Raw genomic sequence first — 56,435 nt, 5'->3', positions numbered from 1 at the left:
TTGTCCACCGCGCACGGCTCGGCTTCCAGGTCGATCGCGTCGCTGCGCAACGCGGCAGCCAGCGCCGCGTAGTCCGAACGGTCGAGCGGCGTGACGCGGGCCGGCGGCGCGGCGAACGCCCAGCCGCCGGCCTGCTCGCGCAGCGCGACCCGGCCGACCCCGCACTGCTGGATCAGCCGGCCCGGCGTGCGCGGCCGCGCGCCGCTTTCCAGGAACGCATGCGCGGTGCCGAGCGTCGGGTGGCCGGCGAACGGCAGTTCACCGGCCGTCGTGAAGATCCGTACGCGGTAGTCGGCGTCCGGATCGGTCGGCGTGCAGACGAACGTCGTTTCCGACAGGTTCGTCCAGCGGGCGATCTCGAGCATGGCGTCGTCGCCGAGCGAATCGGCGTCGAACACGACGGCGAGCGGGTTGCCCTTGAACGGCACCGACGTGAAGACGTCGACCTGCTTGAAGCGGACGAGACGACCGGTCATCTCGATGCGCCCGTTACGCGACTTCGGCGATCAGTTCGATCTCGACGCACGCGCCGAGCGGAATCTGCGCGACGCCGAACGCCGAACGCGCATGCTTGCCTGCGTCGCCGAACACTTCGGCGATCAGTTCCGACGCACCGTTCGTCACGACGTGCTGTTCGGTGAAGTCGAGCGTCGAGTTGACGAGGCTCATCAGCTTCACGATGCGCGTGACCTTGTTCAGGTCGCCGGTGTGCGCGTGCAGCGTCGCGAGCAGGTCGATCGCGATCGAGCGGGCGGCCGCCTTGCCGTCTTCCGTCTGCAGATCCGCGCCGAGCTTGCCGGCCCAGACCTTGCCGTCCTTCTTCGCGATGTGGCCCGACAGGTAGACCGAGTTGCCGCTTTGCGCGCTCATCACGTAGGCGGCGGCCGGTGCGCCGGCGGTCGGGAGTTCGATACCGAGCGACTTCAGTTTGTCGTAGACGTTAGCCATGTGTTCGATTCCTCGTTGAGAGTCGTGACAGGAAAAAGGGGATCAGAGACGCTCGCGCAGCAGCTTGCCGAGACGCGCGACGCCTTCCTCGATCTTCTCCGGCGGCACCGTCACGAACGACAGGCGCAGCGTGTTCTGCTGCGGGTCGTTCGCGAAGAACGGCGCGCCCGGCACGAAGGCGACGTGGTTGGCGACCGCGACTTCGAGCAGCTTCATGCTGTCGATCTGCGCGGGCAGGTTCACCCAGATGAACATGCCGCCGTCCGGGCGATTCCACGTGACGCCTTCCGGCATGTGGCGCGCGAGCGACGCGAGCATCGCTTCGCATTGCGCGCCGTACAGCTGGCGGATCGTCGGGATGTGCTCGTCGAGGAAGCCGTCCTTGATCACTTCGTGCGCGATGCGCTGCGTGAGCGTCGGCGTGTGCAGGTCGGTGGCCTGCTTGGCCTGCACGAGCTTGAAGTGGAGTTCCTCGGGGGCAATGATGTAGCCGATCCGCAGGCCCGGCGCGAGCACCTTCGAGAACGTGCCGAGGTGCACGATATGGTCGGGCGCCATCGACAGCATCGTCGGCAGCGGCTCGCCCTGGTAGTTCAGCGCGCCATACGGGTCGTCTTCCAGCACCGGGAACGGGCTCGACTGCGCGAACGCGGCGAGCGCGCGGCGGCGCTCGACGGGCAGGCGGCGGCCGGTCGGGTTCTGGAAGTTCGGCTGCGCGTACAGCAGGCGCGCGCCTTGCGTCAGGTCGGGCGTGAGGCCTTCGGGCAGCAGGCCCCGCTCGTCGGTCGGCACCTGCACGTAGCGCGGCTCGTACAGCGAGAACGACTGCAGTGCGCCGAGGTAGGTCGGGGTTTCGACGAGGATCGGGCTGTCCGGATCGATCAGCGCCTTGCCGAGCAGGTCGAGCGCCTGCTGCGAGCCGGTCGTGATCAGCACCTGCGACACGCGCACGCTGTAGCGCTCGGCGATCCATTCGCGCAGCGGCAGGTAGCCTTCGGTCGCGCTGTACTGGAGTGCGGCGGCGGGCGCATCGCGCAGCACGCGGTCGGACGCGGCGCGCATGCGTTCGGCCGGGAACGTCGCGGGAGCGGGCAGGCCGCCTGCGAACGAGATGACCTCGGGGCGTTCCGTGACCTTCAGGATCTCGCGGATCGCAGAGCTCGTCAGCTTGCGGGCGCGTTCGGAAAGCTGCCAGTGCGGCGGATGCAGGTCGCTCGGATTCATAGTCTCCTCGTTCGGATATCGTGGTCAGTCAAGAAAGGTCGATCGGGCTGATCGCGTCGACGCGGCCGGGTGGGCGTGCGGGAGCGCGACCGGGCCGTCGCGGCCGGGTGGGCAAAACCGTTCAGGCAAAACGAACATTATGGCGCACCTCATCAACCGGCGCGAGCGGGACGCGGGGCCGTGGCCACCGCCGAGCGCCGGCCGAGCATCACGGTCGCGATCACGGCGGCCGCGAACAGCCACGTCGACGGCGTCACCGTCTCGCCGAACAGCAGCGCGGAAAAGGCGATCGTGAAGAAGATCTGCAGCAGCTGCACCTGGCCGACGCGCGCGATGCCGCCCATGGCGAGCCCGGCGTACCACGCGAAAAAGCCGATGAATTGCGAAAAAAGGGTCACGTAGCCGAATGCGAGCCACGTGCGCAACGCGAGCGGGGCGGGGTGCGCGACGTGCTGCGTCCACGCGAGCCAGCCGACCGGCAGCACCAGGAACGGTGCGGACACGACGAGCGCCCAGCAGATCACCTGCCAGCCGCCGATCTGGCGCGCGAGGCGTGCGCCTTCCGCATAGCCGAGCGCGCCGATGCCGACCGCGACGAGCATCAGCGCGTCGCCGGCCTGCACCGTGCCGCCGCCGTCGCGCAGCGCGAACGCGATCACGAGCGCGCTGCCCGCCAGCGCGCTGGCCCAGAACGCCTTCGACGGCCGTTCGTGCGACAGCCACGCCGCGTACAGTGCAACGAACAGCGGCTGCAGCCCGTTGACGACCGCGCCGTGCGAGGCCGGCACGGTTTTCATCGCCCAGGCGGAAAACACCGGATACGCGATGATCACGCCGGCCGACACGACCGCGAGGCTTTTCAACTGCGCGCGGGTCGGCAGCCGTTCGCGGCGCCACCACAGCAGCAGGCCGGCCGGCACCGACGCGGCGAGCGCGCGGCCGAGCCCGTTCAGCAGCGGGTTGAGTTCGGAGACGACGATACGCGTCATCGGCAGCGTCAGGCTGAAGATCATCACGCCGATGAGGCCGAGCAGCATGCCCCGGGTTTCGCGCGAATTCATGAAATGGGTGTCTCCGTATTGCGGGTTTCGTGTAATCGAGGGGCGGCAGCGGCATTCAGCGCAGCGTGCGTGCGCCTTGCGGCGTGTCGAATTCGGCGACGAGCGCCGGCGGGCCGTCGCCGGTGTCGAGGTCGAGCAGATGGCCCGCGCCGAGCCAGTCGAGCTGCTCGCGGATGATGTCCGCACGCGGGTGGACGCCCTTGAGCGCCTTCAGTGCGACGCCGTCGTTCGGCAGCGATTCGGCCGGATGGCGCGGGCTGTCCCACTGGATCAGCGATGGCACGAGGCCGTCGCCGGCGCCTTGCCAAGCGGGGAACGCGCCGTCGTCGGGCACCGTGAGACCCCAGCTCAGGTCGCCGCGCCGCATCGCGACGACCGGCGCGATGCGCGCCGGGTACTGGCGTTGCCACATCGTGAGCTGGCGCGGGCGGTCGACGCGTGCGACCCAATGCGCGAGGAACGGGCCCTGCGCGAGCCTGGCATGCATCGCGGGATCGTCGAGGCCGAACAGCCGCGCGCGCGGCGGCGTGGCGTCGTCGCCCGTGGCGGGCGCATCGGGATCGATCGCGATCACTTCGAGGTACAACCCGCCCCACGCGCCGAACAGCGCGTTATGGGTGCGCATCAGCGGATGGCGGCCGCCGCCGGCCGGGTCGATGCCGAGCGACGCGGCGACATGGCGCACGCCTTCGTCGAGCGTGCGCGCGGCGATCACGAGATGGTCGAGGGTCAGGGAGCGGGCTGGCATGAACGTCGGTCGGGAAGCGAAAGTGTCATGGTAGGCGGGCGATGCGCCGAGCGGTTGCGGAACCGGCCGGTGCCCGGGCCGCGATACGGGCCCGGCGGTGCGGCGCCGCGTGCGGCAAGGCCGCGACGGCGGCCGCACGATCGCCATTCCGGTCAACTGTAATCGTCGGCACCGGCACAGTAACGGTACAATCGGCGCGATAGCCTTCGGTACAGTTGGAGTCGCCGCTCATGTCCACCGTCCCACTCGCCCAGATTCCCGCGCCGCACGATACGGCCACGCTCACGCTCGTCGACCAGCTCGTCCAGTGGGCGCGGCGCCGCATCGACGAACGCGTGTTCCGGCCCGGCATGCGCATGCCGTCGATCCGCAAGCTCGCCCTCGACAAGAGCGTGTCGCGCTTTACCGTGGTGGAAGCGTACGAACGGCTCGTCGCGCAGGGCTATCTCGACTCGCGACGCGGCTCGGGCTTCTACGTGCGCGAGCGCACGGCCACCGGCCCGCAGCCGGCCGACAACGTGGCGCGCGTGGCCGAGGCCGCGCCCGTGCACAACACGATCGACGTCGTCTGGCTGCTGCGCAACATGCTGCATACCGTCAGCCCTGAAAAAGGGCCGGGTCTCGGCTACCTGCCGGGCCGCTGGCTCGACGGCGAGCTGATTACCGGCGCGCTGCGCGCGCTCGGGCGCCAGTCCGGCGCGCAGATGCTCGGTTTCGGCACCGCGCAGGGCTTCCTGCCGCTGCGCCAGCAATTGCAGACGCGGCTCGCGGAAGTCGAGATCGGCGCGAAGCCCGAGCAGCTCGTGCTGGTGTCGGGCATCACGCAGGCGATCGACCTGATCTCGCGGATCTACGTGCGGCCCGGCGATGCGGTGATCGTCGGCGATCCCGCGTGGTTCCAGATGTTCGGCCGCTTCGCGTCGCAGGGCGCGCAACTGGTCGGCATGCCCTATACGCCCGACGGCCCCGATCTCGACGCGCTGGAAACGCTCGTGCAGATGTGGCGGCCCAGGATGCTCGTGATCAATTCGGTGCTGCAGAATCCGACCGGCACGTCGCTGTCCGCCGCGCAGGCGTTCCGGATCCTGAAGCTTGCCGAGGCGTACGACTTCCTCGTGGTCGAGGACGACGTGTACGGCGACCTGTGCCCACCGAGCTATCCGGCCACGCGACTCGCGAGTCTCGACCAGTTGAAGCGCGTGATCTACCTGGGCAGCTATTCGAAGACGCTCGCGGCGAATTTGCGGGTCGGCTATGTCGCCTGCGCGCCGGAGATCGCGAAGGCGGTCACCGACCAGAAGATGCTGGTCGGAATGACGACGCCGGAGCTCAACGAGCGCGTGTTGTACAAGATCCTGACCGAAGGGCATTACCGGCGACACGTCGAGCGGCTGCGCGCGCGGCTCGACGGCGTGCGCGACAAGACCGCGCGGATGCTCGAGCGTACCGGGCTGCGGCTCTTCACGATGCCGGCGGCGGGGATGTTCCTGTGGGCCGACACGGGCGTCGATTCGGACGCGCTCGCGGCCGCCGCGCACGAGGAAGGGTTCCTGCTGACGCCGGGAAGCCTGTTCTCGCCGCAGCAGTCGTCGTCGACATGGACGCGCTTCAACGTCGCGAACTGCGGCGATCCGGCACTGCCGGGGTTTCTCGCGCGCTATATCGAAGCGGCGGCGCGGCGCGCGTCGTGACGGCGGGCGGCGCACCGCCCCTTGAAATCCGGTCGCCCGTCCCCAGATACCCGCGCGAACCGCTTGCGCCAGGCGGTCGTCCTTGACGGGCCCGCCGGCATCGCGCGCCGGGCGCCCGCGCCACACCATTCAAGTTCATGTAAGAGGAAACAGCATCCATGGCACACGAAACGATGAGCTTTCAGGCAGAGGTCAAGCAACTCCTCCACCTGATGATTCATTCGCTCTACAGCAACAAGGAAATCTTCCTGCGCGAACTGGTGTCGAACGCGTCCGACGCGGCCGACAAGCTGCGTTTCGAAGCGCTCGCGGACAACGCGCTGTACGAGAACGATCCGAATCTGCGCATCCGCATCGGCTTCGACAAGGCCGCACGCACGGTCACGATCGAGGACAACGGCATCGGCATGAGCCGCGACGAGGCGATCGCGAACCTCGGCACGATCGCGCGTTCGGGCACCAAGGAATTCTTCACGAAGCTGTCCGGCGACCAGCAGAAGGACGCGGCGCTGATCGGCCAGTTCGGCGTGGGCTTCTACTCGGGCTTCATCGTCGCGGACAGGATCACCGTCGAGACGCGCCGCGCCGGCCTGCCGGCGAACGAAGCCGTGCGCTGGGAAAGCGCGGGCGAGGGCGATTTCACGATCGATGCGATCGAGCGCGCGCAGCGCGGCACGACGATCACGCTGCATCTGCGCGAAGGCGAGGACGAGCTGCTGTCGTCGCACCGCCTGAAGTCGATCATCCAGAAGTATTCCGATCACATCGCGCTGCCGATCCTGATGCAGAAGGAAGAGTGGGATCAGGAAAAGGGCGAGATGGTCCTGAAGGACGAGGACGAGACCGTCAACCAGGCGAGCGCGCTCTGGACGCGTTCGAAGAGCGACGTCACCGACGAGCAGTACACGCAGTTCTACCAGCACATCGCGCACGATCACCAGGATCCGCTCACGTGGACCCACAACCGCGTCGAGGGCCGCAGCGAATACACGCAGCTGCTGTTCGTGCCGGCGCACGCGCCGTTCGACCTCTGGAACCGCGATTACCGCGGCGGCCTGAAGCTGTACGTGAAGCGCGTGTTCATCATGGACGACGCCGAGCAGCTGCTGCCGCAATACCTGCGCTTCGTGAAGGGCGTCGTCGATTCGGCCGACCTGCCGCTGAACGTGTCGCGTGAAATCCTGCAGGAAAGCCGCGACGTGAAGGCGATCCGCGAAGGCGTGACCAAGCGCGCGCTGTCGATGCTCGAGGAACTCGCGAACGCGGAAGAGGACGCCGGCAAGGAGAAGTACAAGACGTTCTGGAGCGCGTTCGGCCAGGTGCTGAAGGAAGGTCTGGGCGAGGATCACGCGAACCGCGAGCGGATCGCGAAGCTGCTGCGCTTCGCATCGACGCACGGCGATACCGACGCGCAGGACGTGTCGCTCGCCGACTACGTGTCGCGCATGAAGCCCGAGCAGAGCAAGATTTACTACGTGACCGCCGATACGTGGCAGGCCGCGAAGAACAGCCCGCACCTGGAAGTGTTCCGCAAGAAGGGCGTCGAGGTGCTGTTGCTGACCGATCGCGTCGACGAATGGATGCTGTCGTTCCTGCATGAATTCGACGGCAAGCCGCTCGCGAGCGTGGCCCGCGGCGATCTCGACCTCGGCGAACTGAACGACGAGGAAAAGAAGGCGCAGGAGCAGGCGGGCGAGGCGATCAAGCCGGTCGTCGAGAAGATGAAGGAAGCGCTCGGCGACAAGGTGAAGGAAGTGCGCGTCACGTTCCGCCTGACCGATTCGCCGTCGTGCCTCGTCGCGGACGACAACGACATGAGCGGCTACCTGCAGCGGATGCTGAAGGCGGCCGGCCAGAACGCGCCGGCGATGCAGCCGATCCTCGAGATCAACCCGGAGCACGCGCTCGTGAAGCAGCTGAACGCCGACAGCGCCAATTTCGGCGACTGGTGCCACCTGCTGTTCGACCAGGCGTTGCTGGCCGAAGGCGGGATGCTCGACGATCCGGCGAGCTTCGTGAAGCGGACCAACGCGCTGCTGCTGTCGCGCACCGCGTGAACGCGCGGATGCGATTCGACGGCGCACGGGCGGGCTGGCGCGAAACGCCCCGGCCCGGCTGCACGCTCGATCAGCGCGACTGGCTGACGCGCGGCGGTTCGCTGACCGCGCATCTGGCGCGGCTCGGCAGCGTGAGCGTGCGCGTGACGCGCGAGGCCGTCGACTGTCCGTGGTTCGACGAACCGGACGCGCTCGACAGTGCGCCGCGCGCGCCGATGTGGGTGCGCGAGGTGATCCTGTCGGTCGACGGCATGCCGTACGTCGCCGCGCACAGCATCGCGCCGCTCGCGGCCAGCAAGGGTGTCTGGCAGGCGATGCGGCGGTTGCGCACGCGGCCGCTCGCGGAGCTGCTGTACAGCGATCCGCAGGTGGAGCGCTCCACGCTCGTCAGCCGGCGCGTGATCGCCGGTCATCCGCTGTATGCGCTCGCGAGCCATGCGTTGCAGGGCGCGCGGGCGCCGCATGCGTTCGCCGCGCGGCGCTCGGTGTTCCAGCGGCACGGCAAGCCGTTGATGGTCACCGAATGCATGCTCCCCGCGCTGTGGCGCCATCTCGATGCGCACGGCGACGGGCCGCGATCCGTCGGGCCACGCGGAGCGGCGTGATGCTGCAGGGCTTTCCGCCGGTCGTCGGGCCGCATACGCACACGATGATTCTCGGCAGCTTTCCGGGCGAGGCGTCGCTCGATGCCGCGCAGTACTACGCGCATCCGCGCAACCAGTTCTGGCGGTTGCTCGGGGCGGTGCTCGGCGAGCCGGGGCTGCACGAGCTCGTGTACGACGCGCGGCTCGAGCGCGTGCTTTCGCACGGCATCGGCATCTGGGACGTCCTCGACGCGTGCCACCGGCAAGGCAGTCTCGATTCTGCGATCCGGAATGCGAAGCCGAACGACTTTGCGTCGTTGCGCGCGCATGCGCCGTTGCTGAAGAAAGTGTGTTTCAACGGCAAGACGGCGGGGCGGTTTGCCGACGTGATCGGCCAGGCCGGGTACGACACGCTGGTGCTGCCGTCGTCGAGTCCGGCGAATGCGATGCTGTCGTTCGAGCAGAAGCTGGTGCAGTGGCGGGCGATTCTCGCCTGACATCGATCAGGATCGCGCGCGGCCGTCGCCGCGGCGCTCAGTCGTCCTTGCCCCATCTCCACCTGGGCTTTTCGCCCTTGATCCAGCAAACGGCGGTCAACAGCGCGACCAACACCGCGACGCATGCAGCGTATGCGATCGGCGACCGGTGCGGCGGCGCGAGCCACGCGCTCGCGATGATCCCGATCGCGAACAGCAGCAGTACGACCCAGCCTTGCCAGGCAATCGGCAACCCCCATCCCCATCCGTAGCGCTTCGCCGGAAACCAGATCCTTTTGTCGTTCGGATTCATGCGTTCTCCTTCGATCACCGAGCGCAGCGTAACGCCAACCGGATTCGAAGTCATGCAGGGCAGGGCAGGCGGCACGGCCGCCATCGCCCACCAATGCTATCCTCTCGTCCGCTCATCCAGCGTCACCCAGCGAGATTCAATCATGACCCGACTGATCAAGCGCGCGTCCGCCGAGGCGCGCGCGTTCAAGCAACGCAAGCCGGCCGCCTACAACGGCTCCGAAAAACTCCAGCCGGCGCGCGTGAAGCGCCGTCCGGAGATCGACGAACACGACGACGTGCCCGTCCTCGAGGCGCCGCGCAAGCCGCGCTTCGCGCCCGTCACGTTCTCCGAAGAGCGCGGCGTGCGCTTCCTGCACTTCGGTACCGAATGGGTGCAGGGTGCAATGCGGATCTCGAAGCCGCTGCACATCGAGCTCGAATACGCGCAGCAGATGATGGCGTGGCTGCTGTTCCTCGAAACGCCCGAGCGGATCGTCCAGCTCGGGCTCGGCACCGGCGCGCTGACCAAGTTCTCGCACCGCTTCCTGCCGCACGCGAAGGTCGAGGCCGTCGAACTGAACCCGGCCGTGATCGTCGCGGCGCGCACGATGTTCGCGCTGCCGCCCGATGACGCACGCCTCGTCGTGCACGAAGCCGACGCATGGGATTTCGTCAACGATCCGGCCAACCGCGGCACGACGGGCGCGCTGCAGATCGACCTGTACGACGCGACCGCGCGCGGTCCGGTGCTCGACAGCGTCGCGTTCTACCGCGCGGTGCGCGGCTGCCTCGCCGACGCGGGCATCGCGACGATCAACCTGTTCGGCGACCATCCGAGCTTCGTGCGCAACATGAAGCATCTGAACGCGGCGTTCGACCATCGCGTGATCGCGCTGCCGGAAGTGCACGACGGCAACCGGATCGCGATTGCGTTCTCGGGCCCTGCGCTCGACGTGTCGTTCGCGCAGCTGGAGGCCCGCGCGAAGCTGATCGAGGACACGCTGAAGCTGCCCGCGCGCAAGTGGGTGAAAGCTTTGAAAGAAACGATCGGCGCACGCGAATCCTCGTTCGCGATCTGACGCTCATGCACCGGTCGCATGCCGGTGCAACCAACTTGACTGGGGGCGGATCACCTCGGGTTCGCCCCTGCTTGACCGCTCGCTCGCGGCTCCTATACTGGCGCGAAGCCAGGGGAGCCGCAGCTTACCCGTTTTGCCCCTCCTCTCGCCGCCGTACCCGCTTGACAAGATCGATAACCGGGAAAGATGAGGAGACGTCATGGCTCACGATGCCGACGCCAATCGGGCCGCCAAGCGCTGGCTCTGGCTGCTGGTGCTGCCGCTGATCGCGATGGTCTGGGTGCCGTCGTACAGCAAGATCGAACCGCAATGGTTGGGTTTTCCGTTTTTCTACTGGTACCAGTTGCTGTGGGTGTTCATTAGCGCGGTGATCACCGCGTTCGTGTATTTCAAGACCAAGAACGCGTGGAAGGCGAGCGGCCCGCAAGGAGGTGCGCGATGAACCTCGGCGCAACCTTCGTCTTCGTCCTGCTCTTCATCGGCGTCACGATCATCGGCTTCCTGGCCGCGAACTGGCGGCGCGGCGATCTCGCCCACCTCGACGAATGGGGCCTCGGCGGACGCCGCTTCGGCACGATCGTCACGTGGTTCCTGCTCGGCGGCGACCTCTACACGGCCTATACGTTCGTCGCGGTGCCCGCACTCGTGTTCGGCGCCGGCGCGATGGGCTTCTTCGCGTTGCCGTACACGATCCTGATCTATCCGTTCGCGTTCGTCGTGTTTCCGAAGCTGTGGAGCATCGCGAAGCGGCACGGCTACGTGACGGCCGCCGACTTCGTCAACGCGCGCTACGGCAGCCGGATGCTCGCGCTCGCGATCGCGGTGACGGGCATCCTCGCGACGATGCCGTACATCGCGCTGCAGCTCGTCGGCATCGAAGTCGTGATCGGCGCGCTCGGTTTCGACACGACCGGCTTCATCGGCGATCTGCCGCTCATCATCGCGTTCGCGATCCTCGCCGCATACACGTACACGTCGGGGCTGCGCGCGCCCGCGATGATCGCGATCGTGAAGGACATCCTGATCTACATCACGATTGCCGCGGCGGTCATCGTGATCCCGGCGAAGCTCGGCGGCTTCGGCCATATCTTCGCGTCGGTGCCGCCGGCGAAGCTGCTGCTGAAGGCGCCCGACGCGGCGAGCCTGAACGGCTACAGCGCTTACGCGACACTCGCGATCGGTTCCGCGCTCGCGCTGTTCCTGTATCCGCACTCGGTCACGGCGATCCTGTCGTCGGCGTCGGGCAACTCGATCCGCCGCAACATGGCGATGCTGCCCGCGTACTCGTTCGTGCTCGGCCTGCTCGCGCTGCTCGGCTACATGGCGCTCGCCGCGGGCGTGAAGGACATGCCGCAGTACGCGCCGTACTTCAAGGCGTTCGGCCCGAACTTCGCGGTGCCCGCGCTGTTCCTCGAGTATTTCCCGTCGTGGTTCGTCGGCGTCGCGTTCGCGGCGATCGGCATCGGCGCGCTGGTGCCGGCGGCGATCATGTCGATCGCGGCCGCGAACCTGTACACGCGCAACATCCACCGCGAGTTCGTGAACCGCAACATGACGCACGACCAGGAGACGCACGTCGCGAAGCTCGTGTCGCTGATCGTGAAGGTCGGCGCGGTGGCGTTCATCCTCGGGCTGCCGCTGACCTATGCGATCCAGCTGCAGCTGCTCGGCGGGATCTGGATCATCCAGACGCTGCCCGCGATCGTGCTCGGCCTGTACACGCGGCTGCTCGACCACCGCGGCCTGCTGGCCGGCTGGGCGGCGGGCATCGTGTGCGGCACGTGGATGGCGGTGTCGCTGAAGCTTGCGAGCTCGATCTTCACGATCCACCTGTTCGGCCTTGCGATCCCCGGCTATGCGGCCGTGTGGTCGCTGGTCGTGAACCTCGTGGTGTCGGTGGTGGTCAGCGTGCTGGTGCGCGCGATGGGCATGGCGCATGCGGAGGACCGCACGCGGCCGGAGGATTACCTCGACGTCGTCGAGAGCTGAACGTACCCGAGCTGTTGCAGTTTCGACACGGCGCCCGCGACGCAAATCGCGGGCGTTTTGCATGGTCCGCCGCGAACGCCCCGTGCGGCCGTGCTTCCGTTCTCGTTGATCTCCAAGCGATTCTAGGACGACCGCGCCGCGGTGAAAATCGGTGTATGACCGATTGGAAGAGGCGCTTGCCGATTGTCAATATTGCGTCCCGCCCGGCCCACGCCGGGTGATTCGATCTCGACACGATTCGACTACATGAGGGATGCAATGATGAAGATGGGGTTGCTGGTGCTCGGCCTGTGGTGCGCCGCGCTTGCCGGTTGTGTGAACGCGTACTACCGGTGAGGCCAACGATGAGAGTCCTGTTGATGTGGGTGCTCGTCGCCCCGATCCTGCTCGCCGGCTGCGCGAACATGTATTACCGGTGATGGTGGGCCCGATGAAAACGATCTTGCCGGCCGCGATGCTGTGCGCGATGCTCGCCGGCTGCATTTCAGTCTACGGTCCTAGACAGCGGTACGCGGCGCGCGATGCGCCGTCGGAGCAGCAGGATACGTCCGACCGCGCGCACGGCGCCGACGATGCATCGGGCATCGTGATCGGCAATCGCAAGTACGACGAAGTATGGACGGCCGTCGCGCAGTTCTATGCGGACCACAAGCTTGCCGTGCGCGTCAGCGATCGCGACGCGGGCCTTCTGGCCGCCGCCTATGCCGATTATCCGAACGCGGGCAATTTCCTGGATTGCTCCGCGCTGAAGCAGACGTCGAACGTGACGCATACGCTGAAGGTCGTGACGCGCATCGACGACGCCACGCAAGGCGTGACCGTGTCGATCGACGTCGCGGGCACGGCCAGCGTGGTCGCGGCCGGCAAGCAGAAGAGCGCGCGCGTCGCGTGCCATTCGAACGGCACGCTGGAGCGGGCGCTGGCGGAAGTGCTGCGCAAGTAGCGAGGCCGCCCGGATCCCGGCGCTTGCGCGGCGGTCCGGGCGGCGCGGGTGCGTTACTGTCCCGCGCGTTTCGCGAGATCCTCGCGTTGCGAGAGGTCTTCGACGTTGACCATCCAGTGCACGCCGAAACGATCTTTCGCCATCCCGAAGCCGAGCGCCCAGAACGTCTTGCCGAACGGCATCGTCACTTCGCCGCCGTCGGCGAGCGCATTGAACAGCTTCTGACCTTCCTCGACCGTCGCCGGGTTCAGCGACAGCGAATAACCCGAATGCGTGCCGCCCGGCTGGCTGCAGTCGCCGTCCGAGCACATGATCATCGAGTCGCCGATCGTGAAGCTCGCATGCATCACCTTGTCGCTCATCTCCGGCGACATCGGGTAGTCGGGATTCGGCGGCGCGTCCTTGAAGTGCATCTTGAACATCGTCTTCGCGCCGAGCGCCTTTTCGTAGAACTGAAGGGCCTCTTCCGCGCGGCCGTAGAACGTCAGATACGGTTGGACTTGCATCGTTGTCTCCTGTTGACCGGGCCGGCGTGTCGGTGCCGGCACGGGGACTTCCAAGATTGACCGGGAAGAGCACGCCGGGATGCGGCCGGCGCACTCGTGACGTGGATTGTAGTGCGCGCGCTTGACGATGGAATGAAAAATAAAAACGGCCGCGAACACGCAGTTCGCGGCCGTTTGCCACGCTTGCTGACGGCTGTTGTCAGGCTTGCTGACAGTTCAACTGACAGCCGTCACGCGCAACGCGGTTCAGCGCAGCGCATCGATCAGCTTCTCGAGCTTCACCGCGTCGGCGGCGAACACGCGGATGCCTTCGGCCAGTTTTTCCGTTGCCATCGCTTCGTCGTTCAACTGGAAGCGGAACGACGCCTCGTCGATGGCGACGCGCTCGGTCGGCTTGTCCAGCAGCGCGTCCGGCGACAGCTTGCGTGCCACCGTGTCGTTGCTTTCCTGCAGCTTCTGCAGCAAATCGGGGCTGATCGTCAGCAGGTCGCAGCCCGCGAGTTCGGTGATCTGGCTCGTCGTGCGGAAGCTCGCGCCCATCACTTCGGTGTTGTAGCCGAACGTCTTGTAGTACGTGTAGATGCGTCGCACCGACTGCACGCCCGGATCGTTCGCACCGCCGTTCTTCGCTTCATCCCAGTCGGCGCCGGCCTGCTTCTTGTACCAGTCGTAGATGCGGCCGACGAACGGCGAAATCAGTTGCGCGCCGGCTTCCGCGCATGCGGCGGCCTGGACCAGCGAGAAAAGCAGGGTCATGTTGCACTTGATCCCTTCCTTCTGCAGCACCTCGGCCGCGCGAATGCCTTCCCACGTCGACGCGAGCTTGATCAGGATGCGCTCGCGGCCGATACCGGCGGCTTCGTACAGCTTGATGAGCTCGCGGCCCTTGTCGATCGAACGCTGCGTGTCGAACGACAGGCGTGCATCGACCTCGGTCGACACGCGGCCCGGGATCAGTTTCAGGATCTCGGTGCCGAATGCGATCAGCAGGCGGTCGATGATGAAATCGGTGCTTTCGTCGCGGTGATCGCGGACGGTTTTCTCGAGGATCGGCTTGTATGCGTCCTTCTGGACGGCCTTCAGGATCAGCGACGGGTTCGTGGTCGCGTCCTGCGGCTTGTATTGCGCAAGCTGCTGGAAATCGCCCGTGTCGGCGACGACGGTCGTGTACTGCTTCAGCTGGTCGAGTGCGGTAGTCATGGCGATTCGGGAGGAGGGCGCAAGGCGCCGGGGTTCTCACGGGCCGCGCGAGCGCGGCAGCGAAGCGAGGCGGCGCCGGGCGCCGCCTCCGGTCCACTATTCTAGGCCCGAATCGCGTCGCGCACGTTTCGGCGTGCCGTTTGCGGTGCGGGCCCGCGCCATGCGGCGCTATGCGGGGCGCCGCGCGTTCAGGATCACCTGCGTGACGATCCCCGCGACGAGCCCCCAGAACGCCGAGCCGATCGACAGCAGCGTGAGGCCCGACGCGGTGACCATGAACGTGACGAGCGCTGCTTCGCGCTGCTTCACGTCCTGCATCGCGTTCGCGAGCCCGCTCATGATCGAGCCGAACAGCGCGAGCGCGGCGACCGACACGACGAGCGCCTTCGGCAGCGCCGCGAACAGCGCGGCGATGGTTGCGCCGAAGATCCCGGCGATCAGGTAGAACGTGCCGCACCACACGGCGGCCGTGTAGCGCTTCGCGTGATCCTCGTGCGCTTCGGGGCCCGTGCAGATCGCGGCGGTGATCGCCGCGAGGTTCACGCCGTGCGAGCCGAACGGCGCGAGCAGCAGCGATGCGAGGCCGGTGGTCGCGATCAGCGGCGACGACGGCGTCGAATAGCCGTCCGCGCGCAGCACCGCGATGCCCGGCACGTTCTGCGACGCCATCGCGACCACGAACAGCGGAATGCCGATGCTGACGATCGATGCGATCGAGAACGCGGGCATCGTGAACACGGGCTGCGCGAGCGCGATATGGAAGCGGCTGAAGTCGAGCAGGCCGAGGCCGCCGGCCACGGCGGTGCCGACGATCAGCGTCGTGACGATCGCGTAGCGCGGCGCGAGCCGCTTGACGATCAGGTAGGTGAAGAACATCGCGAGCACGAGCGCGGTCTGGAACTGCGCGGCGCGGAAGATCTCGATGCCGATCTCGAACAGGATGCCGGCGAGCAAGGCGGCCGCGATGCCGGCCGGAATGCGCCGCATCAGCGTGTCGAACAGCCCGCTCACGCCGATCGCGGTCAGCAGCAGCGCGCACACGACGAACGCGCCGATCGCCTCGGCGTACGGCACGCCGGGCAGCGACGCGATCAGCAGCGCGGCGCCGGGCGTCGACCAGGCGACCACGACGGGCGCGCGAAAGCGCAGCGACAGGCCGATCGTCGTCAGCGCCATGCCGATCGACAGCGCCCAGATCCATGACGAGATCTGGGCGTCGGTCAGGTGCGCGGCGCGGCCGGCCTGGAACATCAGCACGAGCGAGCTCGTGTAGCCTGTCATCATCGCGACGAAGCCGGCGACGAGCGTCGAGACGGACGTATCGGTGAAAAAGCGGCGGCCGCCGGCGCGGCCAGCGCTCGCGGTGGGCGAAGGGTTCATGCTATCTCCGGGGGAGGCCGCCTGGACGCGGCCTTCGTGTCTATAGGGCGGGTTCGTTATTTGCTGAGTGCGCGCATCGCGGTTTCGAGGCCCGCGAGCGTGAGTGGATACATGCGCTGACCGAGCAGATCGCGGATCACCGCGACCGATTGCCGGTACTCCCATAGCCGCTCGGGCTCGGGGTTCAGCCAGGCATGGTGGGGGAACTGGTCCGCGAGGCGGCGCAGCCAGACGGCGCCGGCTTCCGGGTTGTTGTATTCGACCGAGCCGCCGGGCTGCAGCACCTCGTACGGGCTCATCGTCGCGTCGCCGACGAAGATCAGCTTGTAATCGGGCGTGAACTTGTGCAGCACGTCCCACGTCGCGGTGCGCTCCGAGTGGCGGCGGCGGTTGTTCTTCCACAGGTGGTCGTACACGCAGTTGTGGAAGTAGTAGAACTCCAGGTGCTTGAATTCGGCCTTCGCGGCCGAGAACAGCTCTTCGGTGCGCTTGATGTGATCGTCCATCGAGCCGCCGACGTCGAGCAGCATCAGCACCTTCACGTTGTTGTGGCGCTCGGGCACCATCCGCAAGTCGAGCCAGCCGGCGTTCGCGGCCGTGCTGCGGATCGTGCCGGGCAGGTCGAGTTCCTCGGCCGCGCCTTCGCGCGCGAAGCGGCGCAGGCGCCGCAACGCGACCTTGATGTTGCGCGTGCCGATCTCGACCGAATCGTCGTAGTCGCGGTAGGCGCGCGCCTCCCACACCTTGACCGCGGTGCGGTTGCCGTTCGACGGGCCGCCGATGCGCACGCCTTCGGGGTTGTAGCCGCCGTGCCCGAACGGCGACGTGCCGCCGGTGCCGATCCACTTGTTGCCGCCTTCGTGGCGTTCCTTCTGCTCGTCGAGCAGTTCCTTCAGGCGCTCCATCAGCTTGTCGAGGCCGCCCATCGCTTCGATCTGCGCCTTTTCCTCCGGCGACAGCTCGCGCTCGAGACGCTTCTCGAGCCAGTCGAGCGGAATGTCGAACGCTTCGGACGGCAACGCGGACACGCCATGGAAATACGCGCCGAACGCCTGGTCGAACTTGTCGAAGTACTGCTCGTCCTTGACGAGCGTCATTCGTGCGAGGAAGTAGAACGCGTCGATCGACGGCGAGATCAGCCCGGCCTTCAGCGATTCGAGCAGCGTCAGGTATTCCTTCACCGAGACGGGCAGCTTGGCTGCGCGCAGCGCGTAGAAGAAATTGAGCAGCATGGCCGGGCCTTCGCGGGTGGGTTACCGGTTGTGCCGGTTCATGTAGACGAGCCGCTCGAGCAGGCTCAGATCCTGCTCGTTCTTCAGCAGCGCGCCCGCGAGCGGCGGCACGATCTGCTTCGCGTCGGCGCCGCGCAGTGCGTCGGCCGGGATGTTCTCGGCGAGCAGCAGCTTCAGCCAGTCGAGCAGTTCGGACGTCGACGGCTTCTTCTTCAGCCCGGACACGGCGCGCAACTCGAAGAAGCTCTCGAGCGCCGCGCGCAGCAACTCCTCGCGGATGTGCGGGAAGTGGACCGCGACGATCTGCTGCATCGTCGACGGATCGGGAAACTGGATGTAGTGGAAGAAGCAGCGGCGCAGGAACGCGTCGGGCAGTTCCTTCTCGTTGTTCGACGTGATGATCACGAGCGGGCGGTGCTTCGCGCGTACCGTCTCGCGCGTCTCGTACACGTGGAATTCCATCCGGTCGAGCTCGCGCAGCAGGTCGTTCGGGAATTCGATGTCGGCCTTGTCGATCTCGTCGATCAGCAGCACGCTCGGGTGCTCGGCGTCGAACGCCTGCCACAGCACGCCCTTCACGATGTAGTTCGAGATGTCCTTCACGCGCTCGTCGCCGAGCTGCGAGTCGCGCAGCCGCGATACCGCGTCGTATTCGTACAGGCCCTGCTGCGCCTTCGTCGTCGACTTGATGTGCCACTGCAACAGCGGCATGTCGAGCGCGGCCGCCACTTCCTCGGCGAGCATGGTCTTGCCGGTGCCGGGCTCGCCCTTGATCAGCAGCGGCCGTTGCAGCGTCAGCGCGGCGTTGACCGCGAGCTTCAGGTCGTCGGTGGCGACGTAGTGCGAGGATCCTTCGAAACGCATGGCGGCGCTCTTTCCTGGTCGCAAAAAAACCCAGTATAAGTCAGAAGGGCTGTCCGGTTGGCCCGGGGCCGCGTATCGTTGCGGGGCTGCGGCGGGGCGGACCGGGGCGCCGTATGGACGCATTCCCCGCCGACGCGGTACAATCTGGCCGTTTTTTTTGGCCTGCGTGGCGACCGACAAGCAAAACGGCGCGGGCCGTTGCCGCTTCGGCGCCAGTTTCCCCTCAAGCTAGGTTACAAGAGCTATGAACAAATTCGTCGGCAAACACGTCGTTGTCGCAGCGCTCGTGGCGCTCGCGGGCAGCGCGCAGGCGGCCGGTGTGGTCGGCAACCCGAAGGACGGGGCGAGCAAGGCCGCCATGTGCATCGGTTGCCACGGCATCCAGGATTACCGCGCGGCGTACCCGGAGGTCTACCGGGTGCCGGTCCTCGGCGGCCAGAACCAGCAATACCTCGAGAACGCGCTGAAGGCCTACCGCAAGAAGGATCGTCATTTCCCGTCGATGAACGCGATCGCCGGTTCGCTGACGGACCAGGACATCGCGGATCTGGCGGCCTACTACGCCGCCCAGAAGGCCGACACGAAGGACAATCCCTACAAGTAAAGCGCGCGCCGCCGATCTGACCGGCGGGACAGGAGCATTCATGAACAACGCATTCAAGACGGCGGCGGTTGCACTGGCGGCCGGCCTCGCGATCGGTACCGCGCATGCGGCGGACACCACGAAGGGCAAGGAGCTGGTCGAGTCGCACAACTGCGCGGCCTGCCACGGCGCGCAGCTGAACAAGCCGATCAACGCGGAGTATCCGCGCCTCGCGGGCCAGCACGCCGACTACCTCGTGTGGGCGATGCGCCAGTACCAGATGGGGCTGACGAACCCGCTGCTCGGTCGCAACAACGCGATCATGCAGGCGCAGGTGCAGAACCTGTCGGTCAGCGACATGAAGGACATTGCCGCCTACATCGAGTCGCTGAAAGAGACCGATCTCGTCTTCAAGAAGTAAGCGCGCCGGACCTTGCCGGTCCGTGCAGCCAGCATACCCCGCCGCGGCGGGGTATTTTTTTGTCCGCGGCGCTCAGTCGCGCGACGCGCGGCGCAGGATGCGCTGCAGGTACGCGTCGGTATCGGGCGGCGTGCCGGTGCGTTGCGCTTCCCAGATCGTCTCGCCGAGGCATTCCATGATCATGTGCTGCGCCTCGTGGGTCGAATCGAGCTTCGCGGCCAGCTTGTCGTGCGCGGCGCGGATGCCGGGCGGCTGATCGATCGACAACTGCTCGCTGATCGCGAGGTGCATCGACAGGTGCAGGAACGGGTTCGTGCGGCCTTCCTCGGGCGTGTAGTTGCGCGCGGCGGCGCTGTCGGCGTCCGCGAGGTCGTCGTGGTATTCGGGATGCTCGACGATCCAGTCGGCCGCCATCGCTTCCAGCGGCGTCAGGATCTCGCCGGCGCGCTGCTTGCGCCAGGTCTCGGTGAAAAAGCGACGGACTTCGTCGCGACTCGGATTGAACATGGTGGGGACGCGTCGTGATTCGGGCGGCGTCATGCCGCGTCGCGCATTGTACGCCGGGTCGGCGCATGGCGCTGGCGGCGGGCGGGGGGCGCACCGTGGCGTAGCGCGGCGACGTCGATCCGCGTCGGCCGGCGCGGGCTGCGGCGCGGCGCAACAGGTAAGCGAGGGCTAGGCTGCCGGCCAGCGGGCCGCTACACTCCGACGATTCCCGTCGTCGCACTTGCCCACTTACATCATGTCCGCCACCGTCCGCTCATCGTCCGCCGCGCTGCAGGGCGCGCTCTACGTCGCGCTGTCCGCCGCCGCATTCGGCGCGATGGCGATCTTCGGCCGCTACGCGTATGCGGCCGGCGTCGACGTGCTCGGGCTGCTGATCGTGCGCTTCGCGATCGGCGGCGCGGTCCTGGCCGCGATCGCCCGGCACCGCCGCGTCGCATGGCCGCGCGGCCGCGCGCTCGCGCCGCTCGTGGCGATGGGTGCACTTGGCTACGTCGGGCAGTCGTTTTGCTATTTCAGCGCGCTCCAGCATGCGCAGGCGAGCCTCGTCGCGCTGCTGCTGTACCTGTATCCGGCCTTCGTCACGCTGTTGGCCGCATGGTGGCTCGGCGAGCGCCTCACGCGCGCGAAGGCGATCGCGCTCGTGCTCTGTGTCGCGGGCTCCGCGCTGATGGTCGGCGGCGGCCACGGCGAGCCGCTCGGCATCGCGCTCGCGCTGGCCGCCGCGGTGATCTATTCGCTGTACATCGTCGGCGGCACGAAGGCGACGCGCGGCGTCGATCCGCTCGCGACCACCGCGATCATCTGCCTGTCGGCGACCGCGACGCTCGTCGCGATAGCGATCGTGCGGACCGCGGCGTTCGGCGCGCCGCCGCGCTGGCCGGCGACGGCCGCCGGCTGGGCGTCGATGCTCGCGATCGCGCTGGTGTCGACGGTCGCCGCGATGCTCGCGTTCTTCGCCGGGCTCGAGCGGCTGGGGGCTGCGCGCACGTCGATGCTGTCGACGCTCGAGCCGGTCGTGACGGTCGCGCTCGCGGCGCTGCTGTTCGGCGAGGCGCTGTCGCCGTTGCAGTGGGCCGGCGGCGTCGCGATCCTCGCGGCCGTGCTGGCGCTCGTGCGCGCGGGCGGCGCGGCGGCCGACGACGCGACGGCGACGTCCAACGCATAAGCAGCGGAAACGGGGAAAGTCGTGGGCGCCGCACCGGCGCTTGCGGGTCGCGCCGCGGGCCGCGCACGGCCAGGCCGGCCGCGTGAGGCGCGTCGGCCGCGGCCGGCGCTCACTCGTTCGGCGGTGGTGTCTTCGGCCGGAATTCGCACAGCGGCTCGATCGCGCAGTGCCAGCATTCGGGCTTGCGGGCCTTGCACACGTAGCGACCGTGCAGAATCAGCCAGTGATGCGCGTCCTGCAGGAATTCCTTCGGCGTGAACTTCTCGAGCGCGGCCTCGACGGCCCGTACGTCCTTGCCCGGCGCGAGCCCCGTGCGGTTCGCGACGCGGAAGATATGCGTGTCGACCGCGATCGTCGGCTGCCCGAACGCGGTGTTCAGCACGACGTTCGCGGTCTTGCGACCGACGCCCGGCAGGCTCTCGAGCGCTTCGCGATCGGCCGGCACCTCGCCGTCGTAGCGCTCGAGCAGGATGTTGCACGCCGCGATCACGTTCTTCGCCTTGGTGCGGTACAGGCCGATCGTCTTGATGTAGTCGGCGACGCCTTCTTCACCGAGCGCGACGATTTGTCGCGGGGTGTTCGCGACCGGGAACATCTTGCGCATCGCCTTGTTGACCGACACGTCGGTCGCCTGCGCGGACAGCATCACCGCGATCAGCAACTCGAACGGCGTCGTGTATTCGAGCTCGGTGGTCGGATGCGGATTGAGGCTCTGCAGCGTTTCGTAGATCGCGCGTCGTTTGGTGGCGTTCATGGACGGTTCTTGTCGGGCGGCGCGGCCGGGTCGCTTTGGTCGTCGTTGTTCGGAACGTCGCGGTCGTCGCGGGCAGCCGCAGCTTCGGCGTCGCGCTGCGCCTGCTGTTCGGCGAGCCGCTTGCGGCGGGCTTCGGCCGCGTCGATCTGCGCCTGCACGGCCGCGCTCACGCCTTCGGTGTTCTTCGGCGCGGCGCCTTGTTCGGACAGTTCTTCCTTCTTCTTGCGGGCGCGTTCGAGCGCGGCGGCGATGATCGCGCGTTTCTTCGCGTCGGCGTCGTCGGCCGGGGCGGCGCCCGGTGTGCCAGCCGGCGCCGCGGCCGGCGCCGCCTTGGCCGCACCGGCACTGGCCGCGCGGCGGGCGGCGGCGCGCGCTTCGGCGGCCTCGCGTTCGCGACGCTGGCGGGCGAGCCGGCGGTCGTGGCGTTCGCGCGCGGCGTCCGCCTGTTCCTGCGACCACGCGTCCCAGCCGGTGCGCTCGTCGGTCACGGGGACCATCGCGATGCAGTCGACCGGGCAGGGCGGCACGCACAGGTCGCAGCCCGTGCACAGCGATTCGACGATCGTGTGCATCTGTTTCGGTGCGCCGATGATCGCATCGACCGGGCATGCCTGCATGCACAGCGTGCAGCCGATGCACAGGCTTTCGTCGATGAACGCGACGGCGCGCGGATGCTCGGTGCCGTTGACGGGGTTCAGCGGGATCACCGGCTTGCCGAGCAGGCGCGCGAGGCGCGCGATGCCTTCGGCGCCGCCGGGCGGGCACTGGTTGTAGTTCGCGTTGCCGGCGGCGATCGCGTCGGCGTACGGACGGCAGCCGTCATAGCCGCACTTCGTGCATTGCGTCTGGGGAAGCAGATCTTCGATGCGATCCGCGAGGGTCTTGGAATCGGTCACGGTGACAACGGGCGCAGCAGCGCCGAATGGCTCTCGGCCGCGTCTGGCGCGGCCGGAAAGGTTTGCCAAACCTCGATTATCGCCGATTTCCCGCATTGCGCTGGAGGCTGTCTGTGCGCATAATCGAACCGCTTTTTTGCAGGGGCTCAGCAGGAGGGCGGCCGCACGCGGCGCGCTCGTTCCAGGGCAGCCGGCGCCGAGGCGGTGGGGGTGCCGGTCCGGATCACGCGGCTCACATAGCAAAACGCCACCATGAATCAGCCAAAAATCAAAAGAGATCCTGAAGGTACCCGCCGCCGCATCCTGATGGCGGCAGCCGAAGAGTTCGCGAGTGGAGGGCTGTTCGGCGCGCGCGTCGACCAGATCGCGCGCCGGGCCGAAACCAACGAGCGCATGCTCTATTACTATTTCGGCAGCAAGGAGCAGCTGTTTACGGCCGTGCTCGAACACGCGTTCTCCGCGCTGACCGAGGCCGAGCGCGTGCTCGATCTCGACGGCGTCGCACCCGTCGAGGCCGTCACGCGGCTCGCGCACTTCGTGTGGGATTACTACCGCGATCATCCGGAGCTGCTGCGGCTCATCAACAACGAGAACCTGCACGAAGCGCGCTACCTGCACAAGTCGACACGAATCCGCGAGATGATGTCGCCGATCGTCGCGAAGCTCGGCAACGTGCTGATGCGCGGCCAGAAGGCCGGGCTGTTCCGCAGCGACGTCGATCCGCTGCGCTTCTACGTGACGCTGTCGGGGCTCGGCTACTACATCGTGTCGAACCGTTTCACGCTCGCCGCGACACTCGGCCGCGACTTCAGCCAAGCCGACGAGCGCGCGGAGATGGTCAGGATGAACACCGAGGTGCTGCTCGCGTATCTGTTGCGCCGATGAGCGGCCCACCCGTGGCCGCCGGATAAAAAAACGCCGCCGTGCGCAAGCAACGGCGGCGTTTTTGCGTCGGAACGCGGTGCGTCAGGCGGCCTTGCGCGCGCGAACGGTTTTGGCGCGCGTGGCGCCCGCGCGTTTCGCGGCCGGTGCGGCCTTCGCGGTTGCCGTCTTGGCGGGCGCAACCGTCACGGCCGGCGCCTTCGCGCGCGCGCGCTTCGCGGCAGTCGCTCGCGCCGTCGCTTCGGGCTGCGGCTTGACGGCCGGCACGGCGGCGAGTGTAGTCGCGGTCGGTGCTTCGGCGGGCGCCTTGGTCGCGCCGTTCTTCGGTTCCGGCGCATGCTCGCGGATGAAATCGCGCAGCTGCGGGTAAATGATCGTGCGCCAGCGGCGGCCCGAGAAGATCCCGTAGTGACCGCATTTCTCGGCGGTCAGGCTGCGGCGATCGTCCTGCGGGATGCCCGTGCACAGCTCGTGCGCGACGTGCGTCTGGCCGCTGCCCGAGATGTCGTCGAGTTCGCCCTCGATCGTCATCAGCGCAGTGTGCTTGATGTCCTGCGGACGCACGCGCTCGCCTTCGACATCCCACGTGCCTTCCGCGAGCCGGAATTCCTGGAACACGACGCGGATCGTCTCGAGATAGTACTCGGCCGCCATGTCGAGCACCGCGTTGTACTCGTCGTAGAAGCGGCGGTGCGCCTCGGCGTCGTCCTCGTCGCCGCGCAGCAGGCTCTGGTAGAAGTCCCAGTGCGATTGCGCGTGACGTTCCGGATTCATCGCGACGAAGCCCGTGTGCTGCAGGAAGCCCGGATACACGTGGCGGCCTTCGCCCGGATAGTTCGCGGGCACCGTGTGGATCACGTTGTTCTCGAACCACGCGGTCGAGTGCTGCGTCGCGAGCGAGTTCACCGACGTCGGGCTGCGGCGCGCGTCGATCGGGCCGCCCATCATCGTCATCGTGAGCGGCGTGTCCTCGCCGCGGCTCGCCATCAGCGAGATCGCCGCGAGCACCGGCACGGTCGGCTGGCACACGGAAATCACGTGCAGGTTGCGCGCGCCGATGTGGCGGATGAATTCCTGGATGTACGCGATGTAGTCGTGCAGGTGGAACGGGCCGACCTCGACCGGCACCATCCGTGCGTCGATCCAGTCGGTGATGTACACCTTGTGATCCTGCAGCAGCGTGCGCACGGTGTCGCGCAGCAGCGTCGAGTGGTGGCCCGACAGCGGCGCGCAGACCAGCACGACCGGCTCGTCCTTCAACTGCGTGACGGCATCGGCGTCGTCCGAATAGCGTTTGAAGCGCAGCAGCCGGCAGAACGGCTTCTCGACGATCGTCTGCTCGACGATCGGGATGTTGTGGCCGTCCTTGACGATCTGATGAATGTTGAATTCGGGCTTCTCGTAATCCTTGCCGAGCCGGTACATCAGCTCGTACGCGGCGGCCATCCGCGTCGCGCCGGGCATCAGCGAGAACGGGCTGGACGGGTTGGCGAACGACTTGGATGCGGCCTGGGCCCAGGCCGTGAGCGGGCTCAGCATCGCCCGCTGGAATTCGTGCAGTTGGTAAAGCATGCAGACTACTCCCGCGTGGGGGACGGTGCGCAAGGGCGGCGTGGGGCGTCGCGGCGTGCCGTGTGGGTCAGCGACCGGCCATGGTGCAGTGCGGCCGGACAATCGAATCGATCATATCGGACAACGATGGGTGTTGCAATGCAACATTTCCCCGATTTTTCATCAAACTTTTGTGAATTGACGATCTCTGAAGAAGCCGCTCCGGCCCCGGTCAGCGCCCCGTCGCCACGGCCGGCGCCGGCTGGCCGGCCGCGCGCGCCATGGCGTCCTCGTGGTGCATCAGGTTCATAGCAGTATGCACCAGCGCCACGTGCGAGAACGCCTGCGGGAAGTTGCCGACGAGCCGGCCCTCGACCGGGTCGTATTCCTCGGCGAGCAGCCCGAGATCGTTGGACAGCGCGAGCAGCCGGCTGAAGAGCCGGTGCGCGTCGTCGATCCGGCCGAGCAGCGCGTAGTTGTCGACCAGCCAGAAACTGCACGCGAGAAACGTGCCTTCGCCGGGCGGCAGGCCGTCGTCGTACTCCGTCGTTCGGTAGCGCATCACGAGCCCGTCGTGCAGCAATTCCCGCTCGATCGCGTCGACCGTGCCGACGATGCGCGGGTCTTCCGGCGGCAGGAAGCCGAGCAGCGGCATCAGCAGCACGCTCGCGTCGAGCTCGTCGCTGCCGTAGCTCTGCGCAAACGCCCGTTTGCCTTCATGCCATGCGTTGTCGCAGACGTCGGCGTGGATCCGGTCGCGCAGCGCGCGCCAGCGGTCGAGCGACGCGGGCAGCCGGAACATTTCCGCCGATTTGATCGCGCGGTCGAACGCGACCCACGCCATCACCTTCGAGAACGTGAAATGGCGGCGGCCGCCGCGCGTTTCCCAGATCCCCTCGTCGGGTTCCTGCCAGATCTTCTCGAGATGATCGAGCAGCGAACACTGGACGGACCACACCGTGTCGTCGGCCTGCAGGCCGCCCACGCGCGCGAGGTGCAGCGCGGCCATCACTTCGCCGAACACGTCGAGCTGGAGCTGGTTCGCGGCGCCGTTGCCGACGCGCACCGGTTTCGAATCCTGGTAGCCGGGCAGCCAGTCGAGCTCCATTTCCGGCAGCCGGCGCTCGCCCGCGATCCCGTACATGATCTGGATTTGCTCGGGCGAGCCGGCCATCACGCGGCCGAGCCACGTGCGCCAGGCGCGCGCCTCGTCGTAGTAGCCGCCGCGCATCAGCGCGAGCAGCGTGATCGTCGCGTCGCGCAGCCAGCAGTAGCGGTAGTCCCAGTTGCGGTTGCCGCCGATCTTCTCGGGCAGCGACGTGGTGGGTGCCGCGACGATCCCGCCGGTCGGCTCGTACGCGAGCGCCTTCAGCGTGATCAGCGAGCGGCGCACGGCGGCCGCGTAGCGGCCCTGCACCTGGCAGCGGCCCGACCATTCGAGCCAGTAGTTCTCGGTGCGGGCGAGCATCGACAGCGGATCGCGCGCAGGCGGCAGCCGCAGGTGCGACGCCGCGTAGCTGAGCGAAAACGGCACGCGTTCATCGGCGCTCACCGTGAATTCCGCGAGCGTATGGAGGTTCTTGCCGGTGAGCGGCACCGGCGTGCGCAGCACGACGGTATCCGGGCCGGCGATCGCCTTCATCCCGTCCTCGCGGGTCAGTTGCGTGACCCACGGGATCGAGAAACCGTAGTCGAAGCGCAACACCAGTTCCATGCGCATCTTCATCGTGCCGTGGCGGCCGACGACGATCCGCACCAGTTCGGACCAGCCGTTGCCGGGCGGCATGAAGTCGATCACGGTGACGGCGCCGTCGGCGCTTTCATAGTCGGTCTCGAGGATCAGCGTGTCGCCGCGATAGCGGCGCGTCGTGTGCGTGATCGCGGCGTCGTCGGCCGGCGCGAGCAGCCAGCGGCCGTGCTCCGGCGTGCCGACCAGCGCCGCGAAACAGGCGCCCGAATCGAAGCGGGGCCAGCACAACCAGTCGACGGAGCCGTCTTTCGAGATCAGCGCGGCGGTGTGGCCGTCGCCGACGAGGGCGTAGTCTTCGATCAGGGCGGGCATGGGCAAGCGGTCCTTGGGTATTCGAGTTCACTATGCAGGCGGAGGCGCCCTGGCTTCACGTGCCGGCGTCGCGCCCCGTATACTCGGCCGGGCGGCGGAGCGCATGAACGGCCGGCGTTTCGTCCTATCTCAACACTTGAAGCGACTCGATGCAAGGAGGATTCAATGCCCAGCCGTTTACGCGAGCGTGACGCACGCGCTTCGACACGAGGGTTCCCGCTTAGGCTCGCTCACTGGATGAAAGGTTTCGCGATCGTGCTGTCCTTGTCCGCGACCCATGCCTTCGCTCAACAATCGCCGGCACCGGCCGACGGCGTCTACAACCTGCTCGTCGGCACCTATACGGGGCGCGGCAGCGACGGGATCTACGTTTACCGCTTCGATACGAAAACGGGCAGTGTCGCACCCGTGTCGTCGGCGAAGACCGTGAATCCGTCCTACCTGTTGCCGAGCCGCGACGGTCGCACCGTCTACGCGGTCAACGAACTGCCCGGCGACAACGGCCCGGCGACGCAGCGCGGCGGCGTCAGCGCGTTCGGCTTCGATCCGAAGACGGGGGCGCTCACGTTCATCGACCGCGTGTCGTCCGAAGGGAACGATCCTTGCTATCTCGCGCTGTCGCCGGACGGCAAGTACCTCGTCACGGCCAACTACTCGGTCGCGGCCGATCCGGGCGGCAGCTTCGCCGTGTTCCCGGTCCGCGACGGCGGTGCGGTCGGCCCGGCCGCGCTGACGGTGCATCACGAAGGCACGGGGCCCGTGAAGGGGCGCCAGGACGGCGCGCACGTGCACTCGACGGTGTTCTCGCCCGACGGCCGTTACCTGTTCGTGCAGGACCTCGGCGCGGACAAGATCTACGGCTACCGCTACACGATCGACGGCAGCCGCGGGCTGATCAGCCCGACCGACACGCGCTACACGCCGGTGAAGGCCGGCTCCGGCCCGCGTCACATGGTGTTCGGCGCCGACGGCCGGTTCGCGTACGTGACGAGCGAGCTCAACGCGGCGGTCGAGGTGTTCGGCCACCACGACGGCAAGCTGACGCCGGTCGAGACGCTGCCGATGACGGTGCCGGGCTTCAAGGGCAAGGTGGGCGGCGGCGCGATCCACCTGTCGCCGGACGGCCGCTTCCTGTACGCGAGCAACCGTGGCGACGTGAACGAAATCGTGATCTACGCGGTGAACAAGGCCGATGGCCGGCTGAAGACCGTCGGGCGCCAGTCGAGCCTCGGCAAGACGCCGCGCGAATTCCTGATCGATCCGACCGGCAAGTGGCTGATCGTCGGCAACCAGGACAGCGACACGTTCTACGTATTCAGTCGCGACGTCGAAACGGGGCAGCTCGGCCCGAATCCGCAGAAGGTGGCGCTCGGCAGCCCGGTCGATTTCAAGCTGGTGCCGGTGGCGCAGTAAATGGAGAAAGGGCGCTGCCTCGGCAGCGCCCTTTTTTCGTTCGGGCGGCCGCTTGCGCGGGGCGCCCGTATCGGTCGCCGTCGGCCGTGCGGCCGCCGTGCTCAGTCGGCCGCGGCCGGCACGAGCACCTCGCGGCTGCCGTTGATGCCCATCGGCGACACGAGCCCGGCCGCCTCCATTTGCTCGACGAGGCGCGCGGCCCGGTTGTAGCCGATGCGCAACTGGCGCTGCACCGACGAGATCGACGCGCGCCGCGTGCGCACGACGAACGCGACCGCTTCGTCGTACAGCGGATCGGCTTCCGCATCCGGCGCGTCGCCGAACAGGTCCTGCGTCGCGCCGTCGGCGGCCGGGCCGTCGAGAATCCCTTCCTCGTACTGCGGCTCGCCGAACTGCTTCAGGTATTCGACGATCCGGTGCACTTCCTCGTCCGCGACGAACGCGCCGTGCACGCGCTGCGGGTAGCCCGTGCCCGGCGGCAGGAACAGCATGTCGCCCTGGCCGAGCAGCGATTCGGCGCCCATCTGATCGAGGATCGTGCGCGAGTCGATCTTCGACGACACCTGGAACGCGACGCGCGTCGGGATGTTCGCCTTGATGAGGCCGGTGATCACGTCGACCGACGGGCGCTGCGTCGCGAGGATCAGGTGGATGCCGGCCGCGCGCGCCTTCTGCGCGAGACGGGCGATCAGCTCCTCGATCTTCTTGCCGGCGACCATCATCAGGTCGGCCAGCTCGTCGATCACGACGACGATCAGCGGCAGCTTCGACAGCGGCTCGGGATCGTCGGGCGTCAGCGAGAACGGGTTGCCGATCTTCTTTTCCTTCGCTTCAGCGTCGCGGATCTTCTGATTGAAGCCCGCGAGGTTGCGCACGCCGACGGCCGACATCAGGCGGTAGCGCTTCTCCATTTCGCCGACGCACCAGTTCAGCGCATTCGCCGCGAGCTTCATGTCGGTGACGACCGGCGCCAGCAGGTGCGGGATGCCTTCGTAGACCGACAGCTCGAGCATCTTCGGGTCGATCATGATGAGCCGCACGTCCTCGGGCGTCGCCTTGTACAGCAACGACAGGATCATCGCGTTGATCGCGACCGACTTGCCCGAACCCGTCGTGCCGGCGACCAGCATGTGCGGCGCCTTGGCGAGATCGGTGACGACCGGGTGGCCGGTGATGTCCTTGCCCATCGCGATCGTCAGCTGCGATGCCGAATGCTGGTACTGGCGCGATTCGAGGATTTCCGACAGGCGGATCATCTGGCGTTTCGCGTTCGGCAGCTCGAGGCCCATGCAGGTCTTGCCGGGAATCGTCTCGACGACGCGGATCGACGTGAGGCCGAGGCCGCGCGACAGGTCCTTCATCAGGCCGACGATCTGGCTGCCGCGCACGCCGAGCGCGGGTTCGATCTCGAAGCGCGTGATCACCGGACCCGCCGATGCGCCGACCACGGTCACCGGCACCTTGAACTCCTGCAGGCGCTGCTCGATGACCTGGGCGGTCTGCGCGAGGTGTTCCTCGGTGATCGTTTCGATATCGTCGGAGGCGGGCTCGAGCAGGTCGAGCGTCGGCAGTTCGACGTTGAACGACGCGGGTGCGTGGAATTCGAACGCGTTCGGGCGCGGCTGGCGCGCGGGTTCGGCCGATGCGTCCGGGGCCGGGGCGCTCGATTCCGCCGGTGCCGGCGGCACGGGGGGCTCGGACAGCGTCGTGTCCGGCGGCGGTGCGGTCGTGACGGCCGGGATGGCGATGCCGGTTGCCACGGGCGTTGCGCCCGTGCCGGGCATGGACCCGCTCGCCGATGCAGCAGCGGGGGCCGGCGGGGTGGTGAACGACTGGGCCTGCGGCGCCGGTGCGGACGCGACGGGTTGTGCAGGTGTCGCCGTGTCGATGGATCCGCCCGGTGTGGAGAAGGTCGGCATTGCCGACACAGACGCGGTCGCGGAAGTCGGGGGGGCGGCCGATGCCGTCGCGGGGGCGGTCGTGGCGAAGGAGGCCGGCGCGCCACCCGTCGCTGCAGGCACGCCGCCGAACGCGGCGGGTGCAGCGGCAACGATCGTGCTCGTCGGGGCGAGCGCGCCGGAAGACGGCGCCGGGGTGGCTGCAGCGGCGGCGGCAGGCGCGATGCCGGGTGCTGCCTGTGCTGCTCCGGGCGGCGTGGCCTGCGTGCCGGTCGACCAAGCGTCAGGCGTGCGGTTCGCCGGTGTTGCCGAAGGCGTGGCCGATGCGGTCGACGTTGCGGTAAATGCGCTGCCGGACGGGGCGCCAGACGCGACGTCAGGCGACACCTGCGTGCTTTGCGCCGAATGCGATCCGGTTGCGCTGAAGGACGTGTCGGTCGATGCGGGCGCGGTCGCGGCCGGCTGCAATGTGGCCGGACCGGAAGCATTCATTGCGGGCGTCGGGGCAGACGTCGCCACGGGAGCGGACGGCTGCGCGGCGGGCAGGACGGCGGCACCGGTCGAAGGCGTGTGGGCGGGTGCCGTCGGTGCGGGCGTCGGCGTGACCGTGGCCGATGCCGCAGCCGGCACGTGACCGCTGGAACCGTGTGCGGCCCCCGTGGCGCCCATCGTCGCGGACGGCTCGGCCGATACGACGGGCGCCGCCGATGCGGAGGGTTGCGACGGCGACCAGGAGGCCGTGCTCGTCATGCCGGAGAACGAAGGCGTCGCGGCGGCCGGTGTGCTGTTCGACGTGTTCGTCGGCGCGGGTGCCAGGGCAGCAGAGCCCGGCGTGGTCTCGACGCGCGACGACGCGGAAGTCGCCGGAATCGTCTGCGCACCAGAGGAGGGTTCCGCGGACAACGGCTTCGACCACGACGCAGACGCAGGTTCCGCCATCGCGGAGATCGACGCCGCCGACGCGGGTGGCATGGCGGATTGCGTGCCGGCAGCCGACGGTGCGGTTTCTCCGGCGTGCTTTGCTGCCGCATGCCAGGCCGTTCCCGTCACGGCGCCGGCCGGTGCGGTGGTCGACGTGTCCGGGGCCGCCGGCGTCGCTGCCGCGATGGGCATGGCATCGGCAAGCGGCCACGTCGGTGTTGCCGCGATCGACGAAGCGGGGAGGGGAGTGGTCGGCGCGACCTGCTGGACAGGCTTCACGACGTCCTGAGCCGCGTGCGTGTCCTGTTTTGTATCGACCGATACGGTGGTATCGGCCGGCGGCGTGGATCGCGACTGGACCTGACCGATCGTCCCTGCGGCCGTTGCCGCGTCCTTCGCGTCGGCGATGCGGCCCATGCCGCTTGCCGTCGACGTGACGGTGGCCGCATGCGAATTGACAGCCTCGTTCGTCGCCCCAGACTCATCCGCATCGGACAGCGGCGCGGCAATCGGGCTTTCACGCGATGCGTCGAGTCCGGAAACCGGCGGGCTGACGATGTCTTCCCACGGTGCGAAGTCGATCGGTGAATCGAATGCCGGCGCGGCGGGAGCATTGGCGTCATGCCGATGCTCGCCTTCCGCATGACGCGTCGGTGCATCGGCCTCGACGCCGCGATCCGGTATGGCATGCCGTGCAGTTTCGCCGACGGCCGGAATGCTCGAGCCAACATCGACAACGGGCATGCGCGTGCTCGGCTCGGCCGGCATGAATGCATCCAGCACGATCGGTGCGTCGTCGTATGCCGGCGTGGCTTCGTGCATGTCCGGAAGGCCTGCGTCTTGGGGCGCGGCCTGAAGCGCGCCCGCAACGACCCCGGCGGGTACGGCCGTCGATGCCGATGCCGATGCCGACGCCGCGCCGCTCGCTGCCGCCGCAACCGCGGCGGCCGTCGCCGGCGCCGCATCGGGCGCCCGCACGTCGTCGAGCGTCGCCCATTGCGCGGTGCTGGCCTCGATCGAGCGCAGCGTGTCGTGAACGCTCGGCGCCGGCGTGATCGGCTCCGCGGGCTGCTGCACCCATGCGTAGAGCGGCGCGCGCGCGGGGACCGGCGGCGCGGGGCGGCGCCGTGCGGCGTCCGGCGACTGGCCGGCGGCGCCCGCTACTGGGCGCGCGGGCGTACGCGGCGGCGTCACGCCGGCCGGGCGCGGCGTGACCGCGGCACGCGGCGCGGCCGGCTGCTTCATTGCGGCTGCGGGCGCGCGTGCGGTGGTCGGTTGCGGCCGAACGGGCTCGAACCCGGCCGGAAGCGGGGCCGGATTCGGGCGCGGCACCTGTGCATTCGCTGCGGCTCGCGCGAGGCTGGCGGTGCTGCCGGTCGTCGGCGGCGGCATGGCGCTCGTCGTGCCCGCTGCGGGCGGCGGGGGCATGCGATGGGCCGACGTCGGCTTCAGCCAGCCCGACGGCGCGACGGGCTCCGCGAGCGGACGCGGGGCTGCGTTGCCGCGCGGCTTCGGCCGGGCCTGCGGATCGGGTTTCCACAACGTCGGGCGCGAATAGCGGCCGTTCTGCCGCGGCGCCATCGAGTTGACGGTGTGCGCGGTGGTCGGCTGCACGATGTCGTCGTCGCGATGCAGCGCGCTGCGCGGCAGGTCGGCGACGCCGCGCACGTCGTCGTCGTCGACGTCGCGCGCGAGCTTGACGCCGAACGACGTGTCGACCCACGCGGCGAACTGCCGCCAGCCGATGCCGGTCAGCCATGGCAGGCCGGCGAAGAACAGCACGACCATCGCGACCGGCGTACCGACCGGGCCGAGCACATGCGCGAAGCCGTTCGAGAGCGCGTGGCCGAGCGCATTCGTGTCGGGGCCCGACAGCGGGCTCGTCAGCGCGCAGCTCGCGACGAACACGGCCGCGAAGCCGAGCCACAGGCGAATCGAGCCGCGGCCGGCGAGTCCGCCGCCGCCGGGCAGCATCGCCTGAACGAGACGCCAGATGAGAAGGAGGAACCAGACGGCGGAGATGCCGAACCAGCCGAAGACAACCGTGTGCATGCTTTGATGAAACAGGAAGAGGGCGGGGAGCGCGGTGCGCGACCCGCCGAGTTTAACCGGCCGGCGAACAGGACTCTAAGGCGGCATGAAGGCGTCGACGCGCTTCCAGGCCGCGGGACGCGTGCGTCCGGGATTCGCGCGTGGCGAAGGCGACCGGTCGGCCTTCGCCCGCGCGCTGCATCAGGGGCTCCGGCGCGTGAAGGTCAGCGTCGCGCCGGCTTCGGTCACGATCTGCAATTGCTGCGGCTCGCGCATCTGCACGCCGGTCTTCTCGATGTGCGCGAGCGCATCGAGGTACGCGTGTTCGAGCTGGCCGCCGAGTGCGTTCGGGCATGCCATGCGCGTGCCGGCCAGCGGCCCGAAGCTCAGCAGACCGTTCTTGAGCGCGTAGGTGCCCATGTAGCGGTTGCAGCCGGAAAAGCCGCTGGCGCGCCGGACGCCCGATTCGGTGGACAGCGCGAGCTTGATCGGCTCGCCGTTGTCGCCGTGCGGAATCGTGCGCGGCGTGCCGTCGGCGTTCACCCAGCTGGTGAGCTCCCAGCTCGTGTCGTCGAGCAGCTGGACGGCGGCGGGGTTGTACGGGTCGGGTGCGGGGGCGGCGGAATCGGGGTGGGTCGGCATCGCGCAGGCGGCGAGAAGCGTGGCAAGCGTCAACGCGCAGAGCGGCGCGCGCAGCGGGCGAAGCAGGCCGGTGCGTGCGCGTGCGGCGGCGGACAGGTGGGACATGAGCCTCGTTCCTCATCGGATTCTGATCAAGGCGTAAGAGTAACGCACCCGCCCCGCGCGAGGCGAGCCGACACTTCGCGCGTGAAAACGTTCGCAAGCCACCGGCGGGCTTCACGCGGCGACGCGCGACGCGACGAAACCGCCCGGACCGGCACGGGTGCGCGTGTTAACATCGGAGCCGTTTTCGTCCTCCAACAGAACCAGCGGGAAATCACATGCAGATCGGTCAGCGGCTCGGTACGCCGCTTTCACCCTCGGCCACGCGCGTCATGCTGCTCGGCGCGGGCGAACTCGGCAAGGAAGTCATCATCGCGTTGCAGCGTCTCGGCGTCGAAGTCGTCGCGGTCGACCGCTATCCGGATGCGCCGGGCCACCAGGTCGCGCATCGCGCGCACGTGATCGACATGACCGACGCCGCCGCGCTGCGCGCGGTCGTCGAGGCAGAGCGCCCGCACCTGATCGTGCCGGAGATCGAGGCGATCGCGACCGATGCCCTCGCGGCGATCGAGGCGGCCGGCCTGGCCGAGGTGATCCCGACCGCGCGCGCGACGCAGCTCACGATGAACCGCGAAGGCATCCGCCGCCTCGCGGCCGAGGAGCTCGGGCTGGCGACTTCGCCGTATGCGTTCGCCGAGTCGTTCGACGCGTTCAGCGCGGCCGTCGCGAAGATCGGCATGCCGTGCGTCGTGAAGCCGGTGATGTCGTCGTCGGGCAAGGGGCAGTCGGTCGTGCGGACCGAGGCCGACGTGAAGCCCGCCTGGGACTACGCAATGGCGGGCGGCCGCGTGAACCACGGCCGCGTGATCGTCGAGGGCTTCATCGATTTCGACTACGAGATCACGCAGCTGACCGTGCGCGCGATCGATCCGGCGACGCTCGAGACGCGCACCTACTTCTGCGAGCCGGTCGGGCACGTGCAGGTGGCGGGCGATTACGTCGAATCGTGGCAGCCGCAGCCGATGAGCGCCGTCGCGCTGGAGAAGTCGCGCGAGATCGCGCACAAGGTGACCGAGGCGCTCGGCGGGCGCGGGCTGTTCGGCGTCGAGCTGTTCGTGCGCGGGGACGAAGTCTGGTTCTCCGAGGTGAGCCCGCGGCCGCACGACACCGGCCTCGTGACGCTCGCGTCGCAGCGTCAGTCGGAGTTTGAACTGCACGCGCGCGCGATTCTCGGGCTGCCGGTCGATCCGACGCTCGGCTCGCCGGCCGCGTCGGCGGTGATTTACGGCGGGCTCGACGAGCGCGGCATCGCGTTCGAGGGTGTGCGCGACGCGCTGGCCGTGCCGGGCGCCGACCTGCGCCTGTTCGGCAAACCGGAAAGCTTCGTGAAGCGGCGCATGGGCGTCGCCCTCGCGACCGGCGCGACCGTCGACGAAGCCCGCGAACGCGCGAAGCGCGCCGCGGCGGCCGTGCGGCCCGTGTCGGCGCGCTGACCGGATCGGGAGCACGCGATGGCGTCGACATGGCGGCGGATCGGACGTATCGGCAAGGTGGGCGCCGCGCTGGCGCTGGTCGCGAGCCTCGCCGGGTGCGGCCTCGCGGCCGCGCCGTGCCGGGTCGCATCGGCCGGGCTGAAGATCGTGCCGGTCGTCGGCCATGTCGCGGCCGCGCCGACCGACGCGTGCGCCGACGTCATCGATCCCTGAGCGACGAACGCTCAATCCATGACCAACGATAAATAACCGCGCGTCCCGCGAGGGCGCGCTTCCACCCGTCTCGTGAGAGGACCTGCATGATTCGCCAAACCTTCGCCGCGCTCGCGCTGGCCGGCATCGCCGTTTCCGCCGCGCATGCCGCGCAACTGACCGTCGAGGAGATCGACGCCGATTCGCGCCAGCAGGCCCTCTATCAGTGCGCGAACCAGAAGCAGCCGGTGCGCGTGTCGTACTGGCGCGCGGGCAACGGCCAGAGCTTCGCGCTGGTGCCGGTCAACGGGCAGCGGCTGCTGTTCGTCGATACCGTTTCGGCGTCGGGCGTGCGCTACCAGGCCGGACGGTATACCTGGTGGACGAAGGGCAAGGAAGGGACGCTGCGCGACGAGATCGCCGACCAGAATGCGGCACCGCTGCTGGGCGACTGCGTGCAGGTCGAGAAGAAGAAAAAGAAGAAGGGCTGAGCGCCGCGCGCGATCGGATACGCCGTGCCGGCGTGCCGATTGCCGCGTTCGATGCGGGCTGCCGGGTTCGACCTCCAGCGGATCGCGGGGCAGGGGGCGCCCGGGCTCGTCGACCGCTTGCAGATTTTCCGAAGTACACACCCGGAATTCGACCCCTATTTTTGGCCATCAGCCGATCGGGATAGCCCGGTCGCTCGACGCATCCGCCCGCGCCCGGCCCGCCGGCGCTCGCCGCGAACCGCCACCGAGGGCGTTCGCGGCGTTGTCACGGACAGATTGCTGCGCAGTGCTACAATACGCCCCTTTCCGCCGGCATTCGCGCCGAACGGAGTCCGCACGGCCTGTGGCGCCCGATGTTCGAAATGAACCGGTCCCAAGCGCCAGAGCGGCGCCGCGCGGCGCGCCGCGGCTCCGTCTACTTCCGAAATGTGATGAGCGCAGGCCCGGCCGGCCTGACGCACGATGTCCCCGCCGCGCCTTTTGAGCGAAACGCCACCATGTCCGATTCAGTCGCCAAGCCAGCCGACGCAACCTTCGATCAATTCGGCCTTGCCGCCGATATCCTGAAAGCCATCGCGGAGCAGGGCTATACGACGCCGACGCCGATCCAGGCGCAGGCCATTCCGGTCGTGCTCGCCGGCCGCGACGTCATGGGCGCCGCGCAAACGGGCACCGGCAAGACCGCGAGCTTCTCGCTGCCGATCCTCCAGCGGCTGCTGCCGCAGGCCAACACGAGCGCATCGCCCGCGCGCCACCCGGTGCGCGCGCTGATCCTCACGCCGACCCGCGAGCTCGCCGACCAGGTCGCCGCGAACGTGCACGCGTACGGGAAGCACACGCCGCTGCGCAGCGCGGTGGTGTTCGGCGGCGTCGACATGAACCCGCAGATGGCCGAGCTGCGCCGCGGCGTCGAGATCCTGATCGCGACGCCCGGCCGCCTGCTCGACCACGTGCAGCAGAAGACGGCAAACCTCGGGCAGGTGCAGATGCTCGTGCTCGACGAGGCCGACCGGATGCTCGACATGGGCTTCCTGCCGGACCTGCAGCGCATCCTGAACCTGCTGCCGAAGGAGCGCCAGACGCTGCTGTTCTCGGCCACCTTCTCGCCGGAAATCAAAAAGCTCGCATCGACCTACCTGCGCAACCCGCAGACGATCGAGGTCGCGCGCAGCAACTCGACCAACGCGAACGTCACGCAGATCGTCTACGACGTCGCCGAAGGCGACAAGCAGGCCGCCGTCGTGCAGCTGCTGCGCGATCGCGGGCTCAAGCAGGTGATCGTGTTCTGCAACAGCAAGATCGGCGCAAGCCGGCTGGCCCGCAATCTCGAGCGCGACGGCGTGGTCGCGTCGGCGATTCACGGCGACAAGACGCAGATCGAGCGGATGCAGGCCCTCGACGCGTTCAAGCGCGGCGAAATCGAGGCGCTGGTCGCGACCGACGTGGCCGCGCGCGGTCTCGACATCGCCGAACTGCCGGCCGTGATCAACTTCGACCTGCCGTTCAACGCGGAAGACTACGTGCACCGGATCGGCCGCACGGGCCGCGCGGGCGCGACGGGCGATGCGCTGTCGCTGTGCAGCCCGAACGAGCGCAAGCAGCTCGCCGATATCGAGAAGCTGATCAAGCGTCCGCTCGACGTGCAGACGCTCGCGCTCGACAAGCCGGCGCGCCATCGTCACGACGAGCGTGGCGGCGATCGCGGCGGTGAGCGTGGCGGCGAACGCGGCGGCCGCCGCGAGCGCGACGAGCATCGCGGTGCGTCGGGGCGTCGTTCGGGCGGTTCCGAGCGCGGCGGCCATCACCGTCGTCACGAGGCGCCGGTCGACGATTTCTTCCTGAAGCCGTACGAACCGTCGGCGCCGGCGAATCAGCCGGAAGAGACGAAGTCCGCGCAGCAGCCCGAGAAGAAGGGGCCGAAGCGTCAGGTCGCCGCGCTGCTCGGCGGCTTCGGAATGCCGCGCAAGCCGTCGGCGTAAGCGGGCGGTTCAGGCGGTCGGTGCAGCGCGCGAGCGCTGCCGCGGAAACGGGTGCATGCGATGAGCATGTGCCCGTTTTTCATTGGGCGAGACGATTCGTGACGAGGCAGCCGGGAGGAGGGATGACTGATCGCGTGGGCGGGGGGCTTCGGTGCAGCGTGGTCAGCGCGCGTGCAGTTTCCGGTCGAGTCAGCGTTGACGGATGCCGGAACGCGGTCGTTGCGAACCGGGATTCCGCGAACGGCTCAGCCGGCGTGTGGCCCGAAGCGACGCGCCCACGCATCGGTCGCGGCCGCGTAGAACGCATCCATCGTGTCGCCCGATGGATCGCCATCGGCGGCAAGGCCGAGATGCATGGCGGCGGCCCGCAGCGCCGGCAGCGGATCGTCGCGCTGGAGCGCGATCGCGCCGGTCTGCTTGCTGAGCTTTTCGCCGTTCGCGTCGACGACGACGGGCACGTGCAGGTATTCGGGCGTCGGCACGCCGAGACAACGCTGCAGGTAGATCTGGCGCGCGGTCGAATCGAGCAGGTCGGCGCCGCGCACGACGTGCGTGATGCCCGCGTCGGCATCGTCGACCACCACCGCGAGCTGATACGCCCATTGGCCGTCCGCGCGCTTCAGCACGAAATCGCCGACGTCGGTCGCGAGATTCTGCGCTTGCGTGTGCTGCCAGCGGTCGTCGAACGTGACGATCGCATCGTCGCCGTCCGGCACACGCAGCCGCCACGCGCGCGCGGGCTTGCCGTGCAGGCCGGTGCGGCAGGTGCCCGGGTACGCGAGCGTCGTGTGGCGCTCGTGCGCGGCACGTAGCGAATCGGCGATTTCCTTGCGCGTGCAGCCGCACGGGTAGACGAGCCCTGCGTCGACGAGCCGGTCGAGCGCGGCCGCATAGTTGGCCTCGCGCGTGCTTTGCCACACGGGTGGCTCGTCGGGCGTCATGCCGAAATGCGCGAGCGTCGCGAGGATGTCGTCGGCGGCGCCGGGCACCGTGCGCGGGCCGTCGATGTCCTCGATGCGCACGAGCCATGCGCCGCCGTGCGCGCGCGCGTCGAGCCAGCTCGCGAGCGCACCGACCAGCGAGCCGAAATGCAGCGGGCCGGTGGGCGACGGCGCGAAGCGGCCGCGGTAGCCGTTCATCGGGGCGCGGAGCGACGCGCGCTTACGCGGCGCTGGCGGCCTGCGCGCAGGCCGGGCACGACTGGCCTGCCACGTAGCTCGGCGATTGCTGGGCTTCCGGCGTGACGACCGCGCGGCACGCGAAGCACGTGACGTTTTCGGTCGGCTGCAGTTGCGGATTCAGCGCGGTGCGGTAGTCGAACACGAAGCAGTCGCCGTGATAGTGCGCGCCGCCGACTTCCTCGAAATACTTCAGGATCCCGCCCTCGAGCTGGTACACGTTCTCGATGCCGATTTCCTTCATGTGGATCGCCGCCTTCTCGCAGCGGATGCCGCCCGTGCAGAACGACACGACCGTCTTGCCCTCGAGATCGGCGCGGTTCGCGTCGATCACTTCCGGGAACTCGCTGAACTTGTCGATCCGGTAGTCAAGCGCGTCGTCGAACGTGCCGACGTCCACTTCGAACGCGTTGCGCGTGTCGAGCATCACGACCGGGCGGCCGGCGTCGTCGTGGCCGCGGTCGAGCCACGCCTTCAGCGTGCGCGCGTCGACCGACGGCGCGCGGCCGAGCTCCGGCTTGATCGCGGGCTTCTTCATCGTGATGATCTCGCGCTTCAGGCGCACGAGCATCCGGCGGAACGGCTGCGAGTCGGACAGGCTCTCCTTGAACTGCAGCGTCGCGAACTTGCCTTCGAACAGCGGATCGTGGCGGATGTAGTCGATGAACGCGTCGGTCGCTTCGCGCGGGCCGGCGATGAACAGGTTGATGCCTTCCGGCGCGAGCAGGATCGTGCCGCGCAGGCCGAGTTCGTTGCAGCGGGCGGTGACGAGCGGGCGCCATTGCTCGGTCGCGTCGAGCGACACGAAGTGGTAGGCGGCAAGGTTGACGATGGTCATGATGGTCCGACGGGAAAACGGCCGCGGCCGTGCGGCGGGCGCACGGCGGCCCCGCAAAAAAGGGTGCGAAGCCGGGGCGATGATTCGAAAACCCGTATTATCCCGCAAACTGCGCATGCGCCGGCACCTGACCGTTCGGCCGACGTCGCGCGCATCGGCCGAACGGCCGGGCGCGGGGATTTTTTGGGCAGCCTTCGCGACGACGCGGCTACAATATCGCCCATGTCAGATCCCCGCTTCGTCCATCTTCGCGTTCACTCCGAATTCTCGATTGCCGACGGCATCGTGCGTCTCGACGACATCGTCAAGGCGGCGGCCGCGGACGGTCAGGGCGCGCTCGCCCTCACCGATCTCGGCAACGCATTCGGCCTCGTCCGTTTCTACCAGGAAGCCCGCGGCAAGGGCATCAAGCCGATCGCCGGCTGCGACGTCTGGATCACCAATCCGGACGATCGCGACAAACCGTCGCGCCTGCTGCTGCTGGTGAAGGACAAGGTCGGCTACCTGAACCTGTGCGAACTGCTGTCGAAGGCATGGCTCACGAACCAGTATCGCGGCCGCGCGGAACTCGACGCGAGCTGGCTCGACGGCGAGCTCTCGCACGGGCTGCTCGCGCTGTCGGGTGCGCAGCAGGGCGATATCGGGCTCGCGCTCGCGGCCGGTAACGAGGAAGCCGCGCGCCGGCATGCCGAGCGCTGGGCGAAGATCTTCCCGGGCGGTTTCTACATCGAACTGCAGCGTTACGGCCAGCCGGGCGCCGAGGCGTACATCCAGCAGGCCGCGACGCTCGCCGCGTCGCTGAAGCTGCCGGTCGTCGCGACGCATCCGACGCAGTTCATGACCGACGACGACTTCACCGCGCACGAGGCGCGCGTGTGCATCTCGGAAGGCGACATGCTCGCGAATCCGCGACGCCAGAAGCGCTTCACGACCGATCAGTATTTCCGCACGCAGGACGAGATGGCCGCGCTGTTCGCCGACTTGCCGTCGGCGGTCGCGAACACGGTCGAGATCGCGAAGCGCTGCAACCTGAAGCTCGAGCTCGGCAAGCCGAAGCTGCCGCTGTTTCCGACGCCGGACGGCATGTCGCTCGACGACTACCTGGTCCAGCTGTCGAAGGAAGGGCTCGAGAAGCGCCTCGAGCAGCTGTATCCGGATGCGGCGGAGCGCGAAGCGCAGCGCGACACGTACTACAAGCGGCTCGAGTTCGAGTGCGGGACCATCACGAAGATGGGCTTCCCGGGCTACTTCCTGATCGTTGCGGACTTCATCAACTGGGCGAAGAACAACGGCGTGCCGGTCGGCCCGGGCCGCGGCTCGGGCGCCGGTTCGCTGGTCGCGTACGCGCTCGGCATTACCGATCTGGACCCGCTGCGTTACAACCTGCTGTTCGAGCGATTCCTGAATCCGGAACGCGTGTCGATGCCCGACTTCGACATCGACTTCTGCCAGCACGGCCGCGATCGCGTGATCCAGTACGTGAAGGAAAAATACGGCGCGGACGCCGTGTCGCAGATCGCCACCTTCGGCACGATGGCCGCGAAGGCGGCCGTGCGCGACATCGGCCGCGTGCTCGACCTCGGCTACATGTTCACCGACGGCGTCGCGAAGCTGATTCCGTTCAAGCCCGGCAAGCACGTGACCATCGCCGACGCGATGAAGGAAGAGCCGCAACTGCAGGAGCGCTACGACCACGAGGACGAAGTGCACCAGCTGCTCGACCTCGCGCAGCGCGTCGAGGGCCTCACGCGTAACGTCGGGATGCACGCGGGCGGCGTGCTGATCGCGCCCGGCAAGCTGACCGACTTCTGTCCGCTGTATACGCAGGGCGACGACGGCGGTGTCGTGAGCCAGTACGACAAGGACGACGTCGAAGCCGTCGGCCTCGTGAAGTTCGACTTTCTGGGCCTCACGACGCTGACGATCCTCGACTGGGCCGAGCGCTACATCCGCCGTCTCGATGCGTCGAAGGCAGACTGGTCGCTCGCGCAGGTGCCGCTCGACGATCCGGCATCGTTCCAGATCCTGAAGAAGGCCAACACGGTCGCCGTGTTCCAGCTGGAAAGCCGCGGGATGCAGGGCATGCTGAAGGATGCGCAGCCCGACCGTTTCGAGGACATCATCGCGCTCGTGTCGTTGTACCGTCCGGGCCCGATGGACCTGATCCCGAGCTTCTGCGCGCGGAAGCACGGCCGCGAGAAGGTCGACTATCCGGATCCGCGCGTCGAACCCGTCTTGAAAGAGACCTACGGCATCATGGTCTATCAGGAGCAGGTGATGCAGATGGCGCAGATCATCGGCGGCTACTCGCTCGGTGGCGCCGACCTGTTGCGTCGCGCGATGGGCAAGAAGAAGCCCGAGGAGATGGTCAAGCACCGCGAGATCTTCGCCGAGGGTGCGGCGAAGAACGGCCTCACGCGCGAGAAGTCCGACGAGATCTTCGACCTGATGGAGAAGTTCGCGGGCTACGGCTTCAACAAGTCGCACGCGGCGGCCTACGCGCTGCTCGCGTATTACACCGCGTGGCTGAAGGCGCACCATCCGGCCGAATTCATGGCGGCCAACATGACGCTCGCGATGGACGACACCGACAAGGTGAAGATCCTGTTCGACGACTGCGTCGTGAACAACCTCGTCGTGCTGCCGCCGGACATCAACCAGTCGCATTACCGGTTCGAGCCCGTCGCGGAAGCCGACGGCAAGCGCTCGCGCACGATCCGCTACGGTCTCGGCGCGGTGAAGGGCAGCGGCCAGAACGCGATCGAGGAAATCCTGCGCGCGCGCGAGGAAAAGCCGTTCACCGACCTGTTCGATTTCTGCGAGCGGATCGACCGGCGTGTCGTCAACCGCCGCACGGTCGAGGCGCTGATCCGTGCCGGCGCATTCGATTCGCTGAACGCGAATCGCGCGCAGATGCTCGTGTCGGTGCCCCTCGCGATGGAAGCGGCCGAACAGGCCGCGGCGAACGCGATGCAGGCCGGCCTGTTCGACATGGGGGCCGAGTCGCCGCACGCGCATGCGCTCGTCGACGAACCCGCGTGGGACGACAAGCGTCGCCTGCAAGAAGAGAAGGGCGCGCTCGGCTTCTACCTGTCCGGCCATCTGTTCGATGCGTATCGCGACGAAGTGCGCCGGTTCGTGCGGCAGAAGGTCGGCGACCTGAAGGAAGGTCGCGACAAGCTCGTCGCGGGCATCATCGCATCGCTGCGCACGCAGATGACCCAGCGCGGCAAGATGCTGATCGCGTTGCTCGACGACGGTTCGGGCCAGTGCGAAATCACGATCTTCAACGAGCAGTTCGAGGCGAACAAGGCGCTGTTCAAGGAAGACGAACTGCTGATCGTGCAGGGGCAGGCACGCAACGATGCGTTCACCGGCGGTATCCGTTTCACGGCCGACACGGTGATGGATCTCGAGCGTGCGCGCAGCCGCTACGCGCAGGCGGTGCGGCTCACGATGAACGGCAATGCGGACGCGGCGGCGCTGCGCCGCGTGCTCGAGCCGCACGTGTCGAAGGACGATCCGGCGGCCGCGCAGGCGGTCGAGGCGCCCGCGCCGCGCGGCGGCGGGCGCGACGGCGGCCGTCGCCCGCAGGCGCCGTTGCCGAACGGGCTCGCGGTCCAGGTTCACTACAGCAACGCGCGCGCGCAGGGTGAAATGCGTCTCGGCGACGCGTGGCGCGTCAAACCGAGCGACACGCTGCTCGCGGAGTTGCGCGCGACGTTCGACGGCAGCATCGTCGAAATCACGTACTGAGCGATCGCCGCCAGACGATCGTCGTCTGCACGGCCCGTCGCATCGCCATCGTGCGATGCGGCGGGCCGTTTTCATTTCGGCGGGTGCTTGGGGCCGTCATCCGGACGCTATACAATCCGTCGCGCGCGACGCAATTGCGGCGCCGGCCGCGGCATGTCCGCCGGCCGGGGCGATTTCGCGCGCGTGAAAACGGGGGCGGTTCAGCGCGGCACGCGAGGCGGCGCGGTGCCGCGAGCGACCACGCGACGAGGCCGGCACGGAGAAGGGCGCCAGGATGCCGGTCGGTACGCGACGATAAAAAAACCGACAACACGACCACAACAATGGCCAACGGGAAACCGACGAGGCGGATCCTCGTGATCCGGATTGATTTTCTGGGCGACATGCTGTGCACGACCGCTTTCCTCGGCGCGCTGAAACAGCGCTGGCCCGGTGCGGAACTGCACGTGGTCGCGAACCGCTACAACGCGGCCGCGCTGGCCGGCAACCCGGACGTGGACGCGGTCCATACCTACGTGTACAGCCGTCAGTGCGAGCGCAATGACCGCCCGGGACGGATGCGCGCGCTCTTCGACCGGCTGCGGCTCGTGCGCCGGCTGCGCCGCTTGCGGTTCGACCTCGTGGTCGTGCCGAACGGCGGCATGCATCGCAGCAGCATCCAGTTCGCGCGGCAGCTCGGCGTGAAGGATTGCCGCTGGCACGATGCCGATTCAGAATTCGACGATCGCAAGCCCGAACACGTCGCGTCGCGGCCGATGTGCCATGAGGCGCTGTCGGGATTCCGGCTCGTGCCCGAGCTCGGCCGCACCGGGCTCGACGGTCTGGAGCTGTCGGTCCACCCGGACCGCGCGCTGCAGGAAACGTGGTATCGGCTGCTCGGGCCGCGCACGAAGCCGCGCGTCGGGCTCTTCGTGTCGAACAAGGCGGCCGAGCGGCGCTGGCCGGCCGATCGATGGCGCGACCTCGCCCGGCGGCTCGCACCGCTCGCCGACGTGATCGTGTTCCGCGATCCCGCCGTGTCGGCCGCGGCCGACCACGACACGTGGCGGGACGTGGACGCCCGGCATGTCGCGCCGTCGTCGGTCGCCGAGCTGGTGGCCGCCGCGAGCCTGCTCGACGCGATCGTGTCGGCCGACAGCGCGCCCGTGCATCTCGCGTCGGCGCTCGGCGTGCCGGTCGCCGCGCTGTTCGAGGACCGTCCCGAGAAATACCGGCGCTGGCATCCGCTCGGCGTGCCGCACATCATCCTGCGGGCCGGCGCGACGGTCGACGCGATCGGCGTCGACGCGCTCGAGCGCGCGGTGCTTCATCTGTTGATGCCGGCCGGACAGCCCGAAGCAGCGATGGACGGCGCGGTGCGGCTTCCGGCTACTGCCTTCGCGGCACCTGCAGTCGACGCAATCGTTTCGTAGCCACCGGGACGCCAGGCGGCACGATGGCCGCAAACCCCGCCGTGCGCGGCGCGTCGTTGTCTGCCGCGATACCGGACGGGTGCCCCCAATTTCCGACCGCGACGCGTTGTCGACGCCTGCGCCCGACGCCACGCCACCGGCCGCAAAATCCTGTACATTGCGAGCCTTGTCCAGCCAGCTAGACGGAACGATCGCCGTGGCCCTGTTTTCTTCCGCCCGCCCGCCCAGAACCATCCTCGTCGCAGCCCCGCGCCGTATCGGCGACGTGCTGCTGACGACGCCGCTCGTGCGTTCGCTGAAGGTGCGCTGGCCCGACGCGCAGATCGACATGCTGGTGTTTCGCGGCACCGAGGGCGTGCTGGAACACAACCCCGACGTGCGGCGCGTGATCGTCGTCGCGCAGCGTGCGGGATTCCGGGAGCGTTTGCGCGACGCGCTGTCGATGTGGCGCCGCTACGATCTCGCGTGCGCGGCGCTGAGCTCCGACCGGCCGCGTTTCTACAGCTGGTTCGCCGGCCGCAAGCGCGTCGGCCTCGTCGATCCGAACCGCGTCACGTGGCTGACTCGAATGATGCTGAACGGCATCGCAATCAATCATCACGAATCCGCGCATACGGTCGTCAGCACGCTCGCGCTTGCACCGGTGATCGGTATCGAGCCGGTATCCGAGGTCGTCGCGCCGGGCATCGGCGACGATCCCGCGCGGCGCGCGCGATTCGACGCGTGGCTGGCCGAATCGCCGGCAGTCCGCGACGGCAAGCCGCTCGTCGTGCTGCATCCGTATCCGATGTTCCGCTACAAGCAATGGCGGCTCGAGGGCTGGGTTGAGATGATCGAATGGCTGCGCGCGCAGGGGTTTGCGATCGCGCTGTCGGGCGGCCCGGCCGATCGCGAGCGCGAGTACGCGGAGCAGGTCGCGGCCGAGGCGGGCGGCGACGTGCTGAATCTGGTCGGCCGCCTGACGTTCGGCGAAAGCGCGGAACTGGTGCGGCGTGCACGGCTCTTCATCGGGCCCGATACGGGCGCGACGCACGTTGCGGCCGCGACGGGCACCGACACGATCGCGCTGTTCGGTCCGTCCGATCCGGTGCGCTGGGGGCCGTGGCCGCAGCACTGGCCGGCGACGGAGAACCCGTGGGCGCTGCGCGGCTCCGCGCGGCACGGCAACGTGTGGCTGCTGCAGGGCGAGGGCGATTGCGTGCCGTGCCGGCACGAAGGCTGTGAGCGCCATGTCGACAGCCATAGCGACTGCCTCGTCAATCTCGGCACGCAGCGTGTGAAGGCGGCGGCAGCCGAGATGCTCGGGCTGAATCCGCCGGGCGCCGCCGATGCGGTCGTCGACACGTCGCGCTTGCATCGCGCGCGTTCCGACTGACGACGCCTGAAGGCCTGACGTTTCCTGATTCGAAAAGCGGGGGAGCGGCGACGCGTCGACGGCGCGCGGCCGTGTTTCCGGCAGCGGCGCGCGTGCGCCGCCACCGCAGCCTGAGAGGCTGAAGCTGCGGCGGGCGCCAACGCGGATCGCGTGCCGCCCGTCGCATGATGCGTTACGCGCTGCGCCGGATCGCCGACGTCTCGCGGGGCAGTGCTTCGTTGCGCGCGCCGCAGCCGAGCAGGATGCCGGCGAGCAGCACCAGCAGGTGACCTTCGGCGAAATCGAGCAGCAGCGAATTCGCGAGGCTGCCGATCGCGAAGATCGCGAGCCACGCGAGCAGCAGCTGCCGCGAACGCGGATCGAGCGCGCGGCTGCCGCGCGCGATCTGCACGATCAGGTTCAGGAACAGCAAGACGCCGAGCGTGCCGAGCTGCACGGCCATCAGCAGGTATTCGTTATGCGGATTCGACGTGAGTTGCCCTTCGGCCGCCGTCTTGCCGGCCGTGAGCTTCTCGAATTCGAATTCGAGGCCGCCCGCACCGTAGCCGATCACGGGACGCATGCGATACAGCTCGAGCCCCTTCTTGTACCACTCGAGACGCAGCCCGGTCGACGTGACCGCATCGGTCTGCCGATACTGCTGCACTTCCGACACGACCTTCAGAAGCCGGCCGTTGTGTACCGTGCACGCGGCGACGACGAGCGCGACGCCCGCCAGGACCAGCGCCCCGGCGGCGAGCCCCGCGCGCAGCGCCGACTGGCGGCGCATCAACAGCACGAAACGCACCGCGACGACGAGGATCAGCAGCAGCGCGATGACCTGCCCGGTGCGTCCCTGCAGCATCACGAACACGTTGATCAGCGACCACGCGGCGACGCCGGCATACGCGGCGCGCGACAGCCCGGTGCGGGCCGACAGCGCGAGGTCGGCCGCCTGGTAAAACAGCAACGCGCCGAACATGCCGGCCGCGATGTGGTTCTTGAACACCCAGGCACGCGACAGCGGCAGTTCGGTCGCATGCGCGGGGCCGATCGCGGTCAGCCCGAGATAGTTGGTGGTCGACAGCAGCAGGATCACGCATAGCGTGCCGAACCACGCGCGTCGCACGATCGGTGCCCAGTTCGAATGGCGGAAGGCGAGCACGGCAAACGGCAACAGCAGCAGCTTGTCGTACTTGGCGACCCAGTTCCACGCCTTCGGGTGCGGCGCGACCGTATAGGTGACGCTCGCGGTCAGCGCCGCGAGGATCAGCAGCGCCGCGAGCGACGCCGGTTCGGTGACGAACGTGCGCAGGTCGCGCCAGAATTCGGGGGAGATCACGAGCGCGGCCGCGAACAGTCCGCAGAACACGTTGGTCAGCGCGGTCGAGACGGGCACCATGCACAGCGCGATGACGGCGAAGGCGCGGGCGGCGGTCAGGCGCCGCGTGGCGGGAGCGGAAAACGAAAGCATCGGAACCTGTCGAATGGACGAATGCGGCATGCGGGCACCGTGCCGCGCGCCGCGCGTCCCGGCGGGACCGCGCGGGACGAAGCGCGCAGTATACGCGAAGCGGCGGGCGTTTCTTTACCGTTTCCGGGGTCGATCAGCTGAATGCGCGCTTGATCCGCGAGCGCAGCAGTGCGCGCTTCAGGCGCCCCTCGACGGCCGGCGTGTCGAGCGCGAGTCGCGAGCCCGCCGGCTCGCCGCGATGCAGGTAATAGCGGTCGAACGTGGCCTGCGTCATGCCCCATTTGTTGAGGAACTGGCGGCGGCCATCGTTCTTGACGATCTTGCCGGTGCTCTTCTGCTGGAAGTGATAGACGAGGCTGTCGCCGACGCCGAGGAAGATCCGGCAGCCGGCGTCCCAGAATTTCATAGAGAAGTCGTTGTCGCTGCTCATCCCCGGCGACAGCTCGCTGCTGTAGCCGCCGATGCGGTTCCACCAGTCGCGGTGCACGAGCGTCGGCGGCCAGGTCGAGCCGAGCCAGTCCGCGCGCGCGAGCCGCGGCGTGGCCGCGACGAGGCCGGCCGCGTCGAACTGTTCGGCGTCGCGGCCGAAATTGCTGACGACGACGCACGGGTTGCGCGTGTCGACCGGCTCGACCATCGTGCCGGAGAGCATGAACAGGTCGGTCGGCATCTGCTCGATGCGCCGCACGAGCGCCGCGTCCCAGCCGGGGCAACAGTACATGTCGTCGTTCATGTAGACGACGTAGTCGCGCGTCGCGCGCGCGGCGGCCAGGTTCACCGCGTGGCAGATGCCGATGTTGGCCGGCGATGCGGTGTGCTCGATGCCTTCGCTGCGCACCCAGTCGAGCGTGCCGTCCGAGCCGTCGTTCACGTGCACGATGATCTGGTGGTCGTACGCCGAATGACGGCGCAGGCTGTCGACGACGAGCTTGAGGTACGGCAGGTTGTTCCAGGTCGGGATGATGATGGAGAACATGGCGGTCGGATTCGGTGGTCGTCGTGTCGGCGGCGCGTGGCGCGGCGCCGCACTCGGGCGCGCATGGCGCGCGGGCAGCCCGGCATTGTAACGCCGGGCCGGCCGCATGCCGGCGGCGTCAGGGTCGGGGCAGGGGCGCGCGCTCAGCGGGCCGGCTCGTGGCCGAGCTTCAGGAACCGGTAATACACCGTTTCCGCGTTGAACACGGCGATCATGAAACCCGCTCGGCCGTCGAGAAACCCGCGCCGCAGCACATAGGTCCGCACGAACGCCCATGCGCCGCGCGCGAGCGCCTTGCCGAAGCCGCCGCGCTGGCCGGCCGCGCGGCGCTGGCGCGCGCCGGCCGTCGAATACGCATCGAGCTTGCGCACGACGGTTTCGAAATCCTCGTACGAATAGTGCATCAGCTTGCCCGGCAGCCGCTGCGCGGGCGTGTCGAACACGAGCCGTTCGTGCACCAGGTCGTCGGAGAAGCGGGCGGTGCCGCGCCGGAACAGGCGCGGCACCCAGTCGGGATACCAGCCGCTGTGGCGGATCCATTGGCCGCAGAAGCTCGACAGCCGGTCGAGCGCATAGACCTGCGCGGCCGGCGCGCGGATGGCCGCGCGGATCGACTGCGCGAGTTCCGGGCTGACCACCTCGTCGGTGTCGAGCGACAGGATCCAGTCGGTGTCGAGGGCGTCGAGCGCGCGGTTCTTCTGCGGGCCGAAGCCCGGCCAGTCGCGCTCGACGATCACGCGGGCGCCGTGCGCGCGGGCGATCGCGACGGTATCGTCGGTGCTGCCGCCGTCGATCACGACGACGTCGTCGGCGAAGGTCAGCGCGTCGAGGCACTGCGCGAGCCGCGCGGCCGCGTTGAGGGCGATGAGGGCGACGCCGAGGGTGGGTTCTGCCATGAAATCGTCGAAAAGGCGGAGAAAACGGTGAGCGGCAGTATACCCGCGCGCCGGCCGGCGGCCGCTTCGGCGACGGCCATGCCGGCGCAGGCGGTACAGCTATAATGTTGGGCCTTTTTCGGCACCCGCCGGACGGGGTGAATTCCGGGCAGTCACGCCCCGGGCGCCGCGTCGCGGCTCAAGAAGGATTGCCTTGGAAACCCAGAACACTCTTCGCAAACCGATGGACGGCACCGGTACGTCGCCGGTCACGGTCCTCAAGCGCCTGTGGCCGTACATCCGGCCGCTCATCGGCATCGTGCTGCTCGCCGTGATGACGATGGGCGTCGTCGCGGCCACGGAAGCCGGGATCCCGGCGCTGCTCAAGCCGCTGCTCGACCACGGCTTCGGCTCGCACGGCAGCGACCGCGCGAAATGGTACGTGCCGATCGCGGTGATCGGCCTCGCGCTGGTGCGCGGCGTGTCGCAGTACACGTCCAACTACCTGCTCAACTACGTGTCGAACCGCATCCTGCTGCAGCTGCGGCTCGAGATGTTCCAGCGGATGATCCACACGGGCGCGTCGTTCTTCCAGCGCGAGACCGCGAGCACCGTGATCAACGCGATCGTGTTCGAGGTCAACCAGATCCTGTCGGTGCTGACCGGCGTGATGGTCACGCTCGTGCGCGACTCGCTGACCGTGGTGTTCCTGCTCGGCTACCTGTTCTACCTGAACTGGCGGCTCACGCTGATCGTCGCGGTGATCCTGCCGGGCATCGGCTGGCTCGTCAGCAAGATCAACCGTCGCCTGCGCCGCCTGAACCGCGAGCATCAGACGCTGACCAACGAGCTGTCGTACATCGTCGAGGAGACGGTCGGCGGCTACAAGGTCGTGAAGGTGCACAACGGCGAAGCGTACGAGATGGACCGCTTCACGACGATGAGCAAGCGGCTGCGCGGCTACGCGATGCGCATGACGATCTCGGGCGGGCTCGCGCAGCCGCTGACGCAGTTCCTCGCGTCGATCGCGCTCGCGGTCGTGATCACGATCGCGGTCGTGCAGTCGACCAACGACCAGACGACGGTCGGCGGCTTCGTCGCGTTCGTCACGTCGATGCTGCTGGTGATCTCGCCGCTCAAGCACCTGATCGACGTCAACCAGCCGCTGCAGCGCGGGATGACGGCCGCCGAACTGATCTTCGGGCTGATCGACGAGCCGGCCGAGCCGCAGGGCGGCGGCCGTGCGCTGCCGCACGCACGCGGCGAGATCGAATTCCGCGACGTGTCGTTCGACTACGGCGCCTCCGAGCGGCCGACGCTCGACCGCATTTCGTTCAAGGTTGCGCCGGGCGAGATGATCGCGCTCGCGGGGCCGTCGGGCAGCGGCAAGACGACCCTCGTCAACCTTCTGCCACGTTTCTTCGATCCGACGGGCGGCGCGATCCTGGTCGACGGCGTGCCGGTGGCCGACTACGACCTCCACGCGCTGCGCGGCCAGATGGCGATGGTCAGCCAGGACGTCGTGCTGTTCAACGACACGATCGCCGCGAACGTCGCGTACGGGCAGGCGCTCGACCGCGCCCGCGTGCAGGCGGCACTCGAGGCCGCGAACCTCGCCGACGCGGTCGCCGCGATGCCCGACGGGCTCGACACGCTGGTCGGCGGCAACGGGATGCGTCTGTCGGGCGGCCAACGGCAGCGGCTCGCGATCGCGCGCGCGATCTACAAGGACGCGCCGATCCTGATCCTCGACGAGGCGACCTCGGCGCTCGATTCGGAATCCGAGCGTCACGTGCAGGCCGCGCTCGAGCGGCTGATGGAAGGGCGCACGACGCTCGTGATCGCGCACCGGCTGTCGACGATCGAGCGTGCGGACCGGATCCTCGTGCTCGAAGCCGGCAAGATCGTCGAAACGGGCAGCCACGACGAGTTGCTGCGCCATGGCGGGCTGTACGCGCACCTCCACCGGATCCAGTACCAGCAGCAGGCGGCGTGACGTCGGATCGGACCCGTGTGCTAGTCTTCATCGGGCAGGTCCGGTTTCGTTGTTTCCGGTTCGACGTGACAACACGGAGGGAAGGGCAATGAAGAAGATGCACGGGATGATGCTGGCCGCGCTGGTCGCGGCGGGTTTCGCAGCGCCGGCCGCGATGGCGCAGGATCACGGCAACGACGACAACCACGGAGACCGCGGCGGCCTGGGCATGCGGCACGGCCACGGTCCGAAGCACATGCCGCCGGGGCAGGCGATGCATCGCGAGGACGATGTGCCGCCGCGCTGGGCCGACCAGCCGCGTCGCGACTGGCACAAGGGCGACCGTCTCCCGGACGAATTCCGCGATCGCCAGTACGTGGTCGACGACTGGCGCGGCTATCGCCTGAGTCCGCCGCCGCGTGGCTATCACTGGGTGGGCGTCGGCGGCGACTACCTGCTCGTGCAGATCGGCTCGGGCATCGTGCTGCGGGTCGGTCCGTAACACCCGCCGCCGATCATCGATTCATCCGGCTGCCGGGGCGTGTGCTCCGGCAGCCGCGTCACTTGTCCTTATCCTTGTCCGCCGCCCGGCGCAACCAGCGCCGCTCGACCCGCGACATCGCCCAGCACACGGCCAGCGCGCAGACGGTGCCGAGCGCCACTTCCCCGAGCCGCATCAGCGGAATGTCCCATAGTGGGCCGTTGCCTGGAAACAGCAGCACGATCGTCGCGGTCACGCCGCCGAGCCGCGCCGCGCTGCCGACGTTCAGGCACCAGCAGCTGACGATCGTGACCGCGACCGCGATCGCATAGGCGACGAGTCGGTCGCCACCGAGCGCGGCGCCCGCGAAGCCGACCAGGCCGCCGATCATCGCGCCGATGAACTGGTCGCGCGACAGCGACATCGTGTCCGAATAGTTGTGCTGCGTGACGGCGATCGCGGTGACCGCCGCCCACACGGCCTGCTCGGTGTGCAGCGCGCGGCCGATCGTGTACGCGAGGCACGCGCCGCAGACGGCTTGCAACGCCATCAGCGCGCCTTGCGTGAGCCGCTCGCCGAAAGTCAGTCCCTTGAACAGATCGAAGATCGACTGCTGGATCTGCTGGCGGGCTTCGTTGAGTGTCCTGATCGTATCCATCGTGTCGGGCCGGGAAGCGGGGCGAGCGCGTCAGTGCGCCTGTTCCGGCGATGCGGCGGCCGGCTCGCCGGTGGTCGCGTCGCCGTTCTCGACGCGCGTTTCCGGCATCGCGAGCCAGACCAGCAGCACCGCGAGCGTGCCGGCGGCGGCGAGCCCGAAGAAGCTGACCGCATTGCCGAAGTGATCGGCGACAAAGCCGGCCACGGCGGTGCTGAGCGTCGCGCCGATTCCGGCCGCGAGCCCGAACAGCCCGATGCACAGGTTGTAGCGACCCTTGCCGCCCGCGACGTCGGCCGCGATCAGCGGCAGCATCACGCCGAACACGGCCGCGCTGATGCCGTCGAGCATCTGCACCGGCACCAGCAGGTAGGGGCTGCTCACGCCGGCGAACAGCAGCGCGCGCACCGGCAGCGCCGAGAAGCCGAGCAGCAGGATCGGCCGGCGTCCCCAGCGTTGCGCGGAGCGGCCGACCCACGGCGATAGCATCGCGACGATCGCCTGCGGCACGATGATGCACGCGGCGATCACGAGCTGCACGTTCTCGCCCATCCCGGCCGTCACTTCGCCGGCCGCGAGGTTGAGCATCGCCGCGTTCGACAGGTGGAACAGCACGACGCACGCCGCGAAGATCAGCATCCGGCGATCGCGCAGCAGCTCGAGCAGCGTCTCGCGCTCCTCGCCTTCGTCGCGGTCGTCGGGTTTCGACGCATGCGGGATCACTTCGTGTGTCGGCTGGATCATCGCGAGCGCGAACAGCGCGGGCAACGCCAGCACGGCGGTCAGCCAGAACACCGCGCGCGCGGAGAAATACTCGCCGGTGAGCCCCATCAGGCCCGCCGCGACCGCGCTGCCGATCGATGCCCAGCGCGCGTTGCGGCCGAGCCGGTCGCCGAGGTCGGCGCGGCCGACCAGCGAGAACGAGATCGCGGCCATCGCGGGCACGAGCATGCAGCTCGCGAAGCCGTGGAACACTTCGGCCGCGATCACCGGCACGATCGTCGGGCTCGACGCGAGCAGCACCGCGGACAGGATGATGGCCGCGATCGCCCACGCGGCCGCGCCTTTCTTGTTCTTCAGCGCGTCGACGGCAGCACCGCCCGGCACCTGGCTGACCATCGCGCTGATCGTGCCGATCGACAGCACCATGCCGATCTCGCCCTGCGTCCACTTGTGCGATGCGAGGTAAGACGCGATGAACGGACCGAACCCGGTTTGAACGTTTGCAACGAAAAAGTTGAGCCAGTCGAGGGCCCGGAGACTGCGAACGCTGACGGAATGCTTGATCGTCATCGGGCGGCACTCGCAGGCGAAGCCGGCGCGGCGGCGGTAACCGGCGGCGAGACCACGACGATCGGCTTGTCGGCCGCGTAGGGCGGCGACGCCTTGATCTGCGCGTCGTTCAGGTCGAGTTGCGGACGCAGCGCCTTGTCGCGCGTGACGAAGCGCAGCGCGCCCCAGCTCGCGGCGATCGAGCGGCGGTCGGTATTGACGAGCCCGCCGAGGTCGAGCACGACGGCCTGCGGTTGCGCGCCGCGGTCGATCAGCACGTCGACGACCCGGCCGATCTTCGTGCCGTTCGGGCGTTCGACGTCGCTGTCGAGCAGCGGCAGACGCGTCGTGGGCGACGCCGCGGCCGAGCCCGACAGCGGCACGGCCTTGGGCCGGGCGGCCGGCGGCAGGTCGCCCGACGGCACGTCGAGCACGATCGGTTCCTGTTTGCCGCCCGGCGTGAAGCGGAACACGTTCCACGGGAAGACGACCTTGCGGTCGCCGACACCCATGAACCCCTGCAGGTTGACGATCATCTCGCGCGGTTTGCCGCTTGCGTCGGTCACCATGTCGACCGCGCGGCCGATCACCTTGCCGTTGCGGCGCGCGACCTCGCTGTCGAGCAGCGCATGGATCTGGGTGCGGTCGAGCGGGCGTGTCGCGATGAGCGGCGGCGGGGGCGGCGGAGGCGGCGTCGGCGATTCGGGGCGCTGCACCGGCTTCGGCTTCGTCACTTCACGGTGCGGCTTCTTCGGCGCTTCCGGTTCCTCCGGCTGGACGAGCGGCGGCACGGGCGGCATCGTCAGCGGTTCGCCGGCGGTTTCCTCGACGGGCTCGACGAGCGCCTCGCTGATCGGCGCGGGCGGATTCTGGGTCGGCAGCAGCCCGCAGCCGGACAGCAGCGCGGCGGCTGCGAGAACGAGGAAAACCGTCGAGGACGGGAACGACATGCGGGATGCGGGAAACGGGAGTCCGCCGCTCATTGACACTCACTCCATGGGTCGGGGGCGGGCCCGGGGGCTCGCGGCTGGCGATGGATGGCGGGTGCGGGCGGCGCACCACGCGAGGTGAGAGTTTAACGTGTCTTCCTTTCAGGACTGATTTATGCGAAGAATCGGGCGCGGGAGGACCGGGAAATGGCGGGGGCGATCGCCGCAAGGGCGGCGTTGGTGGGGCACAACGAGCGCGGCGACCGACCGTCGACGACGGGACGGGCGCCGCACGGGCTTCCGACGGGGCGTTACTTGACCAGCGAGCCGAGCGTCGTCGTCACCGGGGCGCCGTGCGAGGCGCGGAGCAACCGGAACGTCAGGCGTCCGGATACCACGCGTCGGTGAATTCGCTGACCTTGACGTCGGTCAGCTCCGGACGTGCGGCCAGCCATGCACGGACGTTCTCGCGGTCGGCATCGGTCGTCGTGCCGCGCGGCGCGCCGGAGATCACGTAGGCGCCGATCCCTTCGTCGGCGGATGCGACGGTCAGCAGCCCGTTCGCTTCGACGAAATCGATGAATGCATCGATGAGCTGGCCGCGCTCGAGGTCGGACAGCTCGTTGCGGTAATGCGCGGTCGCGTTGAACGCGAGTTCCTGGAACTCGGCGATGTGGAGTTTCTTGCGCTGGCGGCGGTTGTGGCGTTGGCTCATGGTGTTGGATATATAACGCGTTACGTGGAGATCGGTCGCGCAGTGTATCGCATGGCCGTCGGTCCGTCGTGGTGCCGAACTACAACGCACGAGTCGGTTGGCTGACGCATCGACCATGTATCCCTTTGGCTTACTCCCCCGCATTTGCTAAGGACGCCGGAAAGCAATGTCGGAGACGAGGGACGGAGTACAATCGCGCGACCATTGGTCAGACGCTATCCGAGGCGCTGTAATAAAAAAGAAAGGGTACCTATGGGCATGCAGGATTTTGTTGCCGCATTGCGCGGCGGGTTGCTTCAGCAGGACCGGCTGCTGAAGCTCGATACGCCATTGGGCGCCAACGTGC

At 68.3% G+C, this 56,435-nt stretch carries 49 protein-coding genes (1 of these 49 running past the window's edge); 22 read left to right on the top strand and 27 right to left on the bottom strand.

Translation table 11 applies throughout. The features are described from left to right. From WS49_RS10130 to WS49_RS10110, 5 genes are all read right to left on the bottom strand, one after another. On the bottom strand, nt 1-476 hold the 5' portion of the coding sequence (locus WS49_RS10130; protein ID WP_059527383.1) for a PhzF family phenazine biosynthesis protein. Its footprint begins 406 nt before the window's first position; the window shows 476 of its 882 coding nt (coding positions 1-476); the start codon lies at nt 474-476; its stop codon lies beyond the left edge, outside the window. Between the two features lie 13 nt (nt 477-489). Beyond that, the gene (locus WS49_RS10125) at nt 490-948 is read right to left on the bottom strand and encodes a RidA family protein (protein WP_059527380.1); all 459 of its coding nucleotides are present in this window, start codon (nt 946-948) and stop codon (nt 490-492) included. A gap of 42 nt (nt 949-990) precedes the next feature. After that, nucleotides 991-2,172: an aminotransferase-like domain-containing protein gene (locus WS49_RS10120; protein WP_059527377.1), complete on the bottom strand. Its 1,182-nt coding sequence runs from the start codon at nt 2,170-2,172 to the stop codon at nt 991-993. 152 nt (nt 2,173-2,324) lie between these two features. Continuing rightward, complete coding sequence (locus WS49_RS10115) at nt 2,325-3,233, bottom strand: DMT family transporter (protein WP_006752871.1); 909 nt, start codon at nt 3,231-3,233, stop codon at nt 2,325-2,327. 55 nt (nt 3,234-3,288) lie between these two features. Further along, nucleotides 3,289-3,981: a VOC family protein gene (locus WS49_RS10110; protein WP_059527374.1), complete on the bottom strand. Its 693-nt coding sequence runs from the start codon at nt 3,979-3,981 to the stop codon at nt 3,289-3,291. Nucleotides 3,982-4,211: 230 nt separating this feature from the next. Between WS49_RS10110 and WS49_RS10105 the strand changes: the two genes are divergently transcribed. From WS49_RS10105 to WS49_RS10090, 4 genes are all read left to right on the top strand, one after another. Then, nucleotides 4,212-5,672 (top strand): aminotransferase-like domain-containing protein, encoded by a 1,461-nt coding sequence (locus WS49_RS10105; protein ID WP_059528286.1) that lies wholly within the window; start codon nt 4,212-4,214, stop codon nt 5,670-5,672. A 158-nt stretch (nt 5,673-5,830) separates the two neighbouring features. Next, nucleotides 5,831-7,729, top strand: a complete 1,899-nt coding sequence (gene htpG, locus WS49_RS10100; RefSeq protein ID WP_059527371.1) for a molecular chaperone HtpG — start codon at nt 5,831-5,833, stop codon at nt 7,727-7,729. Between the two features lie 8 nt (nt 7,730-7,737). Beyond that, nucleotides 7,738-8,334 carry a chorismate--pyruvate lyase family protein gene (locus WS49_RS10095; protein ID WP_059468302.1) on the top strand — a complete coding sequence of 199 codons (597 nt, stop codon included), beginning with the start codon at nt 7,738-7,740 and terminating at the stop codon, nt 8,332-8,334. After that, nucleotides 8,334-8,810, top strand: a complete 477-nt coding sequence (locus tag WS49_RS10090; RefSeq protein WP_059527367.1) for a DNA-deoxyinosine glycosylase — start codon at nt 8,334-8,336, stop codon at nt 8,808-8,810. Before WS49_RS10095 ends, WS49_RS10090 begins: the two co-directional genes overlap by 1 nt. A 37-nt stretch (nt 8,811-8,847) precedes the next feature. Here the strand turns inward: WS49_RS10090 and WS49_RS10085 are convergent, their stop codons facing one another. Then, nucleotides 8,848-9,102 (bottom strand): hypothetical protein, encoded by a 255-nt coding sequence (locus WS49_RS10085; RefSeq protein WP_059527364.1) that lies wholly within the window; start codon nt 9,100-9,102, stop codon nt 8,848-8,850. Nucleotides 9,103-9,244: 142 nt separating this feature from the next. Between WS49_RS10085 and WS49_RS10080 the strand changes: the two genes are divergently transcribed. The 4 genes from WS49_RS10080 to WS49_RS10065 all read left to right on the top strand — a co-directional run bounded on the left by WS49_RS10080 (nt 9,245) and on the right by WS49_RS10065 (nt 13,094). Beyond that, nucleotides 9,245-10,162: a hypothetical protein gene (locus WS49_RS10080; RefSeq protein WP_059527361.1), complete on the top strand. Its 918-nt coding sequence runs from the start codon at nt 9,245-9,247 to the stop codon at nt 10,160-10,162. A 199-nt stretch (nt 10,163-10,361) separates the two neighbouring features. Continuing rightward, complete coding sequence (locus WS49_RS10075) at nt 10,362-10,604, top strand: DUF3311 domain-containing protein (protein ID WP_011352801.1); 243 nt, start codon at nt 10,362-10,364, stop codon at nt 10,602-10,604. Continuing rightward, nucleotides 10,601-12,151 carry a monocarboxylate uptake permease MctP gene (gene mctP, locus WS49_RS10070; RefSeq protein ID WP_059527358.1) on the top strand — a complete coding sequence of 517 codons (1,551 nt, stop codon included), beginning with the start codon at nt 10,601-10,603 and terminating at the stop codon, nt 12,149-12,151. The genes WS49_RS10075 and mctP overlap by 4 nt, the downstream gene beginning before the upstream one ends. A 430-nt stretch (nt 12,152-12,581) precedes the next feature. Then, the gene (locus WS49_RS10065) at nt 12,582-13,094 is read left to right on the top strand and encodes a hypothetical protein (RefSeq protein ID WP_156441380.1); all 513 of its coding nucleotides are present in this window, start codon (nt 12,582-12,584) and stop codon (nt 13,092-13,094) included. Nucleotides 13,095-13,147: 53 nt separating this feature from the next. Here the strand turns inward: WS49_RS10065 and WS49_RS10060 are convergent, their stop codons facing one another. The 5 genes from WS49_RS10060 to WS49_RS10040 form a co-directional block, all read right to left on the bottom strand. Beyond that, entirely contained in the window at nt 13,148-13,600 is a 453-nt protein-coding gene (locus WS49_RS10060; RefSeq protein WP_059527353.1) for a VOC family protein, read from the bottom strand. Nucleotides 13,601-13,846: 246 nt separating this feature from the next. Then, on the bottom strand, nt 13,847-14,800 hold the full coding sequence (gene tal / locus WS49_RS10055) for a transaldolase (RefSeq protein WP_059527350.1): 954 nt from the start codon (nt 14,798-14,800) through the stop codon (nt 13,847-13,849). A gap of 168 nt (nt 14,801-14,968) precedes the next feature. Then, complete coding sequence (locus WS49_RS10050) at nt 14,969-16,180, bottom strand: benzoate/H(+) symporter BenE family transporter (RefSeq protein WP_059527347.1); 1,212 nt, start codon at nt 16,178-16,180, stop codon at nt 14,969-14,971. 56 nt (nt 16,181-16,236) lie between these two features. Further along, nucleotides 16,237-17,412, bottom strand: a complete 1,176-nt coding sequence (locus tag WS49_RS10045; RefSeq protein ID WP_059527344.1) for a vWA domain-containing protein — start codon at nt 17,410-17,412, stop codon at nt 16,237-16,239. 21 nt (nt 17,413-17,433) lie between these two features. After that, on the bottom strand, nt 17,434-18,276 hold the full coding sequence (locus WS49_RS10040) for an AAA family ATPase (protein WP_059527339.1): 843 nt from the start codon (nt 18,274-18,276) through the stop codon (nt 17,434-17,436). A 244-nt stretch (nt 18,277-18,520) separates the two neighbouring features. On the opposite strand from WS49_RS10040, the gene WS49_RS10035 reads away from it, so the two are divergent. Next, a complete protein-coding gene (locus WS49_RS10035) occupies nt 18,521-18,880 on the top strand; it encodes a c-type cytochrome (RefSeq protein ID WP_011885616.1) in 360 nt (119 codons plus the stop codon). 40 nt (nt 18,881-18,920) lie between these two features. Next, on the top strand, nt 18,921-19,280 hold the full coding sequence (locus tag WS49_RS10030; RefSeq protein WP_011885615.1) for a c-type cytochrome: 360 nt from the start codon (nt 18,921-18,923) through the stop codon (nt 19,278-19,280). A 72-nt stretch (nt 19,281-19,352) separates the two neighbouring features. On the opposite strand, the gene WS49_RS10025 is transcribed toward WS49_RS10030, so the two are convergent. Further along, entirely contained in the window at nt 19,353-19,820 is a 468-nt protein-coding gene (locus tag WS49_RS10025) for a DUF1841 family protein (protein ID WP_373557189.1), read from the bottom strand. Nucleotides 19,821-20,022: 202 nt separating this feature from the next. Between WS49_RS10025 and WS49_RS10020 the strand changes: the two genes are divergently transcribed. Further along, nucleotides 20,023-20,952, top strand: coding sequence for a DMT family transporter (locus WS49_RS10020; protein WP_059527333.1), 930 nt, complete (start codon nt 20,023-20,025; stop codon nt 20,950-20,952). 109 nt (nt 20,953-21,061) lie between these two features. Here the strand turns inward: WS49_RS10020 and nth are convergent, their stop codons facing one another. After that, entirely contained in the window at nt 21,062-21,706 is a 645-nt protein-coding gene (gene nth / locus WS49_RS10015) for an endonuclease III (protein WP_006754450.1), read from the bottom strand. Further along, nucleotides 21,703-22,698, bottom strand: a complete 996-nt coding sequence (rsxB, locus tag WS49_RS10010) for an electron transport complex subunit RsxB (protein WP_059527330.1) — start codon at nt 22,696-22,698, stop codon at nt 21,703-21,705. Before rsxB ends, nth begins: the two co-directional genes overlap by 4 nt. Nucleotides 22,699-22,854: 156 nt before the next feature. On the opposite strand from rsxB, the gene WS49_RS10005 reads away from it, so the two are divergent. Further along, entirely contained in the window at nt 22,855-23,487 is a 633-nt protein-coding gene (locus tag WS49_RS10005; protein WP_059527327.1) for a TetR family transcriptional regulator, read from the top strand. Nucleotides 23,488-23,568: 81 nt separating this feature from the next. On the opposite strand, the gene WS49_RS10000 is transcribed toward WS49_RS10005, so the two are convergent. Both WS49_RS10000 and WS49_RS09995 read right to left on the bottom strand, forming a co-directional pair. Beyond that, the gene (locus tag WS49_RS10000; protein WP_059527324.1) at nt 23,569-25,056 is read right to left on the bottom strand and encodes a polyhydroxyalkanoate depolymerase; all 1,488 of its coding nucleotides are present in this window, start codon (nt 25,054-25,056) and stop codon (nt 23,569-23,571) included. Nucleotides 25,057-25,267: 211 nt separating this feature from the next. Next, nucleotides 25,268-27,097, bottom strand: coding sequence for a glycoside hydrolase family 15 protein (locus WS49_RS09995; protein ID WP_059527320.1), 1,830 nt, complete (start codon nt 27,095-27,097; stop codon nt 25,268-25,270). A gap of 165 nt (nt 27,098-27,262) precedes the next feature. On the opposite strand from WS49_RS09995, the gene WS49_RS09990 reads away from it, so the two are divergent. Then, nucleotides 27,263-28,510, top strand: a complete 1,248-nt coding sequence (locus WS49_RS09990) for a lactonase family protein (RefSeq protein ID WP_082725500.1) — start codon at nt 27,263-27,265, stop codon at nt 28,508-28,510. A 101-nt stretch (nt 28,511-28,611) separates the two neighbouring features. Here WS49_RS09990 and WS49_RS09985 read toward each other — a convergent pair whose 3' ends face one another. Both WS49_RS09985 and WS49_RS09980 read right to left on the bottom strand, forming a co-directional pair. Then, the gene (locus tag WS49_RS09985; protein ID WP_059527314.1) at nt 28,612-33,381 is read right to left on the bottom strand and encodes a DNA translocase FtsK; all 4,770 of its coding nucleotides are present in this window, start codon (nt 33,379-33,381) and stop codon (nt 28,612-28,614) included. A gap of 180 nt (nt 33,382-33,561) precedes the next feature. Beyond that, nucleotides 33,562-34,107 carry an META domain-containing protein gene (locus WS49_RS09980; protein ID WP_059527312.1) on the bottom strand — a complete coding sequence of 182 codons (546 nt, stop codon included), beginning with the start codon at nt 34,105-34,107 and terminating at the stop codon, nt 33,562-33,564. Nucleotides 34,108-34,322: 215 nt separating this feature from the next. On the opposite strand from WS49_RS09980, the gene purT reads away from it, so the two are divergent. The 4 genes from purT to WS49_RS09960 all read left to right on the top strand — a co-directional run bounded on the left by purT (nt 34,323) and on the right by WS49_RS09960 (nt 38,199). After that, nucleotides 34,323-35,537, top strand: a complete 1,215-nt coding sequence (gene purT, locus WS49_RS09975) for a formate-dependent phosphoribosylglycinamide formyltransferase (protein WP_059527309.1) — start codon at nt 34,323-34,325, stop codon at nt 35,535-35,537. Between the two features lie 18 nt (nt 35,538-35,555). Next, complete coding sequence (locus tag WS49_RS09970) at nt 35,556-35,750, top strand: DUF6726 family protein (RefSeq protein ID WP_059527306.1); 195 nt, start codon at nt 35,556-35,558, stop codon at nt 35,748-35,750. Between the two features lie 86 nt (nt 35,751-35,836). Beyond that, nucleotides 35,837-36,220: an MliC family protein gene (locus tag WS49_RS09965; protein ID WP_059527304.1), complete on the top strand. Its 384-nt coding sequence runs from the start codon at nt 35,837-35,839 to the stop codon at nt 36,218-36,220. Between the two features lie 431 nt (nt 36,221-36,651). Continuing rightward, nucleotides 36,652-38,199, top strand: coding sequence for a DEAD/DEAH box helicase (locus WS49_RS09960; RefSeq protein WP_059528283.1), 1,548 nt, complete (start codon nt 36,652-36,654; stop codon nt 38,197-38,199). 245 nt (nt 38,200-38,444) lie between these two features. Here WS49_RS09960 and gluQRS read toward each other — a convergent pair whose 3' ends face one another. Together gluQRS and WS49_RS09950 are read right to left on the bottom strand one after the other, a co-directional pair. After that, the gene (gluQRS, locus tag WS49_RS09955; RefSeq protein WP_059527302.1) at nt 38,445-39,338 is read right to left on the bottom strand and encodes a tRNA glutamyl-Q(34) synthetase GluQRS; all 894 of its coding nucleotides are present in this window, start codon (nt 39,336-39,338) and stop codon (nt 38,445-38,447) included. 22 nt (nt 39,339-39,360) lie between these two features. Next, on the bottom strand, nt 39,361-40,215 hold the full coding sequence (locus WS49_RS09950) for a sulfurtransferase (protein ID WP_059527299.1): 855 nt from the start codon (nt 40,213-40,215) through the stop codon (nt 39,361-39,363). A 222-nt stretch (nt 40,216-40,437) separates the two neighbouring features. Between WS49_RS09950 and dnaE the strand changes: the two genes are divergently transcribed. From dnaE to WS49_RS09935, 3 genes are all read left to right on the top strand, one after another. Then, the gene (gene dnaE / locus WS49_RS09945; RefSeq protein WP_059527295.1) at nt 40,438-43,971 is read left to right on the top strand and encodes a DNA polymerase III subunit alpha; all 3,534 of its coding nucleotides are present in this window, start codon (nt 40,438-40,440) and stop codon (nt 43,969-43,971) included. A 323-nt stretch (nt 43,972-44,294) separates the two neighbouring features. Continuing rightward, nucleotides 44,295-45,383, top strand: a complete 1,089-nt coding sequence (locus tag WS49_RS09940; RefSeq protein WP_059527292.1) for a glycosyltransferase family 9 protein — start codon at nt 44,295-44,297, stop codon at nt 45,381-45,383. A 196-nt stretch (nt 45,384-45,579) separates the two neighbouring features. Then, a complete protein-coding gene (locus WS49_RS09935; RefSeq protein ID WP_059527289.1) occupies nt 45,580-46,758 on the top strand; it encodes a glycosyltransferase family 9 protein in 1,179 nt (392 codons plus the stop codon). A gap of 172 nt (nt 46,759-46,930) precedes the next feature. On the opposite strand, the gene WS49_RS09930 is transcribed toward WS49_RS09935, so the two are convergent. From WS49_RS09930 to WS49_RS09920, 3 genes are all read right to left on the bottom strand, one after another. Next, complete coding sequence (locus WS49_RS09930; protein ID WP_059527286.1) at nt 46,931-48,211, bottom strand: O-antigen ligase family protein; 1,281 nt, start codon at nt 48,209-48,211, stop codon at nt 46,931-46,933. A 133-nt stretch (nt 48,212-48,344) separates the two neighbouring features. Next, nucleotides 48,345-49,187 (bottom strand): glycosyltransferase family 2 protein, encoded by an 843-nt coding sequence (locus WS49_RS09925; RefSeq protein WP_059527283.1) that lies wholly within the window; start codon nt 49,185-49,187, stop codon nt 48,345-48,347. Between the two features lie 143 nt (nt 49,188-49,330). Next, a complete protein-coding gene (locus tag WS49_RS09920) occupies nt 49,331-50,083 on the bottom strand; it encodes a glycosyltransferase family 2 protein (RefSeq protein ID WP_059527280.1) in 753 nt (250 codons plus the stop codon). Nucleotides 50,084-50,306: 223 nt separating this feature from the next. Here WS49_RS09920 and msbA point away from each other — a divergent pair, with 223 nt between their 5' ends. Both msbA and WS49_RS09910 read left to right on the top strand, forming a co-directional pair. After that, nucleotides 50,307-52,058 carry a lipid A export permease/ATP-binding protein MsbA gene (gene msbA / locus WS49_RS09915; RefSeq protein ID WP_059527277.1) on the top strand — a complete coding sequence of 584 codons (1,752 nt, stop codon included), beginning with the start codon at nt 50,307-50,309 and terminating at the stop codon, nt 52,056-52,058. An 88-nt stretch (nt 52,059-52,146) separates the two neighbouring features. Continuing rightward, complete coding sequence (locus WS49_RS09910; protein ID WP_059527274.1) at nt 52,147-52,539, top strand: RcnB family protein; 393 nt, start codon at nt 52,147-52,149, stop codon at nt 52,537-52,539. 58 nt (nt 52,540-52,597) lie between these two features. Here WS49_RS09910 and WS49_RS09905 read toward each other — a convergent pair whose 3' ends face one another. The 4 genes from WS49_RS09905 to WS49_RS09890 all read right to left on the bottom strand — a co-directional run bounded on the left by WS49_RS09905 (nt 52,598) and on the right by WS49_RS09890 (nt 56,089). Beyond that, nucleotides 52,598-53,176 (bottom strand): FUSC family protein, encoded by a 579-nt coding sequence (locus WS49_RS09905; protein WP_059527271.1) that lies wholly within the window; start codon nt 53,174-53,176, stop codon nt 52,598-52,600. Between the two features lie 30 nt (nt 53,177-53,206). Continuing rightward, nucleotides 53,207-54,466, bottom strand: a complete 1,260-nt coding sequence (locus WS49_RS09900; protein WP_059527268.1) for an MFS transporter — start codon at nt 54,464-54,466, stop codon at nt 53,207-53,209. Then, nucleotides 54,463-55,428 carry a PRC-barrel domain-containing protein gene (locus WS49_RS09895; RefSeq protein ID WP_059527265.1) on the bottom strand — a complete coding sequence of 322 codons (966 nt, stop codon included), beginning with the start codon at nt 55,426-55,428 and terminating at the stop codon, nt 54,463-54,465. The genes WS49_RS09900 and WS49_RS09895 overlap by 4 nt, the downstream gene beginning before the upstream one ends. A gap of 325 nt (nt 55,429-55,753) precedes the next feature. Next, nucleotides 55,754-56,089, bottom strand: a complete 336-nt coding sequence (locus tag WS49_RS09890) for a YggL family protein (RefSeq protein WP_059527263.1) — start codon at nt 56,087-56,089, stop codon at nt 55,754-55,756. Nucleotides 56,090-56,435: the final 346 nt, after the last annotated feature.

It is taken from the genome of Burkholderia sp. RF7-non_BP4, from assembly GCF_001521935.1.
Taxonomy (GTDB): Bacteria; Pseudomonadota; Gammaproteobacteria; order Burkholderiales; family Burkholderiaceae; genus Burkholderia; species Burkholderia diffusa.
The sequence above is the reverse complement of the archived record's forward strand: the minus strand, read 5'-3'. Positions and strand labels throughout refer to the sequence as shown.

What these genes read in the sequence shown, in the direction of transcription:
- WS49_RS10125 (WP_059527380.1), bottom strand. Translation starts at nt 948, where the DNA reads ATGGCTAACGTCTACGACAAACTGAAGTCGCTCGGTATCGAACTCCCG.
- WS49_RS10120 (WP_059527377.1), bottom strand. Translation starts at nt 2,172, where the DNA reads ATGAATCCGAGCGACCTGCATCCGCCGCACTGGCAGCTTTCCGAACGC.
- WS49_RS10115 (WP_006752871.1), bottom strand. Translation starts at nt 3,233, where the DNA reads ATGAATTCGCGCGAAACCCGGGGCATGCTGCTCGGCCTCATCGGCGTG.
- WS49_RS10110 (WP_059527374.1), bottom strand. Translation starts at nt 3,981, where the DNA reads ATGCCAGCCCGCTCCCTGACCCTCGACCATCTCGTGATCGCCGCGCGC.
- WS49_RS10105 (WP_059528286.1), top strand. Translation starts at nt 4,212, where the DNA reads ATGTCCACCGTCCCACTCGCCCAGATTCCCGCGCCGCACGATACGGCC.
- htpG (WP_059527371.1), top strand. Translation starts at nt 5,831, where the DNA reads ATGGCACACGAAACGATGAGCTTTCAGGCAGAGGTCAAGCAACTCCTC.
- WS49_RS10095 (WP_059468302.1), top strand. Translation starts at nt 7,738, where the DNA reads ATGCGATTCGACGGCGCACGGGCGGGCTGGCGCGAAACGCCCCGGCCC.
- WS49_RS10090 (WP_059527367.1), top strand. Translation starts at nt 8,334, where the DNA reads ATGCTGCAGGGCTTTCCGCCGGTCGTCGGGCCGCATACGCACACGATG.
- WS49_RS10085 (WP_059527364.1), bottom strand. Translation starts at nt 9,102, where the DNA reads ATGAATCCGAACGACAAAAGGATCTGGTTTCCGGCGAAGCGCTACGGA.
- WS49_RS10080 (WP_059527361.1), top strand. Translation starts at nt 9,245, where the DNA reads ATGACCCGACTGATCAAGCGCGCGTCCGCCGAGGCGCGCGCGTTCAAG.
- WS49_RS10075 (WP_011352801.1), top strand. Translation starts at nt 10,362, where the DNA reads ATGGCTCACGATGCCGACGCCAATCGGGCCGCCAAGCGCTGGCTCTGG.
- mctP (WP_059527358.1), top strand. Translation starts at nt 10,601, where the DNA reads ATGAACCTCGGCGCAACCTTCGTCTTCGTCCTGCTCTTCATCGGCGTC.
- WS49_RS10065 (WP_156441380.1), top strand. Translation starts at nt 12,582, where the DNA reads ATGAAAACGATCTTGCCGGCCGCGATGCTGTGCGCGATGCTCGCCGGC.
- WS49_RS10060 (WP_059527353.1), bottom strand. Translation starts at nt 13,600, where the DNA reads ATGCAAGTCCAACCGTATCTGACGTTCTACGGCCGCGCGGAAGAGGCC.
- tal (WP_059527350.1), bottom strand. Translation starts at nt 14,800, where the DNA reads ATGACTACCGCACTCGACCAGCTGAAGCAGTACACGACCGTCGTCGCC.
- WS49_RS10050 (WP_059527347.1), bottom strand. Translation starts at nt 16,180, where the DNA reads ATGAACCCTTCGCCCACCGCGAGCGCTGGCCGCGCCGGCGGCCGCCGC.
- WS49_RS10045 (WP_059527344.1), bottom strand. Translation starts at nt 17,412, where the DNA reads ATGCTGCTCAATTTCTTCTACGCGCTGCGCGCAGCCAAGCTGCCCGTC.
- WS49_RS10040 (WP_059527339.1), bottom strand. Translation starts at nt 18,276, where the DNA reads ATGCGTTTCGAAGGATCCTCGCACTACGTCGCCACCGACGACCTGAAG.
- WS49_RS10035 (WP_011885616.1), top strand. Translation starts at nt 18,521, where the DNA reads ATGAACAAATTCGTCGGCAAACACGTCGTTGTCGCAGCGCTCGTGGCG.
- WS49_RS10030 (WP_011885615.1), top strand. Translation starts at nt 18,921, where the DNA reads ATGAACAACGCATTCAAGACGGCGGCGGTTGCACTGGCGGCCGGCCTC.
- WS49_RS10025 (WP_373557189.1), bottom strand. Translation starts at nt 19,820, where the DNA reads ATGACGCCGCCCGAATCACGACGCGTCCCCACCATGTTCAATCCGAGT.
- WS49_RS10020 (WP_059527333.1), top strand. Translation starts at nt 20,023, where the DNA reads ATGTCCGCCACCGTCCGCTCATCGTCCGCCGCGCTGCAGGGCGCGCTC.
- nth (WP_006754450.1), bottom strand. Translation starts at nt 21,706, where the DNA reads ATGAACGCCACCAAACGACGCGCGATCTACGAAACGCTGCAGAGCCTC.
- rsxB (WP_059527330.1), bottom strand. Translation starts at nt 22,698, where the DNA reads ATGCGGGAAATCGGCGATAATCGAGGTTTGGCAAACCTTTCCGGCCGC.
- WS49_RS10005 (WP_059527327.1), top strand. Translation starts at nt 22,855, where the DNA reads ATGAATCAGCCAAAAATCAAAAGAGATCCTGAAGGTACCCGCCGCCGC.
- WS49_RS10000 (WP_059527324.1), bottom strand. Translation starts at nt 25,056, where the DNA reads ATGCTTTACCAACTGCACGAATTCCAGCGGGCGATGCTGAGCCCGCTC.
- WS49_RS09995 (WP_059527320.1), bottom strand. Translation starts at nt 27,097, where the DNA reads ATGCCCGCCCTGATCGAAGACTACGCCCTCGTCGGCGACGGCCACACC.
- WS49_RS09990 (WP_082725500.1), top strand. Translation starts at nt 27,263, where the DNA reads ATGCCCAGCCGTTTACGCGAGCGTGACGCACGCGCTTCGACACGAGGG.
- WS49_RS09985 (WP_059527314.1), bottom strand. Translation starts at nt 33,381, where the DNA reads ATGCACACGGTTGTCTTCGGCTGGTTCGGCATCTCCGCCGTCTGGTTC.
- WS49_RS09980 (WP_059527312.1), bottom strand. Translation starts at nt 34,107, where the DNA reads ATGTCCCACCTGTCCGCCGCCGCACGCGCACGCACCGGCCTGCTTCGC.
- purT (WP_059527309.1), top strand. Translation starts at nt 34,323, where the DNA reads ATGCAGATCGGTCAGCGGCTCGGTACGCCGCTTTCACCCTCGGCCACG.
- WS49_RS09970 (WP_059527306.1), top strand. Translation starts at nt 35,556, where the DNA reads ATGGCGTCGACATGGCGGCGGATCGGACGTATCGGCAAGGTGGGCGCC.
- WS49_RS09965 (WP_059527304.1), top strand. Translation starts at nt 35,837, where the DNA reads ATGATTCGCCAAACCTTCGCCGCGCTCGCGCTGGCCGGCATCGCCGTT.
- WS49_RS09960 (WP_059528283.1), top strand. Translation starts at nt 36,652, where the DNA reads ATGAGCGCAGGCCCGGCCGGCCTGACGCACGATGTCCCCGCCGCGCCT.
- gluQRS (WP_059527302.1), bottom strand. Translation starts at nt 39,338, where the DNA reads ATGAACGGCTACCGCGGCCGCTTCGCGCCGTCGCCCACCGGCCCGCTG.
- WS49_RS09950 (WP_059527299.1), bottom strand. Translation starts at nt 40,215, where the DNA reads ATGACCATCGTCAACCTTGCCGCCTACCACTTCGTGTCGCTCGACGCG.
- dnaE (WP_059527295.1), top strand. Translation starts at nt 40,438, where the DNA reads ATGTCAGATCCCCGCTTCGTCCATCTTCGCGTTCACTCCGAATTCTCG.
- WS49_RS09940 (WP_059527292.1), top strand. Translation starts at nt 44,295, where the DNA reads ATGGCCAACGGGAAACCGACGAGGCGGATCCTCGTGATCCGGATTGAT.
- WS49_RS09930 (WP_059527286.1), bottom strand. Translation starts at nt 48,211, where the DNA reads ATGCTTTCGTTTTCCGCTCCCGCCACGCGGCGCCTGACCGCCGCCCGC.
- WS49_RS09925 (WP_059527283.1), bottom strand. Translation starts at nt 49,187, where the DNA reads ATGTTCTCCATCATCATCCCGACCTGGAACAACCTGCCGTACCTCAAG.
- WS49_RS09920 (WP_059527280.1), bottom strand. Translation starts at nt 50,083, where the DNA reads ATGGCAGAACCCACCCTCGGCGTCGCCCTCATCGCCCTCAACGCGGCC.
- msbA (WP_059527277.1), top strand. Translation starts at nt 50,307, where the DNA reads ATGGACGGCACCGGTACGTCGCCGGTCACGGTCCTCAAGCGCCTGTGG.
- WS49_RS09910 (WP_059527274.1), top strand. Translation starts at nt 52,147, where the DNA reads ATGAAGAAGATGCACGGGATGATGCTGGCCGCGCTGGTCGCGGCGGGT.
- WS49_RS09905 (WP_059527271.1), bottom strand. Translation starts at nt 53,176, where the DNA reads ATGGATACGATCAGGACACTCAACGAAGCCCGCCAGCAGATCCAGCAG.
- WS49_RS09900 (WP_059527268.1), bottom strand. Translation starts at nt 54,466, where the DNA reads ATGACGATCAAGCATTCCGTCAGCGTTCGCAGTCTCCGGGCCCTCGAC.
- WS49_RS09895 (WP_059527265.1), bottom strand. Translation starts at nt 55,428, where the DNA reads ATGAGCGGCGGACTCCCGTTTCCCGCATCCCGCATGTCGTTCCCGTCC.
- WS49_RS09890 (WP_059527263.1), bottom strand. Translation starts at nt 56,089, where the DNA reads ATGAGCCAACGCCACAACCGCCGCCAGCGCAAGAAACTCCACATCGCC.